The organism is Pararhodospirillum oryzae (assembly GCF_007992075.1).
Taxonomy (GTDB): domain Bacteria; phylum Pseudomonadota; class Alphaproteobacteria; order Rhodospirillales; family Rhodospirillaceae; genus Pararhodospirillum; species Pararhodospirillum oryzae.
The window spans coordinates 1-47,527 of sequence record NZ_BJZO01000029.1 but is presented as its reverse complement, the minus strand read 5'-3'; the positions used below and the strand labels follow the sequence as shown (position 1 = coordinate 47,527).

Below are 47,527 nucleotides of genomic sequence, written 5' to 3'. Positions count from 1 at the left end.
CGGCACGGACACGACACCCGGGACCGGGGGCACGGACACGACGCCGGGCACCGGGGGCACGGACACGACACCGGGCACCGGAGGGACGGATACGACGCCGGGCACCGGGGGCACGGACACGACGCCGGCCACCGGGGGCGGCGACTCGGGCGGGAATGGGGGCGGGGACTCGGGCGGCAATGGGGGCGGGAATTCGGGCTCCACGCCGCGCACCTATGACCAGACGGTAACGGTGGGCTCGGCCGACAACCCCGACGCCAGCTTTGTCACGTCGTCCAGCCAGAATTTCCAGATCACGGCGGGCACGGGCAACAACAGCATCGAAACCGGCGATGGCAACGATTACATCAATGGCGGTGCCGGCGATGATTATCTGAAGTCCAACGGCGGCGACGACATCCTGGAAGGCGGCGAAGGCAACGATAACCTGGTGGGTGGCTCGGGCGCGGGCAACGATACCTACTACGGCGGCACGGCGACCAGCGATACCAGCGTCAATGACTGGATCATTTATTCCTCAACCTCGAACGGCATTGCCGTCAACCTGCAAACCGGCCGGGCCACGGGTCCGGAAATCGATACCGACGTTCTGAGCGGCATCGAGCATGTGCGCGCCGGTGCCGGCAACGACACCCTTACCGGCAACGCGGCCGACAACCGCCTGATCGGCGCCCAGGGCGACGACGTTCTGTATGGCGGGGCCGGGGCGGATACCCTGGTCGGCGGCGCCGGCAACGATGTTCTGATCTATTCCGATGCGCAGGACGTGTACCTGGGGGCCGACGACGCGGTGTCGGCCCTGGAACAAAAAGACATCCTTCAGATTTCTTCCGGGGACTCCCTCAATCTGGGCACGACTTGGTGCGCGGCCGGGTCGGCCAACCTGGACGGCATTCGCCTGGCTGGCGGCGCGGCGCTGACCCTGGGCGGATCGTCCACCTGGGCTTCGGTCTTTGGCGGCAACACGCTGTGGATCGATGGCGGCGGCACCGACACGGTAACCGGTTCGCTCGCCTGGACGTTCGTCGGGCGCGCGACGGTGGGCACCCAGGTTTACAACACGTTCATCAATGGGACGGACACGGTCCAGGTCGCGCTCGGTGTCACCCTTGTGGGCCTGCCCGACACCACGGTGCACGAGCAATCGGGAAGCATCGGCAACGACAGCCTGGTGGGAACGGGGATCACCACCGCCACCTACGGCGGCACGGCGGTGCCCTACATTCTGCACGGCCTTGGGGGCGGCGATTCCCTGTCGGGCGACATCCGCAACGATACCCTGGACGGCGGCGCCGGCGACGACATCCTGGACGGCATGGGTGGGAATGATTCCCTTTCGGGGGGCGCGGGCAACGACAGCCTGTCGGGTGGCGCGGGCAACGACTGGTTGAGCGGGGGCGATGGCGACGACACCCTGATCGGCGGCGCGGGCAGCGATACCCTGTCGGGCGGCCTGGGCGACGACACCTTGGACGGCGGCGCGGGATCGGTTGGCAACTGGGTTGATTACAGCGACCAGACCCTGGCGGTTAGCGCGACCCTGGACGGCACGGCCACCGGCACCGGCATCGGCACGGATCAACTCAGCAACATCGCCAACCTTCGGGGCGGGTCTGGCAACGATACCCTTGCGGGCAACAGCGGCGCCAACATTCTGGAAGGCGGAGCGGGCGCCGACAGCCTCTCCGGCGACGCGGGCGACGACACGCTGTCGGGCGGAACCGGAGACGACCGCCTGTACGGGGGGGACGACAACGACATCCTGATCGGTGGCGCGGGCAACGACGTGCTGTCGGGCGACGCGGGCGACGATACCCTGATCGGCGGGGCCGGAACCGATACCCTGGTGGGCGGCGCGGGCAACGATGTGCTGGTGTGGTCGGAAGGGGCCGATCAGTACCTCGGGCACTCCCCCGGGATCAGCGATACCCTGACGGCCCAAACCGAGATCGACACGTTGCGGGTCGCGGGCGGCCTGACCTTGGACCTGAGCCAGACCTGGCAGACCAATTCGGCCTACCTGGACCGCATCGAACTGGAAACCGGGTCGGCCAACACCTTGATCATCGACAGCCAGGCCGCCTGGGCCTCGGTGTTTGGCAACACGCTGTGGGTCACCGGCGACGGGGACGACACGGTGGTGGCCCATCCGTTCTCGACCGGGGGCTGGACCTACGAAGGCGTGGTGGTCAACGCGACCGATCACCAAAGCTATTACTCGTTCACCACGGCCGACAGCGGCGTGACCGTTAACCTGCTCACGTCCATCGGCACCTTCATCGGGTTCCGCGCGGTGGCGGGGCAAACCCTGAACGGCACGTCGGGCAATGATACCCTGACCGGCGGCGGCGGGCCGGATACCCTGTCGGGCGGCGCGGGCGATGACCTGCTGAAGGGCCTGGGGGCCGCCGACAGCCTGTCGGGCGGCGATGGCAACGACACGCTTCAAGGCGGCCTGGGCAACGACACCCTGGACGGCGGCACCGGCAACGACTGGGCCGATTTCTCGGATGCCACCGGCGCGGTGACGGCTTCTCTGGCCACCGGCACCGCCAGCGGCGCCGGCATCGGCACCGACACCCTGATCAGCATCGAAGGCCTGATCGGCGGCATGGGCGCCGACAGCCTGACCGGCGACGACGGCGACAACCGCCTGTTCGGGGGCGGCGGCAACGACACCCTGGCGGGCGGCAGCGGCAACGACACCTTGTCGGGTGGCGCGGGCAACGACAGCCTGGACGGCGGCGGCGGCATCAACCGGGTGGATTATTCGGCCGAAAACGCCGGTGTGATCGTTGATCTGACCGCCGGCCGGGGCACGGTGTCGGGCGGCGGCGGCGTCGATACCCTGGCCAACTTCAGGAATGTCCTGGGGGGCCTGGGCGCCGACACCCTGGCGGGTGACATCTACGATAACGTCATGGCCGGCGGCCTGGGCAACGACAGCCTCTCGGGGGGTGATGGCAACGATACCCTGGATGGTGGCGACGGCAATGACACCCTGTGGGGTGGTGCGCAGGGTGATTCTCTGTCGGGAGGCGCCGGCGACGACCGCCTGTACGGCGAGGACGGCAGTGATACCCTGACCGGCGGCCTGGGCAACGATACCCTGTCGGGGGGAGCCGGCTGGGATACCCTGTACGGCGACGTCGGCAACGATATCTTGTCGGGGGGCGACCAGGACGACTCGCTTTCCGGCGGCGCGGGCAATGACAGCCTGTCGGGTGACGCGGGCGACGATACCCTGCTGGGCGGCGACGGCGACGACAGCCTCTCGGGCGGCGCCGGCAACGATACCCTGGATGGTGGCGACGGCGACGACACCCTGCGGGGCGAGATCGGCGACGATTCCCTTTCGGGCGGGACCGGCCACGACAGCCTGTCGGGCGGCTTGGGCAACGATACCCTGTTCGGCGACGACGGCAACGACACCCTGTCGGGCGGGTACGACAACGACATCCTGTCGGGCGGCGACGCCGATGATCGCCTGATGGGCGACGAAGGCGACGATTCCCTGTCGGGCGGCGACGGCAACGATTTCCTGGACGGCGGTCTGGGCAACGACACCCTGCTGGGGGACGCGGGGGCCGATACCCTGTCGGGCGGCGCCGGCGACGATACCCTTTCGGGCGGGGCCGGCAACGATCGCCTGATCGGAGGCGATGGCATCGACTGGGCCGACTACGGCGCCGAGACAAAAGACATCCTGCTTGATTTCACCGGCACGCAGTACCTGGCAACCGGCACCGAGGCCGGCGCCGACGCCGACACCTTGGAGGGGATCGAGCGGATTCGCCTGGGGTCGGGCAACGACACCCTGGACGGCGGTAGTGGCAACGAGTTCGTTCTGGGGGGCGCGGGCAATGACAGCCTGTCGGGCGGCGCCGGCGACGATACCCTGTTCGGCGAGGACGGCAACGACACCTTGAATGGCGATGGCGGCGCCGATTCCCTGAGCGGCGGGGCCGGCGACGACTACCTGTATGGCGGCGACGGCGATGACACGCTGAGCGGCGGGGCCGGCGATGATAACCTGTGGGGCGAGGGCGGCATCGACTGGGCCGACTATGGCGACGACACGAACGGCATCCTGCTTAGTTCCGTCGGCACCTCATACCAGCAGGCGACCGGGACCGGCATCGGCACCGACATCCTGTTCGGGATCGAACGGGTTCGCCTGGGCTCGGGCAACGACACCCTGAACGGCGCCGGTGGCAACGAGTTCGTTCTGGGCGGCGCGGGCGACGACAGCCTGTCGGGCGGCGGCGGCGATGACACGCTGAGCGGCGGAGCCGGCAACGATATCCTGAACGGTGGAGCCGGCAACGATGTCTTGATGTGGAGCGACACGCACGACCTTTATATCGGTTCGGATGACAGCAACAAGGGCGCCGATCACGATGTCGTGCTGGTCGAAGGGGGCGTTGCGATCGATGCCGCCGAGCTGAGCAGCACCACGCTTCAGAATATCGATGTCCTGCGCCTGGGGGACGGGACCAACAGCCTGGATCTTGGCGCCTCCAACACCTGGATGCTGGGCTCTGGGAACACCTTGTACATCGAAGGCTCGGGCGACGACACCGTGACCGGCGGGGTTGACTGGGTGTATCAGTCCCAGGTTTCGGAAAACGGCAATACCTACCGGGAGTTCGTGGGTCCCAATGGCGCCCGTCTTTACATCCAGACCACGATCACCCTGGATGGGTTGAGCGTGGGCGAGACGTACATCGGAACCTCGGACAACGACGACCACAGCGGTACCGAATACGCTGACTCGCTGTATGGCAACGCCGGCAACGATACCCTCTCGGGTCTGGGCGGCGACGACAGCCTGGATGGTGGTTCGGGCGACGACAGCCTGTCGGGGGGGGACGGCAACGACATCTTGTTCGGCGGCAACGCCGACGCCGTTAGCCAGTCGTCGGGCAACGATACCCTGTTGGGGGGCGACGGCGACGACACCCTGACCGGCGGGGATCTGGGCCACAATACCTTGATGGGCGGTGCCGGCAACGACGTTCTGATCGCGGGCCAGGGAGGGCAGGGCGACCTGCTGCAAGGGGAGGACGGCAACGACAGCCTGACCGGCAGCCTGGGCGCCGACACCCTGTCGGGCGGCGCCGGCGATGACACCCTGACCGGCGGATCGGCGGAAAGCGGCACCTGGGCCGACTATTCCGACGCGGAAAACCCGGTAACGGTGGACCTGAGCGGGCAAACCGGCGTGGCCAGCGGTGGCGACGAGGTCGGAAACGATACCCTGATCGATATCGCGAACGTGCGCGGCGGCACGGGCGGTGACGTTCTCATCGGCGGTGCGGGGGCGAATATCCTGGTAGGCGGCGCGGGCAACGACACCTTGTCGGGGGGCGAGGGCGACGACCTGCTGGACGCCGGCGACGGCCTGGACCAGAAGCTCCACGGCGGGGCCGGCAACGACACCTTGGTGTGGTCGGGCGAGGGCGTCTACAGCGGCAGCGATTCCGATTATCAGTCGAGCGACGTGGATGTCCTGCGGGTCGGGGCCAATGCGACGGTGTCGTTGACCGGCAATTCCACCTTTGAATATATCGATGTGATCGAACTGGAAGGCGGTACCAGCCTGAGCGTGGGGTCGGCCAGCGACTGGGACGCCAATGCCTTCAACAGCACCTTGTACATCCGGGGTGGATCCGACGACACGGTGACGGGCGCCGCGAGCTGGGCCTGGCAGGGCGACGTGGTCGGCACCGACGGCGAGACCTACGGGTGGTTCGTCGATCGCGACGATCCCACTCAGGCCCTGTACATCCAAGGCGGCGTTGTCCTGGAAGGCTTCTTGAACGGCACCTTGGTGAAGGGCGCCGGGCTGCTGGAGGGAACCGCTCTCGACGATCTCCTGATCGCGGACGGCGACGCCACCTTCGTGGGGCTGGGCGGCGACGACACCTTCCACGGGACCAGCTATTCGAACCTCGTGGATTATTCCCGCGACAGCGCCGGGGTCGAGGTGCATCTGGCCGGCGCCGAACAGCAAGGCTGGGCCAGCGGCGCGGCCATCGGGAACGACATCCTGTCTAACGTCGCCAGCGCCATCGGTGGCTCGGGTGCCGACACCCTGGTGGGCAGCAGCGGGGATAATCAGATCTGGGGCGGCGCGGGCGATGACAGCCTGTCGGGCGGCTCGGGCAACGATACCCTGCTTGGCGAAGCGGGCAACGATACCCTGGACGGCGGAATCGGCCCCGACAGCCTGGACGGGGGCGCAGGCGCCGACAGTCTGTCGGGCGGGGATAACGACGATACCCTGGTGGGCGGCCTGGGCGATGACACCCTGTCGGGCGGCGCCGGCGATGATGTCTTGTCGGGCGGTGACGGCGACAATGTCCTGGATGGCGGCGAGGGGGCCGACACCCTGACCGGCGGGGCTGACGCCGACACCCTGTCGGGCGGCGAGGGTACCGACACGGCGGATTACACGCACGACAGCCTGGGTGTCGAAGTCAACCTGAACGATGGCTATGCCCGGGGCCGCGCCATTGGCGAGGATTCCCTGACGAGCATCGAGGATGTGTCCGGTGGTTCCGGCGACGACACCCTGATCGGCGACGACAACGCCAATGTCCTGGCGGGCGAGGGCGGCGCCGACCTTCTGGACGGTGGCGCGGGCGACGACTGCTTGTCGGGCGGCGCGGGCGACGACACCTTGGTGTGGTCGGATAGCGGCGATACCCTGGATGGCGGAGGAGGCTTCGACGTCTTGCGGGTGCAAGGCGGCCAGGCCGTGACCATCGGCACCTTGTCGGGCAACCTTTCCGGCATGGAGGCCATCCACCTGGGCGACGGCGCCAACCAACTGGTTCTGGGCGATGATGGCGCGAGTTGGTGGGACGCTTTCGGCGGCTTGGAGCTGTACATCCAAGGCGATGGCGACGACACGGTGACCGGAAGCGTGACGGACGGTCAGCCGTTCGGGGTCTATACCCACGAGGTATCCTACAAAGGGTTGAGTTATTACGAATTTAATGCTGGACCGGGCGTAATTTACATCCAGACCACCCTCACCTTGGACAGGTTCAGGGTGGAAAACGAGGGTGTCGATGTGAACTCCTGGTATGGGTCCCCCGACAATGATGTCGTGACCGAGATCGGGTCTGATGCGACCCTGTTCGGATACGCCGGGGCCGACACCCTGACGGGGGGCGACGGAAATGATTTCCTGGACGGCGGGGCCGGGGCGGACTCCCTGACCGGCGGCGCGGGAGACGACACCCTGAGCGGCGGCTCGGGTAATGATTTCCTGGACGGCGGGAACGGCAACGACTGGGTGTCGTATGCCGAGGCCACGAACGCCGTGACCGTGGACCTGGAAAACGGCTGCGCCACCACCTCCCGCGCGGTCGAAGGCGGGGTGGTGAGCGAAACCGATACCCTGGCCGGGATCGAGAATGTCCTGGGCGGTAGCGGCAACGATACCCTGATCGGCGACGGCCTGGATAACGTCCTGATGGGCGGCGCCGGCGACGACAGCCTGATGGGCGGGAACGGCCTCAACCAGCTGGACGGCGGGGCGGGCAACGACGCCCTGGTGGGCGGTGCCGATGCCGATACCCTGAGGGGCGGCACCGGCGACGACAGCCTGGACGGCGGCGGCCTGGGTGAGGACCGGCTTGAAGGCGGTGATGGCGCCGACACGCTGCAAGGCGGCGACGGCGCCGACACCCTGGACGGGGGCGCGGGCGACGACGTTTTGAGTGCCTCGTCGGGTAACGACAGCCTGAGCGGTGGCACCGGCGATGACAGCCTGCAAGGCGGCGACTGCGACGATATCCTGCTGGGCGACGATAGCGCCGGGACGATCCTGGGCGGCAACGACACCCTGGAAGGCGGCGCGGGCAACGATATCCTGGCGGGTGGGTTTGGCGACGACCTTCTGAGCGGCGACGACGGCGACGATTCCCTGTCGGGTGGCGTTGGGTCCGATACCCTGTCGGGCGGCGCGGGCAACGATACCCTGTCGGGCGGGGCCGGCATTGACTGGGTGGACTATTCGGCTCTGACCTCGGCCGTGCACGTGGACCTGTCGAATACCTCTGGCGACAATGCCGGGGGCGATGAGGTTGGCTTCGACCGCGTGCGGGAGATTGAAAACGTGGCCGGCGGCCATGGTGACGATGTGCTGACCGGCGACGATACCTTCGGCAACGTTCTGGTCGGCAACGCCGGCGCCGACACCCTGTCGGGCGGGGGCGGTGACGACACCCTGATGGGCGGGATCGGCGCCGACAGCCTTTCCGGCGGCGACGGCACCGACTGGGCCCTGTATGTCGATGAAACGGGGAACATCACCGGATCGCTGGCCACGGGGCTTGTCACCACCGACACCGGCACCGATTCCCTGAGCAGCATCGAAGGTCTGTTGGGAGGGCGCGGCGACGACACCCTGGAGGGATCAACCGGCGATGAAACCCTGCTGGGCGGGGCCGGCGCCGACAGCCTTTCCGGGGGCGGCGGCAGCGACACCTTGGACGGCGGCCGGGGCAACGATATCCTGATCGCCGCCAGCGGCAACGACAGCCTTTCGGGCGGGGAAGGCAACGACACCCTGGACGCGGGCGCGGGCGACGACATCCTGATCGGCGGATCGGGGGCCGACAGCCTTTCGGGCGGCGACGGTGACGACCGCTTCGTGGGCGGCCTGGGCAACGACACCCTGATCGGCGGAGAGGGAAACGACACGGCCGATTACAGCGCGCAAACCGGCGCCCTGACGATCCGCCTCGACCAGGGCACGGCCAGCGGCGCGGGGATCGGCACCGATTCCTTGAACGGGATCGAAGCCGTGATCGGCGGCTGGGGTGGCGACCTTCTGGTTGCCGGGGGCAGCGGGGCGTTGCTGGATGGCCGCGCGGGCGACGATACCCTGACCGGCGGCGCGGGCGACGATACCCTGGAGGGAGGCTCCGGGGGCCGGGACTGGGTTGATTACAGCGCCGATACGGTCGGGTTCACCGCCTCCCTGGAGCTGGGCACGGCCACCGAAAACGTCAATAGCCCCCTGGGGATCGGCGCCGATTTCTTGAGCACAATCACCAACCTGCGCGGCGGCGCGGGGAATGATACCGTGGAGGGGAACTGGGGCGACAACATCCTGGAGGGCGGGGGCGGCAACGACAGCCTGTCGGGCGGGGATGGCGACGACACCCTGTCGGGCGGCTTGGGGAACGATACCCTGGTGGGCGGGGATGGCTCCGACTGGGCGGACTATTCGGCCCAGATGTCGGCGGTGTCCGTGGACCTGAGGATCGTGTCCGGCGCCAATGCCGTGGGCGCGGGCGTGGGGAGCGATACCCTGTCGGGGATTGAAAACGTCGCCGGCGGCGCCGGCAATGACAGCCTGATGGGGGATGACAACGCCAACGTGCTGCGGGGTGGCTTGGGCTCCGACACCCTGTCGGGGGGCCTGGGGAACGATACCCTTGTGGGTGGCGAAGGAGTGGACTGGGTCAGCTACGGCTACGACGCCGGCGGCGTGAATATTGACCTGTTCCAAGGCACGGGGGTTGGCTCCGCGTCCAACGACGTCGATTTCCTGAGCGGGATCGAGAATGCGGCCGGCGGCGCGGGCGACGACATTGTGTCCGGCGATACGCGCGAAAACGTGCTGCGTGGCGAGGCGGGCAACGACACTTTGTTCGGCGGCGGGGGCGACGACAGCCTGTCGGGTGGCACCGGCGATGACACCCTGTCAGGGGGGGCCGGCGACGACACCCTGAACGGCGGCGACGGGTCGGATTGGGCCTCTTACGAGTTTGAACATTGCGACATCACCGCTTCGCTGGAGACGAAACTGGCCCAAGGGACGGCCATCGGCACGGATTCCCTGGACAGCATCGAGAATATTCGCGGTGGTTCGGGCAACGACTTCCTGGTTGGCGACAGCGGCAACAATTATCTGGGAGGCGGCGAGGGTAATGACACCCTGGTGGGCGGCGAGGGCAGCGACACCCTGTGGGGTGGCGACGGGATTGACTGGGCTGATTTCTCGGGCGCCAACGGAGCGGTTAACGCTACGGTGGGTTATAATTATGAGGGGTATAATGATCCTGGTTTCTCGGCGACCATCGGTAGTGGAGACGAAATCTGCCTTCTCATTCAAATCGAGAACCTCCAAGGCAGCGACTATGACGACACCATCCACGGCAATAGCGACGGGAACATTCTGGTAGGGGGGGCCGGCAACGACATCCTGTCGGGTGGGGACGGCAGTTCCATTCTTATGGGGGGCGCGGGCGATGATACCCTGACCGGGGGTACCGGCACCGACTGGGCCGACTACAGCGACGATACCGCCGGGGTGGATGCCTCGCTGACAACGGGCGCCGCCTCCGGTGAAAAAACGGGTTCAGACAGCCTGAGCGAGATCGATGCCCTGCGCGGCGGTAGCGGCGACGATACCTTGGAAGGCGACAGCGGCGCCAATACCCTGGAAGGGGGCGCGGGCAACGACATCCTGCGCGGCCTGGGCGGGTCCGACAGCCTCGTGGGTGGCGACGGGGTGGACTGGGCGGACTATGGCGACGATGCGGCGGGTGTTCTGGCCTCTCTGGCCGACAGAACCGCCGAAGGCGGAGACATCGGGACCGATGTCCTGGACGGCATCGAAAACCTGCGCGGTGGCAGCGGCGACGACACCTTGATCGGCGACGACGGCGCCAATGTCCTGGCGGGCGGCGCCGGCAACGACAGCCTGAATGGCGGCGCCGGATCCGACTGGGCCGATTACAGCGACGATGAAACCGGCGTGACCGTGTTGCTGGAGGTTGGGCATGCCACCGGCGAAGCGGTCGGGACCGATACCCTGGTGAGCATCGAGAACGTGCGCGGCGGCTGGGGCGATGACACCCTGAGCGGCGGCGCGGGCGACAACCGGCTGGCGGGCGGCGGCGGCGACGATCTGCTGCTGGGAGGCGCGGGCAGCGACTGGGCCGATTTCAGCGACGCTAGCGGCGCCGTTGTCGCGTCGCTGGTCACCGGCCTGGCGAACGACGGGTCGGGCGGCACCGACACCTTGCAAGGCATCGAGAACCTGGCCGGGGGCCAGGGCAACGATTCCCTGACCGGCGACAGCCTGGATAACCGCCTGTCGGGTGGGGCCGGCAACGACATCCTGGACGGCGGGGCCGGATCCGACTGGGCCGACTACGGCGACGATACGGCGGGCGTTTCCGTGAACCTGACCACCGGGCGGGCCAGCGGACCGGCCATCACGTCCGATACCCTGATCAGCATTGAAAACGCCGCTGGCGGGTCGGGGGATGATGTCCTGACCGGCAACACCGAGGCGAACGTGCTCATGGGCGGTGCCGGCAGCGACACCTTGTCGGGCGGCGGCGGAGCCGACACCCTGATCGGCGGCGACGGCATCGACTGGGTGGATTTCAGCGCGCAAGGCGCGGGGATCGGAGCAACCCTGGATGGCCAGACCCTGATCGGTATCGAGAATATGCGGGGCGGGTCGGGCGCCGACACCTTGGTGGGCGACGCGGGCTTCAACCGGCTGGAAGGGGGCGCCGGCGCCGACAGGCTGGACGGTGGGGAAGGCAGCGATACCCTGGTCGGTGGTCTGGGCGATGACACCCTGATCGGTGGCGACGGGGCGGACTGGGTCGATTACAGCGCCGAAACCGGGAACTTGAGCGTGTCGTTGCGCGCCCATCAGGCCTCGGGCGGCACCATCGGGACCGATGCCCTGTCGGAAATCGAAAACATCGAGGCCGGTTCCGGCAACGACACCTTGGCGGGCGATGGCAACCGCAATGTCCTGGTCGGCGGTGCCGGGACCAACACCGTGGATTATTCCGGGGTCTCGACCAGCGTGCACGTGGTCTTGTCGGCCATGGGCGCCTACACCGACGTTAGTAGCTATACGGTCGGCTTCGCCAGCGGGGGCACCGACGTGGGCGACGACACCCTGGTGGGGATCCAGAACGCGGTTGGCGGCAGCGGCGATGACTGGCTGGTGGGGGCGGACGGCGCCAACACTTTGGAAGGTGGCGAAGGCTCCGACACGCTGTCGGGCGGCGCCGGCAACGACAGTCTGGACGGTGGCGCGGGATCCGACTGGGTGGACTACTCGGACGCGGTTCATTCGGTGATCGTGAACCTGACCACCGGGCGGGCCAGCGGATCGGCCATCACGTCCGATACCCTGATCAGCATCGAAAACGCCTGGGGTGGTGCCGGGGGCGATACCATGACCGGCAACGCCGAGGCGAACGTGCTGATGGGCGGCGCGGGCAACGACACCTTGTCGGGCCTCGACGGGGCCGACGTGCTGGACGGCGGAACCGGGGCCGACAGCCTGAGCGGCGATGGGGGCGACGACCGGCTGGAAGGCGGATCGGGCGCCGATACCCTGAGCGGCGGCACGGGCCACGACACCTTGTCGGGCGGCGAAGGCGACGACGTTTTCGTGTGGTCGGGCAGCGACAGCACCAGCTTCGATGTGTACGTGGGCGCGCAGTCCGCGGACGCAGCGACCCGCGACCAGCGCAACACCTTGCTGGTGGGCGCGACCGGCAACCAGACCATTGACCTGACTGAGCCAACCAGCTGGCAAAGCGGTGGCTCGCGCTTCTTGAACCGGATCTTGCTGGGCACGGCCACCGCCAACACCGTGACCCTGGGGAACTCCGTGGGCTGGGCGACGGCCTTTGGCACCACCTTGTGGGTGCAGGGCAACAGCAATGATTCCGTGATCGGGAGCGGGGCGGGCTGGACCTATCAGGGCGACGTAACGGAAACCACGCTGGATTCCAGTACCGGTCAGGTGGTGGTCTCGACCTACCATTCCTTCTCGCGCGAGGAGGGGGGCGTCTCCTACACCGTGAATTTGCAAGACGGCATCGACCTGAGCGGGTTCCCGGTGGCGGACCTGGGGGTGGTGCCCTCGGGCTACAACGTGCCCACCGACGGGCCGGACGACTTGGCCTTGGGCCAGAACGGCGTGCTGGAAGGCCTGGGCGGCGCCGATACCCTGACGGGAAGTGTCTATAGTATTAGCCCAACCTCAAGTACGGGCGAGGACACCCTTTCCGGCGGAGCCGGCGACGATCTGATCCGGGGCGACGATCCCAATCAGACGCTCTTGAACCCCTGGCAGGCGGCGTCCGACGTGCTGTATGGCGGCGCGGGCAACGACACCTTGATCGGCGGCGATGAAGTCGGTCAGTCCGGCGAGACCCGGACCGGCGATACCCTTTCCGGCGGTGCCGGCGACGATCTGCTGATGGGCGGCAATGGCCACGATGTCCTGGACGGTGGGTCGGGCAACGACACCCTGGTGGGCGGGGTGGGGAACGATGTCCTGGACGGCGGCGACGGCATCGACTGGGCCGTTTTCTCGGACGAGTCCTCGGCGGTTGAAGTGGAGCTGGCCGAACCCGGCGAGGAAACCGACGCCCGGCGTTGGGCGATGGGAGATGGCCTTTGGTATTTGGGTAACTCGGACACCCTGTATGGAATCGAAAACCTGTGGGGTTCCGCCTACAGCGACGTCCTGAGCGGGAACAGTCTGGCCAATGTTCTCGTGGGCGGCGGGGGCGACGATACCCTGACCGGCGGGGCGGGCAACGACACCCTGATCGGCGGGGCCGGCAACGATATCTTCACGGTGAGTGTGTACGCCAATACCGTGGACGGCGAATGGCGGAGCGACAACGACGGTCGGGACATGATCGTGGGCGCCGACACCGAAGCCCAGGCGGACCGGGATTTCGACGTGCTGCGGATCACCAACGCGCGGTTCGGTGTTGAAAGCCTGGACGTGGGCCAGGCGGTGAGCGTGTCGCTTTCGGTGGGCGAGGACGGCAGCGTGCTGGCCGACGGCTCAAGCGGTCTGGATGGGGTCAGCCTGTTCGGCGGCCCGATCACCCTGGTGGTGGGCTCGCCCGACGAATGGGCCTCGGCCTTCGGGACCACCTTGTGGATCAGCGGCACGGTGGGCAGCGGCTACAGCGCGATATCCCAATTCGGGCTGGATCTGTCGGACTACACCGTGCAGTCGTCGGGGTGGACCTACGAAGGGACCGTCTCGCAAGGGAATGTCCCCTATCTTTCCTATTCCCAGGTGTGGGAAGGGACGACCTACCACATGAATATCCTGACCGGTCTGTCGGTGTCGGAGGATCTGACCGTCGATCCGCCCACCGTGTGGTCGGCCGCGGGGGCCTGGGATGTCTGGCACCAGGGATCGGATCAGGTCGATATCCTGGTCGGCGGAGATGGTGCCGATACCTTGCTGGGCGAAGGCGGGGGCGACACCCTTATCGGCGGCGAAGGGGCCGACCATCTGGAAGGCGGCGCCGGGATTGATAGCGTTTCAGGCAACGGGGGTGACGATTTCGTATCGGGCGACGCGGGCGACGATTTTCTGGATGGTGGCACCGGCACCGATACCGTGCTGGGGGGCCTGGGCAACGACTGGCTGTCGGGCGGCGCCGGGGATGATCTGGTCGGCGGCGGGGCCGGAGCCGATACCCTGTCAGGGGGCTGGGGCAACGATACTCTCGACGGCGGCGCGGGCGTGGACTGGCTGGCGGTCAACGTCGGCTCGGAACCTGGCGCCGAGAATTATGTGGCGTGGGCCGAAATTAATCTGTGGAGTGGGACCGCTTCCGTGTTCGGCCGCTCTCCCGACTACGCGTTCCAGGGCTCGCAACGGCTTTCGGGCATCGAGAATGTTCTGGGGAGCGATGGCGACGATTTCCTGCTCGGCGATGACGCCAGCAACTGGCTGATCGGTGGCCAGGGCAGCGATACCCTCGTGGGCGGGGCCGGCGACGACACCTTGCAAGGCGGGGTGACGGGCGAAAACGACGGCGCCAACTGGCTGAGCGGCGGCGCGGGCAACGATCACCTGTATCTGAGCAACGTCTCCGATACGATCGACGGCGGCGACGGGGTCGACGTTTTGCACGTGACCCCCCTGGGCAACGAGCCTCTGGTCGTGAATGGCGACGAGGACTACAGCAACATCGAGCGGATTGATTTCTCGGCCTTCCCGCTGGACGACGACGGCACGGGCGATCAAGGCGGCAACGCCTTGACCCTGACCGCCGAGGGCGTGATGGGGATGACGAGCGAAATCAACGTGGCCACCGGCACCGAGCATTCGCTGGTGGTCACGGGCAGCGACAGCGGCCACACGAGCTTGACCCTTAAGGCCGTGAGTGGCTCTTCCTCGGCCTGGACCGAGGAAGGTTCGGTCATGGCCGATCTGGATCTGGATGGAACGTCGGAATCGTACTCCGTCTATTCCTCCGGTTACGAAGACGGGAGTCACACCACGTCGGTGAAGGTGTTCGTGTCGTCCACCGTGACCCTGGACAGCACAAGCGACATATCTCACGGAGGCTGAAGCGTGACGGGAACCGGGGATGTTTTTCCGGTTCCCGGCCCACCTTGATCCGGCATGAGGAAAAGAGGGGGAAGGCCCGGGCCTTCCCCCTCTTTTTCTGTCCTCAAGACAAGGAAACGGGGCCTTGCGGCCCCGTTGGTTTTTTTGGGTTTCCGAGGCCCGGGCTTACGAACAGCCGGTGGTGGCTCCGCAGGTGTCGCACTTCAGGCAGGTGCCGTTGCGCACCAAGGTGAAGTTGCCGCATTCGCTGCAACTGTCGCCTTCATAGCCCTTCATGCGCGCCTCGCGAATGCGGGCCTGGGTACTATCGCCCTTGCTCGCGGTGGAACCGCCGTGGGTGTGGGCGAGGCCGGCATGGACGGGGCCGTGGGTGCCGGTGCCCTGGGCCCCGCTCTTCAGGCCCTTGGCCTCGCGGTCCTTGTGGCGCAGCACGTACAGGTTGGAACGCACGTAGCCGGCGCTGACCGTCTGGTTCAGGTGATCCTCTTCCCAGGTCTGATCATGAAAGTCCCCTTCCTGGTGGCCGTCGCCCAGGGTATCGGGGGTCAGGTCCTGGGGCTCGACGTGGGCCAGGTCGTTGCGGCCCAGGTAGCTGATCGCCACCTCGCGGAAGATGTAATCCAGGATCGAGGTCGCCATCTTGATGGCCTGGTTGCCCTCGACGATGCCCTGGGGCTCGAAGCGGGTGAAGGTGAAGGCCTCGACATACTCTTCCAACGGCACGCCGTATTGCAGGCCGATGGAAATGGCGATGGCGAAGTTGTTCATCAGGCTGCGGAAGGCGGCGCCTTCCTTGTGCATGTCGATGAAGATTTCGCCCAGGCGGCCGTCTTCGTATTCGCCGGTGCGCAGATACACCTTGTGCCCGCCGACGATGGCCTTTTGCGTATACCCCTTGCGCCGGTCGGGCAGGCGCGAGCGCTGGGCGATCACCCGGGTGACGATGCGCTCGGCCAGAACCTGGCTGCGCTGGGCCGCCGGCTGGGGCGCCAGCACCTCGGCCACCGGGGCCGGGGCTTCCTCGGCGTCGGCGTCGGTGTCGAGGTCGTCCAGAAGCTGGGCGGCCAGGGGCTGCGACAGCTTGGAGGTGTCGCGGTACAAGGCGTTGGCCTTCAGGCCCAGGCGCCACGAGGTCAGGTAGGCGTCCTTGCAGGCTTCGACGGTGGCGCTGGCCGGCATGTTGATGGTCTTGGAAATGGCGCCCGAAATAAACGGCTGGGCGGCGGCCATCATGCCGATGTGGCTGGTCGTCGACAGCGCGCGGGTCCCGGTGCGCCCGCAGGGGCTCGCGCAGTCAAACACGTTCAGATGCTCGGGCTTCAGGCCGGGCGCGCCTTCCACGGTCATCGCCCCGCAGACATGGGTGTTGGCGGCCTCGATGTCGGCGCGGGAGAACCCGAGGGCGGCGAGGATGTCGAAGTCGGGATCGTCCAGTTGCTCGGGCGTGAAGCCCAGGGCCCCGGTGCAAAAGCCATCGCCCAGGGTCCAGCGGTTGAACACGAAGCGGATGTCGAACGCCGACTCCAGGGCTTCCTCGACCCGGGCCAGGGCGCCGGCGGTGAAGCCGCGCGCGCTCAGGGACTCGGGGTTGATCGCCGGGGCGCCCGCCAGGGTGCCATGACCCACCGCGTGGCGGATGATGGCCGTAATGGCTTCGGGCGCGTAGCCCAGGGCGCGCAAGGCGCGGGGCACCAGGCGGTTGATGATCTTGAAGTAGCCACCCCCGGCCAGCTTCTTGAACTTGACCAGGGCGAAATCAGGCTCGATGCCCGTGGTGTCGCAGTCCATGACCAGGCCAATGGTGCCGGTGGGCGCGACAACCGAGACCTGGGCATTGCGAAAGCCGTGCTCGGTGCCCAGGGCCAGGGCCTGGTCCCAGGCGGCGCGGGCGGCGGCGACCAGGGCGGGCTCGGGGCAGGCGGCGGCGTCAAGCGGCTGGGGCGCGATCGACAGCCCCTCGAAGCCGCTGGTTTCGCCATGGGCGGCGCGGCGGTGGTTGCGGATCACGCGCAGCATCGCGTCCTGGTTGGCGGCGTAGCCGGCGAACGGGCCCATCAGCGCGGCCATTTCGGCGCTGGTGGCATAGGCAACGCCGGTCATCAAGGCGCTGATCGCCCCGCACAGGGCGCGGCCCGGGGCGCTGTCGTAGGGCAGGCCGTTGGCCATCAGCAAGCCGCCCAGGTTGGCGAAGCCCAGGCCCAGGGTGCGGAATTCATAGGAGCGCTGGGCAATCTCGCGCGAGGGGAACTGCGCCATCAGCACCGAGATTTCCAGGACGATGGTCCACAGCCGGCAGGCGTGCTGGAACGCGGCGCCATCGAAGGGCGCGCCTTCTTCCTGGAAGGCCACGAGGTTCAGCGAGGCCAGGTTGCAGGCGGTATCGTCCAGGAACATGTATTCCGAGCACGGGTTGGACGCGTTGATCCGCCCCGAGGCCGGGCAGGTGTGCCATTCGTTGATGGTGGTGTCGAACTGCACCCCGGGATCGGCCGAGGCCCAGGCGGCGCCGGCGATCTTGTCCCACAAGGCACGGGCGGGCACGGTGCGCGCGCGCGCGGTGGTGCGCTCGCGCAGGGTCCAGGGCGCATCCTCCACCACGGCATTCAAGAAGGCGTCGGTCAGGCGCACGGTGTTGTTGGAATTCTGCCCGGCCACGGTCAGGTAGGCTTCGGAATCCCAATCGGTATCGTAGGTTTCAAACGAAAGATCGGTCACCCCCTGGCGGGCCAGCGCGATGACCTGGCGCAAGGTGTTCTCGGGCACGTGGTCGCGCTTGGCGGCGCGCAGGGCCTTGCGCAGGGCGGCGTTGCGCGCGGGATCGCAGCGGGCTTCGTCGTCAAGGGAGGTGGACGCCCCGGCGATCGCGGCCAGAACCGCCTTCACCGCGCGCTCGCACACCTTGGAGCCGGCGACCAGGGCCGCCACCTTGCGTTCCTCGCGCGCCTTCCAGTCAATGAATTCCTCGATGTCCGGGTGATCGATGTCGCAGATCACCATCTTGGCGGCGCGCCGGGTGGTGCCGCCCGACTTGATGGCCCCGGCGGCGCGATCGCCGATTTTCAGGAAGCTCATCAGTCCCGACGAACGCCCGCCCCCCGACAGGGGTTCGCCCAACCCGCGCAGGGCCGAGAAATTGGTGCCGGTGCCGCTGCCGTACTTGAACAGGCGGGCCTCGCGCACCCACAGGTCCATGATGCCGCCTTCATTGACCAGATCATCCTGGATCGACTGAATGAAGCAGGCGTGGGGCTGCGGGTGCTCGTAGGCGCTTTCCGACAAGCGCAGTTCGCCGGTGCGGTAGTCCACGTAATAATGCCCTTGGCCGGGGCCATCGATGCCATAGGCCCAGAACAGGCCGGTGTTGAACCACTGGGGGGAATTGGGGGCCGCCATCTGGGCCGCCAGCATGTAGCGGATTTCGTCGTAGAAGGCGCGGGCATCCGATTCGGTGTCGAACGTGCCGCTTTTCCAGCCCCAATAGGTCCAGGTGCCGGCCAGGCGATCGAATACCTGGCGGCTGTCGCTTTCCCCACCCAAGCGGGAGTCGGCCGGCAGGGCGGCCAGGGCCTCGGTGTCGGCACCGTGGCGCCACAACCATGCGGGCACGTCGTCCTCGGGAACCGCCTTCAGGCGCGCCGGAACCCCCGCCTTGCGGAAGTACTTCTGCGCCAGCACGTCCACCGCCACCTGACTGAAATTCTCGGGCACCTGAATGGCCTCGGCCCGGAAAACCACCGAGCCATCGGGATTGCGGATTTCGCTGGTCGCTTCGCGGAACGTCAGGGCGTCGTAGGGGCTGGCGCCGTCCCGGGTGAAAAGGCGTTCAATCCGCATGGTTTCGGTGTCCTTAAAGGCTGCGTCTTTCCCCGGAAACGCCGGGGGTCGTTAGGGGGCTGGGGGCTGGGGCCCAACGGGACCAGCCCCGCCTGGCCGGTCCGCGAGGTCTGGCCGCAAGAGCGGAGCTTATGGCGACTCGACCGACGTATTTACTAGATATGGGGTTAAGGGAGGCTCTTGTCTCCCAGATTATGGGTTTGGGGGAACGGCGACAACGGCTTTTTGTCCTTGCTAGGGGTTGGGGATAAGTGCCCGTTTGCCCCGACGAGTCGGGCGATTGTCTGGCCCGGGCGTGCGCGCGGGCGTCCTTGTGCACCACGAGACCAGACATCGCCTTCTGGACGGGGGCGCTGGCATGCGCCATAGTGCGGGCTTCAAATTCGGCCGGCGTTCCCCCGCCGCGTGGTCGTTTGCCGTTGCGCCGCTTTTCCAAGGAGTCGCCTTGCAATGAATATCGGCACCCGGTTGTATACCCGGTTGAATGGTGAATTGGTGGGCGAGGACGCCCACGGCAACCGCTATTATCAAAGCCGCGAGGCCAAGACGGCGCCCTTGTACCGGCGCAAGCGCTGGGTGGTGTACAAGGGGCGGGTCGAGGCTTCGAAGGTCCCCGCGGAGTGGCACGGATGGCTGCATTACACCTGCGACGCCCCGTTGGACGGGGGCGCGCGGGCGTGGGTCCAGCCTCATCTTCCCAACCTGACCGGAACCCCGGCGGCCTCGGTGCCGGCGGGCGACGAACGGCGGGGAGGGCAGCGGCCGGCGGCAACCGGGGACTATCAGGCTTGGCGTCCCTGACAATCGCGCGGTCGGATCCGGGCCGGGGTCGGACGGGGCAGACCGGGTGAGGAAGCATGCCAGGGCGTAATGGTCGCAAGGAAACCCTGATCGGAGCGGTGGTGGTGTTGGCGGGGGGGCTCCTGCTGGCCCTGACAACCATCAACCGCTACGAAGGCGAGGCGCCGGCGGGCGTCTACGAGGTACGGGCCGTGTTCAATCGGGCCGACGGGGTCGGCGTGGGCTCCGAGGTGCGCCTGGCCGGCATTCCGGTGGGCAAGGTGGTGGCGCATACCCTGGCCGACACCTACCGGGCCGAGGTCACCATGCGGTTGGATATCCCCCAGGAACTGCCCGACGACACGTCCGCCGCCATCCAGACCGAGGGGCTTCTGGGCTCGAAATACATCGAGCTCCTGACCGGCGGCGGGGGCTTTGGCACCATCGGGTCGGGAGAACGCCTGGATTACACCCAGGATTCGGTGGTGATCGAGGATCTGATGTCCAAGGTCGTGGCCCTGGCCAAGACCCGCCGGGGCCTGGATCCCAACCGGCCGGCGGCCGAGCAGGTGCGCGAACACGACGCCGAGGCCCGGCGCAAGGCCCAGGAAAACCGCGCGGCCCGCGAACAGGCCGAGGCCGAACGCCGCGCCCGGGAACAGCAGGCCCGCGAGGCGGCCGAGGCCGAGACCCGGCGCTGCGCGGCGGCGGTACACGATTGGCAGGCCTGCCTTGCCCGCGAACGCACCCAGGCCGAGAGCGCGGGCACGGGGTGGTTTTTGTCGCCCTCGCACCCGGTGGCCTGGAACGGCCTGCGGCTGGCGGGGGTCCCCCGCGCGCGGCCGCTGTCCTGGGCCCTGCCGCCCGGCCAGGCCACGGCCCTTCCCAGTTCCGACACGCCTCCCGACACGCCCAAGGATAACTGAGCCATGGAACGCAATCCGATCGAAACGATCATGGGCGCGGTCGTGCTGCTGGTGGCCGGCCTGTTCGTGGCCTTTGCCTATACCAGTGCCACGCTCAAGCCCGTGTCGGGCTATCCGGTCGAAGCCGTGTTTTTGAAGATCGGCGGTCTGGAAACGGGAAGCGACGTGCGCATCAACGGGGTGAAGGTGGGCTCGGTCACCGGGCGTCAGCTGGATCCCGACACCTATCAGGCCGTGGTCTCGATGACCCTTTCGGGGAGCGTCCACATCCCCGACGACACCCGCGCCGCCATTGTCAACGACGGCCTGCTGGGGGGCAAGTACGTGCGCCTGGAGCCCGGGCAGTCGACCACGATGCTGAAGACCGGTGGCCGGTTGACCAATACCCAGGATTTCATGTCGATGGAAGAACTGGTGGGCGAGATCATTTTCCTGGCCACCCAGCCCGCGCCGGGATCGTGAGCGGGCGGGCGCGATCGCGAACATAATGGAACGGATCATGAAGACTCGGCCATCAAGGGCACGCGTGGGGCACTGGCATCGGGGAAGCGGGATGCGGACGCTGGTGGCCCTGGTCACGGTGCTGGGGGGGATCGGGATCGCCGCTCCCGCCGGCGCCGAGGATATCCAGGCGCAAACGGCCCGCCTGGGCTGGCTGGACAAGATCACCGCCCGTATTGGTGAAGTGCGCGTGGACGTGGGGACGGCGACGCGCCTGGGGGTGCTGTCGATCACCGTGCGCTCGTGCGTGCGCCGGGTGCCCCCCGACGATCCGGAAAGCGCCGCCTACCTGGATATCACGGAACTGGCCGAGGGCGAGCCCGCGCGCGACGTGTTCCACGGCTGGATGTTTGCCTCCAGCCCGGCCCTGTCGGCGATGGATCACAGCGTGTATGACGTATGGGTGCTGCGCTGCGAAATCCCCTCCGACGCCGAGACCGGCGGCACCGAGGTTCCCGACGACGGCTCTGCCACCCCGGCGCCGTCCGACAGCGGCCCCGCGCCCCTCGACTAGAGTCCGTCCGTTTCACGTTGAAGCGGACAGACTTTGGATCCCTTTGCTTGAGTTTGTCTTTTCGGGAAAAGCGGTGCCGACTTTTCCCTGGCAAACGCTAAGGGCGCAGGCGATTCCGGGCGGCCGGGTGGGCATCCAGCCAGCCGCCACCGCCGCCCAGGCGGTCGAGCAGGGCGCGCAAGGGGGCGGGATCCAGGCCAACCCGTCCCAGCAGCGCCAGGGCGTGGGTATCGGCGCTGGCTTCAAAGGCACGCGAGCGGGCCCGGTCTTGCAGGAAAACCGGCACGATCAGGGCCTCGGCCGGCAGCACCCAGGGCGATCCCCGGGCCAGGAACAGACCAGCGGCAAGACCAAGGCTGTGCAGCAGGCGGCGCGGCCCGTGGCGGGCCTGGATGTGCCCCAGTTCGTGGGCCATCACCCCGGCCAGGGCGGTGTCGTCGTTGGCCAGGCGAACCAGGCGGTCGCTGATCAGCACCGGTCCCCCGGGAAGCGCCAGGGCCAGGGGCGCCGGGGCGCGGACCAGGGCCAGGGGTGGGGGTGGATCCTGGCCATCGGCGCGGGCCAACCCGGCGAAGCGGGCATGCAAGGCCTCCTGACGGGCCCGGGGCAGGCCACTGGGCGCGAGGCCGCCCGCGCGCAGCGCCTCGAACAGGCCGGCGCCCAGGGCGCGATCAACCGCGCGCGGAACAAGGCGCCAGGTTTCGCCCACCCCGGCCGGGATCAACGCCAGCGCCGCCAGCAGCCCCCCCCCGGCCAGGGCCAGCCGCGCGGGCGACGAGGGCGTGGCCCGGCGGGAGCGGGAGGACGGCGGGGGGGAGGGGCCTGCGGGAAGGCTGACGGCGAGGCGGCCGGCGACGGCGCGCCACAGGCGGGCCTGGGCCCATCCTAGCAGCAAGCCCGCGCTTGCCAGCACCGCGAGCGCGTTGGAGGCGGCGATCCAGGCCAGGCGGGGCCCCGACAAGGTGCACGCCAGCCGTTCCCCCCCGGGACCCACGAGGAACCCTAAAGCCAGGACCCGGCACCGGCCCTGATAGGCCACCTGTCCAACCAGCAGGGCCGGCAAGGCGGCGATCCATGCGTATTCGGGGAAGGTTGGCACCGGAGGCCCCCACAGGGAGGCTCCCACGCGGGCCCCGGCCCACCCCAGCCCCAGGCCCAGGAGCCCGACCGCCAGGGCCAGGGCAAGCGCCGGGAGCAGCGCGCCATAAAACGGCGCCAGGGGCCACGCTTCCATCCCGCGCAGGCCCGGCGGCCGCAGCCGCTCCAGGCGGTGGCGTTCGGCCGCGCGCGTGGCCAGGGGCAAGAGCAGTCCGCCCGAGAGGCAGGCAAGCAACGCGGTCGCGACGCGCAACACAGCGTGGTGGAGCGGTCGGCCGCCCGGGCCGGGCGTTGTGGTCTCGCGGGCCAGGCGGGGGGGGATCAGGCCCAGGGTGGCCAGTCCCGTGCGCGCCAGGGTCCGCGCCGTCCGGTGCGACGACGCCTCGGGCAGGGGGCCGTCGAGGGGAAGCCCGCCCACCGTGGTTGCCGCCAGCAGACTCCGCGCGGCGCGCTCCCGGGCCCGACGCGCCCCCAGCCCCAGGGTCGCCACCGCGACCAGGGCGCTTTCCAGCAGCGGAAGGCTTGGGATCCTCCGGGGGACCCGAACGGGCAGGGTTCCCCCCGGGGACAGGGCCCCGGACGCCGGGCCGGGCGCCTGGCCGATCAAGGGGCGGCGGCCTCGGGCGCGGGCGGCAAGGCATCCTCGATCGACGGCGCGAAGGTGACCAGCGGCGGGCGCACGCCATGGGCCAGCAAGGCCCGGCGCACGGGAATGCTGGCCCCGGTCAGAACCAGGGTCCGCCCGCGCCGTTCGGCCTTTTGCGCCAGTCCTTCAATGGTCTTGGCGGCGGTGGAATCCAAGAAGGGCACGGCGGAAAAATCGATGATCAAGGTGGAATGGGCATCGGCGATGCGCTCCAGGGCCGAACCCACCGAGGCCGCCGCGCCGAAGAAGAACGCGCCGGTAATCCGGTACACGGCCACGGAGCGGTTTTGGGCGGCTCGGGCGTCGTAGGGGGTGCGCTCGGCCGGGGCGCCGTCGGCCCGATCGCCGGGAATCAGGGGCGTCAGGGCCTCGACCTCGGTGGCCTGCGACATGCGCCGGATGAAAACCAGGGCGCCCAGGGCAAAGCCGATCAAAATGGCCTCGGTCAGGTCGCGCAGCACGGTGAGGCCCAAGGTCGCCAGCAAGACAACCGCATCGCCCCACGAGGCGCGGACCAGGGTCGTGATCGCGTGCCGTTCGACCATGTTCCAGGCCAGGATGGCGAGCACGCCGGCCAGGGCCGCGAGCGGAATGCGATCGCCCAGGGGCGCGGCCACCAGGATGAAGGCCAGCAAGGTGAGCGCGTGGAACACGCCGGCCATCGGCCCATGGGCCCCGGCCCGCACGTTGGTGGCGGTGCGCGCGATGGTGCCGGTCACGCAAATACCGCCGAACACGGAAGACCCCATGTTGGCGATGCCCTGGGCGACCAACTCGCAGTTGGAGCGGTGGTTGCGCCCGGTCATGCTGTCGGCGACCACGGCCGAGAGCAGGGATTCAATCGCGCCCAGCAAGGCAAAGGACACGGCGGCCGGCATCACGGCCTGGACCTTGGCCCAGGACAGATCAGGCAAGTGCGGCGCGGGCAGGCCAGTGGGAATGCCGCCAAAGCGGCTGCCGATGGTTTCCACCGGCAGGTTGAAGACAGCGGCCAGCGCCGAGGTCAGGGCGATGGCGATCAAAAGGCCGGGCCAGTGCGGGCGCCAGCGCTTGAGCCCGACCAGAAGGGCAATGGTGAGCGCCGACAGGCCCAAGGTGGGCAGGTGAACGGTGGGCAGCGCCGCCCACAGCGCCGGCAGTTTCTCAAGGAACGGTCCCGGCTCGGGCCCGGCCAGGGTGAGGCCCAGGAGTTCCTTGATCTGGCTTGTGAAAATGATCACCCCAATGCCGGCGGTGAAGCCGATGGTCACGGGGTAGGGCAGGTACTTGACGTAGGTCCCCAGGCGCAGGAACCCGAGCGCCATCAAGAGCAGGCCCGAGAGGAACACGGCCAGGAGCAGGCCGTCCAGGCCATGGGTGTGCACCGTGGTCGCGACCAGCACGATAAAGGCCCCGGCCGGGCCGCCGATCTGGAAGCGGCTGCCGCCCAGAAGCGAGATCAAAAGCCCACCCACGATGGCGGTGTACAGCCCCCGGTCGGGCGTGACCCCCGAGGCGATGGCGATCGCGGTGGACAGGGGCAACGCCACGATGGCGACGCTGAGCCCGGCCAGGGCATCGGCGCGCAGGTGCGGCCAGCGGTAGCCCTCGCGCAACACGGTGATCAGCTTGGGCGTGAACAGCTCGATGAAGCCGGGCTGGGAAGGCGCCACGGGGCGCGTCGGAGGCGAAGACGTCATGGAAGTGGCCTTGAACGGGAAACGAAACGCGATCGTCGGCCAGGGTCGGCAATCGGGGCGCGGGGCCGCGCGGAGTCCCGCGAAACCGGTCCAGGCTGGCGGATTACCCGGGGGGCGTCAAGCGCCCGCTCCGGGGTGCCGGGTGTCTTGGGCCAGAATGGGCCGATCGCGGATAACCGGAGGGAATGTGCGTGGCGGAGAAAGTTAATTATCTGACTTTACACGCAATATTTCAAATAAAATAACATCGTGTCTGGTCTCTTTTGTTTAATGGTGTTTTGACCTGCAACCATGTTGGTGCGTGCAGTTTTGTGTTTATGTGGTTTTTCATATCTTTTCATGTCGGATCAACGGCGCTTATCCATGATTCGGAACGCAAAAAAAGCGGCCTCCCCAGGGGGGAAGCCGCATCAAGGAGCCTGAAGGCCGAGACACCAGTAAGAGGGTTCGATAGGGGAAACCTCACAAGTCCTCAGTGAGAGAATGATAGGCACTCGCATTCCTGAACGCAAGCCTTAAACAGACTTTTTTGGTCCTCTTTCTTGTCCCGGCGTCGAAAAAAAGCGTCCATGCCGTGTAGGGCAGGGTCGGGTGTATCCTTATGGATGGAAATCGGGTACGGTCTTTGGGCTGTTTGCGCCGCAATCCACCCGGGGGCCGCGACGGGGAGACGGGGATGCCCATTCTACGCCATCGATCGATTCGCCTATCCATCGCCTTGAGCGTTCTGTTGCCCCTGCTGGGGCTGATCGCTCTCGCCATCGTGCTGGCGATGGACCAGGCCCAAACCCTGAAGCGCAGCCTGGCGTTGGGCGAGATGGTCAGGGTGACGGTGGAACTGGGGGGCGTCGTGCACGGGCTCCAGAAGGAACGCGGCGCCTCGGGCCTGCTGCTGGCCGAGGGAAGCGACGATTTCAAGGTCCGCCTGGAAGCCGAACGGCGCGCGGTGGATGACGCGGTGGCGCATTTGGAAAGCGCGATCAAGGCCTCTCCCTTGAGCCAGCCGGGGGCGGGGCTGGCCGCGGATCTGGAGGCGCTGGGCGTGGCGTTGGCCGGGCGCCAGGCCCTGCGCGAGAAAGTGGATTCGCGTCACCTGGAATCGGGGCGGGCGGTTGGGGCCTACACCCCGATCATCGAGCAGGCTTTGAGGCTGGTTGACCGGCTGCGCGCCTTCAGCCGCAATGCCGAGGTCACCACCCGTCTGATTGCCTATGTTGCCCTGATGCACGCCAAGGAGCGGGCGGGGCGCGAGCGTGCGACGGTTGCGCGTGGCTTCGCGACCGGTTCCTTCAACCTGGATTTGTGGGAACAGGCCAAGGCGCTGAACGGCGAGGAAAAGGCGCTGTGGGCCGTTTTCGAGGCGCTGAGCGATCCCGGGCTGCGGGCGCGGGCCGAGGCCACCCTGGCCCGGCCCGCCACGGCCGAGGTCGAGCGCCTGCGCCGGATCGCCCACGACAGCCTGATCACGGGGCAGATCGAGGGAGCCTCGGCCGCCCAGTGGTTCGAGGCGGCCACGGCGCGAATCAACCTGTTTCGCGAGATCGAGGAGGAAACGGCCCGCGCGCTGCTTGATCTGGTCGAAGTCGTGGGCGCCCAGGCCCGCCGCGACCTTATCCTGGGCTTGCTGGGCCTGCTTGCATTGCTGACGGCGTCGGTCGGCGGCGCGGTGTGGGTGGCGCGCCAGATGCTGGGCGATTTTCAGGGCCTGACCCGCGCCATGGAGGTCCTGGGGGCCGGAGACGTCGAGCGGACGGTGCCGGGGCAGGGCCTGGGCAATGAAATTGGTGTCATGGCGCGCTCGGTCGAGCAGTTCCGGCAAGGGGAAATCGCCCGGCGCGCGGCCCAGGCCCGCGAGGTTGAAGGCCTGGCCGTGCAAGCCCGGCGGGCGAAAGCCGTGGAGGGTTTGCTTCGCGAGTTCGATCAGTCGGTCGCCGGCCTCATTGCCACGGTCGCCGAGGCCGCGGGCCACATGGAGGAGACAGCCCGCGACATGGCGGAAGCCACCCAGCATTCCAGCACGCAGGCGGAGTCGGTGGCCGGGGCCGCCGGCGGGGCCTCGGAGGATGTGCGGGAAGTGGCGGGGGCCACCGAAACCCTGGTCGACGCGGTTCACGCCATCGAGCACGAAGTGGAAGCGTCCCGCGCCCTGTCCGCCGAGGCCACGCGCGAGGCCCGGGAAAGCACCGGCAAGGTCGCCGGCCTGTCGGAAGCGGTGGGGCGGGTGGGCGAGGTGGTGCGCCTGATCACCGATATCGCCGAGCAAACCAACCTGCTGGCCTTGAACGCCACCATCGAGGCCGCGCGCGCGGGCGAGGCCGGCAAGGGGTTCGCCGTGGTCGCGGGCGAGGTCAAGCATCTGGCCAGCCAGACCAGTCGCGCCACCGATGACATCGCGCGCCAGATCGCGGCGATCCAGGACGCCACCCACGAAACGGTGAGCGTGATCGAGGCGATCGTGCGCCGGGTGGGGCAACTGGGCGCCGTGTTCGACGCCATCGCCACCGCCATCGCCCGCCAGGCCGAGGTGACGCGGGTTCTTCAGGCCCGGGCCGACGGTGCCGCCCGGCGCACCGACGACATTCGCGAGCGCATTGGCGATGTCACCGACGCCGCCAGTTCCACCGGCATGGCCGCCGCCCAGGTGCTGGAGGACGCGGCCCTCCTGAGCCAGCGCAGCTTGGACTTGAAGGGGTTGATCGCCCGGTTCTTGCAATCCGTGCGCGAAGCCGAATCCTGACGGGGGGAGTGCGTCAGGGAAAATGGATACCGCTTTTCCCGAAAGGACATACTCAAACAACGAGGGTTGAAGCCCGGCCCTCTCCCGCGTGGAAAAGGCGCCGGCGGGCTTACGGCACGCCGCGCCAGCGGGTGGACGGGGTGCCGATGGCACGCGGCGTGCGCAGATCGCGGACTTTTCGCCGCAAGGCCTCGGGGGGGGATGGGGTCAGGCGGGCAACCACCAGGGCCACGGTCGTGTTTAGCAGCATGCCAACGCTGCCAATCCCCTCGGGCGAGATGCCCAGCAGCCAGTGGGCGGCGCTGTTCTCGCGCAAGGGGGCCATGACCACGCCCTTGAAGATCAGCAGATAGCCCACGGTGAACACGAGGCCGACCGTCATTCCGGCGACGATGCCCTGGCGGTTCATCGACGGCGCGAAAACCCCGAACACCAGGGCGGGAAACAAGGTCGCGGCCGACAGGCCAAAGGCCAGGGCCACCACCTCGGCGACGGCCCCCGGAGGATGAAGCCCCAGAAGGCCGGCCCCGATCACCGCGCCCAGCGTGGCCAGGCGTCCGGCCCGGATCTCGGCCCGGTCGGACAGGGCCGGAAACCACACCCCCTTGAGCAGGTCGTGACTGAGCGCCGAGGCCATCACCATGAGCAGGCCCGAGGCGGTGGATAACGCGGCGGCCACGGCTCCGGCCGCGACCAGGGCCCCCACCCAGTCGGGCAGGCCGGCGATTTCCGGGGTGGCCAGCACCAGGATGTCGGGATCGATGCGGGTCAGCTCGTTGCCACGCCAGCCCAGATGCTCGGCCCGGCGCTGCATGATCGGATCGCGGTCGTTGTAGTACTGAATCCGCCCGTCGCCGTTGCGGTCCTCGACCACCAGAAGGCCGGTTCTTTCCCAATGGCGGAACCAGTCGGGTCGGGCCGCGTAGGACAGGTTGGCCTGGGGGTCGCCGATGGTCCCCTGCTGGATGGTGGTGGTCAGGGTATACCGGGCCATGGCCCCCACCGCCGGCACCGTGGTGTAGAGAAGGGCAATGAAAATCAGGGTCCAGCCCACCGACCGGCGCGCGTCGCGCACGCTGGGCACGGTGAAGAAGCGCACCAGGATATGGGGCAGGCTGGCCGTGCCCACCATCAAGGCCAGCACCACCGCCACGAGGTCGAGGGTCGAGCGCCCGGGGCGGGTGTAGGCGGCAAAGCCCAGGTCCTGCAAAACGGTGTCCAGGGCATCAAGCAGGTACAGGCCATGCCCGGGTCCTGGCGCCGTGACCTCGGCCCCGAACGCCAGTTGCGGCACGGGAACCCCGGTCAGGGAAAAGGCCAGGAAGGCCGCCGGCACGGTGTAGGCCACCACCACCACGCTGTATTGCGCCACCTGGGTGTAGGTCACCGCCTTCATGCCACCCACCCCGGCGGTGATCATGACCACGAGCATGCCCAGCAAAACCCCGGTGGTCAGGTCCACGCCCAGGAACCGCGAAAAGACGATGCCCACGCCGTGCATCTGCCCGGCGGCGTACACCCCGGAAACCAGCAAAACGCATAAAACCGCGAGCGCCCGGGCTGCCGGTGATCCATAGCGCTCGCCAAGGAACGAGGGCACGGTGAGCGTGCCGCATTTGCGTAAATAGGGGGCCAGCAGCACGGCGAGCAGCACATAGCCTCCCGTCCACCCCACCAGGTAGACCGAGGCATCGAAGCCGCCAAAGGCGATGACCCCGGCCAGCGAGATGAACGACGCGGCCGACATCCAGTCGGCGGCGGTGGCCATGCCATTCAAAAGGGCCGGGACCTTTCCCCCGGCCACGTAAAAATCACGGGTCCCCAGGGCCCGGGCACGCACCGCGATGAAAAGATAAAGGGCAAGGCTCGCGCCCACCACCCCCAGGGTCAGAAAGGAAAGGTCCATGAAGCCGCGCCTTCCCCCCGGGCTCAATCCTCGTCCACGTCGAAGGCCCGATCGATTTCGTTCATGCCCCAGGCGTGGAAGAACACGACCAGCACGAACAAAACCATCGATCCTTGTTGTGCGAACCAGAATCCCAGACGAAAACCGCCCAGTTCGATGGCATCCAGCTGTTCGGCGAAAATCACGGAACATCCCAAGGCGACCCCCGCCCACACGCCCAGGCACACGGTGACCAGGCGCAAGGTGGCCCGCCAATGGGCGGCAGCCGTTCCCGACGGATCGTTCATGGACAAGACGCTCCCCCCCTCTCGCGAATGGCGGTGCGACGGCCGGATCGCGCGGGGTTCCCCGTTCCCTTGGTGTTCCGTCCGCCGCTCAATTCCTCTAACCAGGACGCGTTTGCAGGATAAACCCTTCGGTGTTCTGGAAAAAGACAAAACACGACCTTAAGGCGCTGGAATGAACCCTTAACAAGGACCGGACCCTACAGGGCGGCGGCCTCCAGGAACTGGCGGAAGGGGCCGGGCATCCGGGCAAGGTCCCAGGGGGCGCCCGCGTCCACCACGCGGCCCTGGTCCAGACAGGCCACCTTGTCCATCCGCTCCAGGCCATGGGGGCGGTGGGTGACCAGCAAAACGGCCCGCCCGGCGGTGCCGGCCGCCGTCAGAACCTGGTCCAGCACCCGGGCTTCCAGGGCCGGATCCAGGCCCTCGCCCGGCTCGTCCAGCACCAGCACCGGCCCCGCGCCCAGGAGCGCCCGGGCCAGCGACAAGCGCCGGGCCTCGCCCCCCGACACCGGGCGCCCGGCCGCGCCCAGGGGGGTGTCCAGCCCCTCGGGCAGGGCGGCCAGCCACTTGGACAGCACCACGGTTTCCAGGGCCGCGCGCAAGGCCTCATCGGAGGCTTCGGGGGCGCCCAGGCGCAGATTGCGCCGCACGGAGCCCGCGAGCAGAAGAGGAGCCTGCGGCGCCAGGGCGACAAGGCCGTGCAAGGCGGGATCGTGGGGGCCCTCAACCGGCCGTTCGTTTACCAGAACCCGGCCCCGATCCCAGGCGAGGGTGCCGGCCAGCAGGGAAACCAGGGTGGACTTGCCGGCGCCACTGGGCCCCACCACCCCCAGGCGTCCACCCGGGGGCAGCTCCAAGGAGACCTCGCGCAGGGCCGGGCGCCCGCCCTCGATGCCCGCGACGGACACCGAGTCCAGGCGCACGGCCGGCGCCGTGGCGCGCGCGGGGGAGGGCGAAGGGGAGGGGGAAGGGGAAGAGGAGGGGGAAGCAGAGGGAGAGGCAGGGAGGGCCGGGGAAGCCCGTCGTTTCGTATCAGGCGAGGCGGGAGCCAGGGCGCGCACCCGGTCAAGCGCGGCGAACGAGGCGCCCAGGCGCTGGAAGGCCTCGGGCAACGGGCCCAGGGGTTCGAACAGGGCGAGGCCCAGGAAGGCCAGCAAGACCAGGATGGGGCCGTCCACCTGCCCGGCGGCGACCAGGACCATCCCCCACACGGTGACCTGGGTCAGCAAGGCAAGCCCGGCCAGCCCGAGGGATTCGATCCAGGCGGCGCGTTTCGACAGGCGCACGGCCCGGTCCTCCACCTCTCGCGCGCGGTCCTGGAAGCGGGGCAGGGCGCCACAGGCGCGCAGTTCCTCCTGGCCGCCGATCAGGTCGACCAGGGCGACGCGCAAGGCAACCCGGGCGGTGACCAGCGGGGGGCCGACGCGGCGCCCGGCCCGGGCCAGGACCAGCGGCACCAGCCCCCCGGCCACGACCATGCCCGCCGTCAGCACCAGCGCGGCCTGAGGCAGGAAATGGGCACACACCGTGATGCCGATGGGGACCACGATCAGGGCCACCAGCACCGGCAGCACGCCTTGCAGCGACAGGCGTTGCACCGCGTCCAGATCGCCCCCCAGCCGGCCGGCGAGATCGGCGCCGTGGAGGGCCGCGTCGGGCGAGGCGGGGCGTCCGGGGCGCTCGGCCAGGGCCGCGAACAGGCGCGGGCGCAAGCGCGCGATCAGCCGCAAGGTGGCGTCGTGGGTGACCAGCCGTTCCAGGTAGCGCCCGCCCGCGCGCGCGATGGCGGCGGCGCGGATCAGGGCGGCGGGGAAAAAGTAGTTGAAGGCCCCCCCACCGGCTCCGGCCAGGGCCATGCCGGTGATGAACCAGCCCGACACCGCGAGCAGGACGATATTGGCCAGCGTGGTGATCACGGCCAGAACCAGCCCGGCCGACGCCTTCCAACGCGCCTCGCGCCACAGGCCGGCCAGGAACCCCATCCGGTCGAAAAACAGGCTCATCGGCTGGTTTCCTCCAGGGCCGCGCCCACCAGGGGGGCACCCGCACCCAGCAAGGCACGCAAGGGACCGTCGGACGCGCGCAGGGTCTCGAACAAGCCTTCCTGCGCCACCCGTCCCCCCGCCAGCACAAGGACCCGGTCGGCGGCGCGGATGGTCGCCAGCCGGTGAGCGGCCACCAGAACGGTGCGGCCACGCCGCAAGCCCTGCAACGCGGCGATCAGGGCGGTTTCGCTTTCGTGGTCCAGGCTGGCCGAGGGTTCATCGAGCAGCACCAGGGGGGCGTCCATCAAAAAGGCCCGGGCCAGGGCCAGGCGGCGCAGCTCGCCCCCCGACAGGCCGGCCCCGCCTTCTCCGATCGGCGCGTCCAGCCCTTGCGGGCGTTCGGCGACAAAGGGGGTGGCGTGGGCAAGGTCGAGCGCGCGCGACACGGCCTCGTCGGGGGCGTCGGGCGCCCCCAGGCGCACCGCCTCGGCCAGGGTGCCGGCGAAGGGGTGGGGCTCCTGGGGAATCCAGGCCGGCCGCGCGGCCTCGGCCCCGGGGGGAACGCCATCCACCCGGATGGTTCCCGCTTGTGGGGTCAGGCGCCCGCGCAGCAGGGCCAGCAGGGTGCTTTTGCCCGCGCCACTGGCGCCGACCAGGGCGGTCAGGGTGCCGGGCTCCAGGGTAAACGAACAGTCCTCCAGGACCGGGGCGTGGCCCGGATAGGCGAAGCTCACCCCGGCCACTTCCACCCGGGGGGCGGAAGGTTCCTCCGGGCGCAGCGGGGCGGCCTGGGAAGCCGGAGACTCGGGAGTCGGGGACTCGGGAGCCGAAGAGGGGGGGGCGTTTTCGTCCTCGATCAGGGCGGCCAGACGTTCAGCCGCCGCCTGGGCTTCCAGGCGTGCGTGGTAGTGCACGCCCAAGGAGCGCAGGGGAAGGTAGAACTCGGGGGCCAGCAGCAAGACGAACAGCCCGCGCTCGAACTCAATTTGCCCCCACAGCAGGCGAAAGCCGATGAACACCGCCACCAGGGCGACCCCCAGCGTGGCCAGGAATTCCAAGACCAGGGCGGAAAGGAAGGCGAGGCGCAGCACCCGCACCGTGCCGTCGCACCACGCGCTGGCCGCCGTGGCCAGGCGCTGGCGCTCGGCGGGCACGGCGGCGAAGGCGCGCACCAGGGGCAAGGCGCGGACCACATCCAGGAAATAGGCCGACGCCCGCGTCATTTCGGCCCACTGGGCGGCGTTCAGGGTCTGGGTGCCGTGGCCGATCAGCAGCATGAACAGCGGGATCAGGGGGGCGGTGCCGGCCAGGACCAGGGCGGAAAGGGGATCCATCGGCACGACCACGACCAGCACCACCACGGGCAGCAGCACGGCGTGAAAGGTGGCGGGCAGGTAGCGGGCGAAAAAGGGCTCGATGGCGTCGATCCCCTCGACCCCGACCAGGGCCAGGGAACCGGGGGGCACGGGCGTGGAGCGGGCCAGCAGCCCCTCGACCAGGCGCCGGCGCACCATGCGTCCGGCCTCGAATCCCAAGGCGGCGGCCCGGCCCTGGGCGGCGGCCATCAAGGCGGCGCGGGCCAGCAGCAAGGCGGCCACGGTGCCCAGGCGCAAGGGCGTGGGCCCGGTGTCGTGGAAGACCAGGGCGTTCAAGGTGTCGGCCAGGCACCAGGCCAGGGCCACCAGAACCACGCCGGCGGCGCCGTTCAGCAAGGCCACCCCGAGCAGGGCCGGGCGCAGGGCGGCCCGGGGCGCGTCGAGGCAGGCGGGCAGGGGGGGCATGGGGACTCCGGGGGATGGCGAAGGGGAAAAACCGGCCCGCAGGCCGACAAAAAGGCTCCCGGAGGGGGCAACCCTCTCCGGGAGCCGAAGATGCAACCGATCAGGCGGTCATTCCTTTTCGGGGCCCAGGGCCTCCTCGGCTTCCAGCCACATCACGTTGATGATGCCCAGCGACAAGGCGGCGGCCAGCCCCAGGATCCAGGTGAAATACCACATGCGTCGTCTCCCTTATCCAAGAGGGGGCTGGGCCTAGTACGCCGAAACCCGGCTGGACCGGATGTCCTCCTCGCTCAGCTTGCCCCACATGCGGACGTAGCACCAAACCGTGTAGATCAGGACCAGCGGCAGGAAGATCACGACGGCCCAGAACATGACGGTCAAGGTCAGGTGACTGGATGTCGCGTCCCAGGCCGTCAGGCTGGATCCCGGATCGGTGCTGGACGGCAAGATGAAGGGAAACATCGAGGCGCCGGCGGTCAGGATGATGCCCGCGAGCGACAAGGACGAGCCCACGTAGCCCAGGCCCGGCCGTTCGGCCCAGTTGAACACGATCGCGAGCAGCGCGCCCAGGAAACCCAGGGCCGGGGCGGCGAGGGCCAGGGGGACCGTGCTGTAGATATCCAGCCATGCCCCCGGCGCGGCCACCACGGTCTTGCCCAGCGGGTTGGGGAGCCCCCCGGGATCGGGCTGGACGACGATGCGCAGGCCATCGAGGCCATAGGCCACCCACAGACCGGCCAGGGCGAACAGCACGATGACCCCGGCCCCCAGGATCATGGCCACGGTGCGGGCGCGATCGGCCACCGGGTAGTGGGTGCGCAGGTGCAGCCACGTGGCGCCGTGCAGAGCGAGCATGGCCACGCTGATCAGGCCGCACAGCAGGGCGAAGGGGTTGAGCAGCGGCAGCAAGGCGGTGAGCAAGGAGCCCTCGTAGTGCGAGCGCAGCATGGAATCCAGGTGGAAGGGGACGCCTTGCAGCAGGTTGCCAAAGGCCACGCCGAAGATCAGCGCGGGGACCAGGCTGCCCGCGAACAGGCCCCAGTCCCAGGCCGACCGCCAGCGGTCATCCTCCAGCTTCGAGCGGTAATCGAAGCCCACGGGCCTGAAGAACAAGGCGAACAGCACCAGGAGCATCGCCATGTAAAAGCCCGAGAAGGCGGCGGCGTAGACCAGGGGCCAGGCGGCGAAAATGGCGCCGCCGGCGGTGATCAGCCACACCTGGTTGCCATCCCAGTGCGGGCCCACGGTGTTGATGATGACGCGCCGCTCGGAATCGGCGCGCCCCAGGAAGGGCAGCAAGATGCCCACGCCCATGTCCATGCCGTCGGTGATGGCAAAGCCGATGAGCAGGGCGCCGATGAGGCCCCACCAGACCAGTTTGAGGGTTTCATAATCCATGATCATGACGCGGGTGCTCCCTTATTCGGCCGGATAGGGCGAGGCGAGCTCGCCATGGTAGCGGCCGGTGCCCAGGGAGGCCGGCCCCTTGCGGGCGAAGTGGACCATCAGGGTCATTTCGATGATCAGGAGGAAGGTATAGAACAGCAAGAAGCCGCTCAGGCTGAAGATCAGCTCGCCGGTGGTCAGGCTTGAGGTGGCGAGGAAGGTGGGCAGAACCTCGCCGATCGCCCAGGGCTGGCGCCCGAACTCGGCCACGAACCAGCCGACTTCGCAGGCGATCCAGGGCAGCGGAATGGCCAGAACCAAGGCGGCCAGCAACCACCGCTTATGCTCGATGGTGCGGCGCATGTTGTACCAGAACGACAGCACGATCAGGCCCAGCATCACGAAGCCCAGGCCCACCATGACCCGGAAACCGAAGAACAGGGGGGTGACGGCGGGAATGGTGTCGCGGGCCGCCTGCTTGATCTGGGCCTCGGTGGCGTCGGAAACCGTGGGCGTGTAGCGCTTGAGCAGCAGGCCATAGCCCAGGTCGGCCTTGTGGAACTCGAAATCATGGCGCACGGCGTCGGAGGTATCGCCGGCGCGCATTTTTTCAAGCGCGTCGTAGGCGACCATGCCGTTCCTGATCCGCTCCTCGTGCAGGTCGATCAACTGGCGCAGACCGGTGACTTCCTGGTCGATCGAGCGGGTGGCGATCAGGCCCAGCAGCCAGGGAACCCGGATCACCGCGTCCTTTTCCAGGGTTTCGTCGTTGGGCAGCCCGAAAAGCGTGAACGCGGCCGGGGCTTCCTCGGTGTTGTACTCGGCCTCGATCGCGGCCAGCTTGACCTTCTGGACATCGCCCAGTTCGTAGCCGCTTTCGTCGCCCAGCACGATCACCGACAGCACCGAGGCCAGCCCGAAACCGCAGGCCACCGAGAACGAGCGCTTGGCGAAGCCCAGGTCGCGCCGCTTCAGCATGTACCAGGCCGAAATGCCCATCACGAACATGGCGGCGGTGACATAGCCGGCGGCCACGGTGTGCACGAATTTGACCTGAGCCACCGGGTTCATGACCAGTTCAAAGAAGCTGGTCATTTCCATGCGCATGGTCTCGGGCGAGAAGTCGGCGCCGACCGGGTTTTGCATCCAGCCATTGGCGACCAGGATCCACAGCGCGGAGAAATTCGATCCCAGCGCGGTGAAGAAGGTGGCCATCAGGTGCTGGCGTTTCGATAGTTTTTCCCAGCCCAGGAAAAACAGGCCGATGAAGGTGCTCTCCAGGAAAAAGGCCATCAATCCTTCAATGGCCAGGGGCGCCCCGAAAACATCGCCTACGTAGTGAGAATAATAAGCCCAGTTTGTTCCAAACTGGAATTCCATGGTCAGGCCCGTGGCCACGCCCAGGGCAAAGTTGATACCAAAAAGCTTTCCCCAAAACTTGGTCATGTCCTTGTAAATGACCTTGCCGGTCATGACATAGACCGACTCCATCATGAACACCATCCAGGACAAGCCCAGGGTAAGCGGCACGAATAGAAAATGGTACATGGCCGTCGCGGCGAATTGCCAGCGCGACAACGCGATGAAGGTCTCGTCGATCATGCTCGACTCCTTGCTTCCCTCGCACGATGGCGCCGGCCGTCCAGGCCCCCGGGGGCTACACCCGAAAGAGGAACCCACCCCGGTCGAGGGGGCGGACCCGGCCGCAACCGGCACCCTTCGTTCTACCGTATCCTGCGAGCTGGCCGCATTGAAAAAAACGCTACCGCCCGTTCCCTCCCTGCAACGGAAAAAGGGCCCCGCCTGCGATCGGGGTTGTGTCGGAACGCCCTTGGGCGGCCGGACCGTTTTTGATCCGGTTGCGCAACAAGGGGCGTTTTCCCTTTTCAAGCAATGAGATACGCTAGAGGGGGGCCTCGTTGTGCCCAAAGGCCCCAATGCGTTTACGTTTTTCCCCCGTGCCTAGATCACCCGATCGCGGCGCAAGGTCTCGATCTCGTCGTCCGACAGCCCCAGGGTTCTTAGCACGCGGGTGGTGTCGGCGCCCAGGGCCGGCCCCGGGTGATCCACCCGCCCGGGGGTGGCCGAGAGGCGGGGCAGGACATCGGGCAGCACCACCGGCCCCACGCCCGGGGCCTCGCGCTCCACCAGATTGCCCCTGGCTTGCACGTGAGGATCCACGAACAGATCGGCGATGGTGTTGATGGGCGCGCACGGCACCTCGCCCCTGGTGCACGCGGCCACGACCTCGGCCTGGGGACGGACCCGGGTCCAGTCCTCCACCAGGCCGTCAACGCTCGCGCGCGCGTCCAGGCGGCGGGCCAGGGGGCCGTAGGCGTCGGGGCCGGCCAGCTCGGGGCGCCCCATCACCCGGGCCAGGCGTTCGAACATCTTGTCGTTGGTGCACGCGATCGCGACCCATCCCCCATCGGCGCAGGGGAAATGCCCGTGCGGGCAGGCGTTGCGGGTTCCGGCGCCCTCGGGGCCGCGCACGATTCCGGCATGGGCGTAGGCCGGGGCCAGCTCGTCGAGCACCCGCAGGACGCTTTCGTACAGGCCCAGGTCGATCACCTGACCCTGGCCGGTGGCGTCGCGGTGGCGCAAGGCGACCAGAAGGCCCACCGCCCCGAACAGGCCGCTCATGTAATCGGCGAGGCTGGTGGACCCCGGGGTGACCGGCGGCCCGCCCGGCAGCCCGGCCAGGTGGGTGAGGCCGCCAAAGGCATGGGCGATGCGCGCGAAGCCGGGGCGGTCGCGATAGGGCCCGGTCTGGCCGTAGCCCGAGACCCGGAGCAAGATCAGCCCCGGGTGCAAGGCGGAGAGGGTCTCCCAGCCCAGCCCCCAGCGTTCCAGGGTGCCGGGGCGGAAGTTCTCGCACACCACGTCGGCGGTGGGGACAAGGCGGCGGAACAGCTCGGCACCCCGGGGCGTGCGCAGGTCGAGGGTGATGGAGGCCTTGTTGCGCGCCTCCGAGAGCCAGGCCAGGGTGTCGCCCCGCGTCGTGGGGGTGCCAAAACGGCGCAGGGGATCCCCCCCCTCGGGCTGCTCGATCTTGATCACCTCGGCGCCGAACTCGCCCAGCAACGCAGCGGCGAACGGCGCGGCAATGAACGTCGCGATGTCGAGAACGCGCACGCCGGCCAGGGGAAGAGGGGTCATGGCTGGTTCCGATCGGGGCGGGGGCCGGGGCGGCGGGTTTCGATCACGGCGCGGGTCAGGCGGGGCAGGTTGACCAGCAAGGCCAGGGTTTCACGCACCGCGCCCCCGATGACCGGGCCTCGTTCCCGGGGCGCGGGCGCCCGACAGGCGCGCAGGCCCAGGCCCCGGGGCGCCAGGAGGCGGAAAAACAGCCAGGCCCGGGGCATGTGCACGCCGTCGGTGATCAGCCAGACCTCGCGCGCGTTCATCTCCCGGGCCAGGGCCAGGCCGTGGCGGGCATTGCCCAGGGTGTTGCGGGCCTGCTCCTCGCGCACCAGGCGGTGTTCCGCGAGGCCGGCTTGCGACAGCCAGCGCGCCATGACCTCGGCTTCGCTGGGGAGCGCCTCGCCCCCGGTCGGCGCGCCACTGAGAATCAGGGGGGCGTCGGGAACCTGGGTCGCGAGGTGCAGGGCATGGGACAAGCGCCGGAGGAGAACCGGGGGTGGGTTCCCGTCCGGCATTAATTTTGCGCCAAGAACAATCAAGGCGACTCCCGCTGTCTCCCCTTGGCCGTGTGGCAAACAAAATCCGTGGGCCTCCCGCCCCTGGATTCCTGGCGTGACGGTGGACATTGGGCGTCGATCCTCCGATTATGGCGCGGACTGGTGTTCCAGCCGTTTGATTCGTCGTCTGCCTTCAAGCGAATGAAAGGCGCACATGGCGTCTATCGGGCCCATCTCCCTGTTTCGAGAAAAGACAACCGTCCATCAAATCGGCGGCGGCCGTCCTGGTCCGATCGAGGAGGGGGCGCTGGTCATTCGTTCGAACCGGATTATCCTGGAACTCACCACCTCCGTGCGCAAGGAGCAGGTGGTGGTGCGCGGGCAAACGGTTCCCAGCACGTTGCGGGTCGCCGCCCTGGTGGTCGAACGCTTCCTGCGCGATCCCCAGATTTTTCACCGCGACGATCCGGTGGACTGGGAAGACCTCTGGGTGCGCAAGCGCAGCGATTACGACCGGCGTTTTTCGCCCGAGTCCTGGGTGTCGATCCACGTGGACGGACGCACGCTGTTCGCGACCAACGGGTCGGACGCGATCAACCTGATCGAGCAGGTGGCCCACGGCGAGGATCTGACCGACGAGATCATCCGCGACGCCACCCGGGCCCTGTTCAGCTCGGCGCAGGACGTGGTGGTGCAGCACGAAAGCCAGACGGCGGTGGTCTTCACGCCGTTTGCCACCCATCTGCGCGCGGCGGTGCTGGAACGGCGCGGCGGGCGCACCGGATCGTTTTCCGCCTCGGCCTTTCATGGCCCGGAAGGCAAGGTCCGCCTGGGGGCGTTCGTCAACTTCGTGGCCGATCTGGTCGAGGCGGTGACGCTGCGCGAGTTCCTGGAGCGCATCCGTGTCCAGATGGAGCAAAGCGGGCAGTCCTCGCCCCCGATTCCCCATGATCACCTTTCGGCGGCCCTGGGGCGCAAGCGCCAGTGCGCCCAGTTCGTGGCGGCCTTCGAAAACGCCTTCAAGGTCCAGTACCGTCCCGAGCGTCCGGAGTTCTGAAACCAAGGAGCGTCGGGGGGGCGGCCATGCCCGGGGCGCTCCGGGTTCTTTGCAAAGCGGCTCCCCTTCCATGGATCTCGCGGGAGAGCTGGGTGTGGGGGGCGTCGTCGGCGCCAGGGTGGGCGCCAAGGGAGGATAACCATGCTGCCTCGTCGCAAGAATACCGACGTTCTGATGGACTGGGTGCCGATGGCCGGCCACACCATCGTGGATGCGGGCTGCGGGGATGGGGCGCTGGCCCGTCTGATGGCGCGCAACGGGGCGCGGGTGGTCGTGGGGCTGGAAGTCAGTGAACGCCAGCTGGCCCGGGCCCTGGCCCATGCCCCCGAACCGGGCGTGGTGCTGCTCAAGGCCGGAGCCGAGGCCATGCCCCTGGCCGACGAGTCGGCGGACGCGGTGATCTTTTTCAACAGCCTGCACCATGTGCCGCCGCCCCTGATGCGCCGGGCCCTGGCCGAGGCCGCGCGGGTGGCGCGCACCGGTGCCCCGGTTCTGGTCAGCGAGCCGATTGCCGACGGCCCCCATTTCGAATTGCTCCGGGGGCTGGACGATGAAACCACGGTGCGCGCCCAGGCCCACGCCGCCGCCCACGACACCGCCGCCCATGGCCTGGCCCTGGTGCGCGAGGAAGAATACCTGCACACGGTCCGCCACGAGTCGTTCGAGGCCATGCGCCAGCGCATCGCAGCCGCCAACCCCGAACGCGACGCCCTGATCGCCGAGGATGAACCGGCGCTGCGCGAGGCGTTCGAGCGGCTGAGCGCGCCGGCCCCCGATGGCGGGCGCACCTTCGACCAGCCGATGCGCGCCACCTTGCTGCGCAAGACGGCGCTTTGAACCGCGCCTCTCCCCGGGCCTTCGCCTTCCCCCACCGGGGCGCGAGGCAGGCCCTGGTTTCCGGCCTCGCCGAGGGCCCGGGGACGGACGCAGGGCGTGCACGCAATCCTCGTGCCGTTGCGCTGGCGAAACAAACCTTCAGCTACCCCGCCTATTGCATTGCACATAGGTAGAATTTGCATGCCGGCTCTTCCCGTCCGTCGCGCGGTATCGTGGCGGCAGTATGATACCCTTTCTTCCCAAGGGTCGGTTCCGAGTCGATTGCGACGTTCCCGGTCTCATCCCTTTCGTTTCCCGCCGGGCCCGCGTCCTTCTCGCTCCCACCGTCCCTTCAAGCGTGGGGAGGCGATGGTTTCGAACCCAGGCCCCCCCCGACCAAGACGGGGTATCCCGCGGGAGGGTTTCATGATCACCATCGAGGATTGCCTGGCATTGTGCGACGCGGACCCCGAGGAGGTCCACGTGGTCGCCAGTCACGAACGCCTGTCGATGATTATCGCGGTGCAGAAGGCCCATTGTGTTTTGCAACAGAACTGGGGCGGTCCTGCCGTGCGCCAGATGATCCGCGATCAGGCCCACCAGGAGCGCAGGGCGGGACATCCGGCCATGGCCTGCCTGCTCGACGAACTGCATGCGCTGGCCCACATCCGCCATCCTGGCGGGATAGACCGGCGCTTGCACGCCCGCTGACCGGCGCTCGCCCGGTCGTGATCTGTTGACCGGCGCTCGGCCGGTCCTGGGACGAGGGGTTTCGCGGTTTCTCGTCCGATGGGCGCGTGAGAAGGGGCGGCTCGTTCAAGGGAGGGGGCGGGGGACGTCCGTGGGCGTGGGCTGGAAGGTCCACGGGCCCCGGGCTTCCCCCAGCACGCGCCCCAGCCGGAGGCCCGGCCCGGGGGGCAGGTCGGGGACCCGCAGCCCATCGGTCACCGTGATGGCGCCATCGGGGCCGATCACCGCGCCCGCGCGCGCGTCGCCCTTGGGCGAGGTCAGCAGCGGGCCCACCGCCGTGCGCACCACCCGCACCGCCGCGAGCCCCCCCAGATCGATCAGGATTTCGCCCCCGGGTTCGATCAGGCGGGCGAAGGGGCCGCCGGTGGCGTCGGTTTCCGGGATCCAGAAGACATCCCAGCCCCCGGTGTCCGACGCGGCCGGATAGAGGGGGGTCCCCAGCACCACCTGCCCGGCCCGTTCAACGGTCAGCAGCCGGCCCCTGTCGGGTCCGCTCCCGGTCTGGCTCAGCACGAGGCGCATGGTCGACTCGGGGAGGGGAATCGTGACCCTGGCCCGGGAGCCCAGCAGCAAGGCCACGGGATCGTCGGCGAAGCGCGCCAGGGCCAGGGCCCCGGCCAGGAGGCCCAGCGCCAGAAGCCCGGCGATCCCCAGCGTGAGGTGCCGGGCGTGGCGTCTCACGCCCGCGTGCTCCGGCGCAGCACGAACACCCCTTGCGCGCCCAGCACGTTGGCGAGCGGTCCCACGCCCGAGATCGAGCGCGGGCGTCCGTGTTCATCCAGCGCCAGCGCCCGTTCCACCACGATGCCCATGTCCCGGCACAGAAGCAGGAAATCGCGGATGGTGCAGAAGTGGATGTTGGGGGTGTTCCACCACTGATGCGGCAGGTACTCGCTGACCGGCATCTTGCCCAGGGTCAGCAGTTGCAGGCGGCTGCGCCAATGGCCAAAGTTGGGAAACGAGACGATGGCCCGGTCCGCGATGCGCAGCAGGTTGGCCAGGACGTCGCGCGGGTGCTCGGTGGCTTGCAGGGTCTGGCTCAAGATGGCGTAGTCGAAGGCGCCGTCCGGGTAGTCGCGCAGATCCGTGTCGGCGTCGCCCTGGATGACCGCGACTCCGCGCCCCACGGCCGCGCGCACCCCGGCCATCGACAGCTCGATGCCCCGGCCATCAATCTGCTTGGTGATGCTGAGGTGGGCCAGCAGCTCGCCATCGCCACATCCCACGTCCAGAACCCGGGCTCCGGGCGGCACCATGTCGGCGATCAGTTGCAGGTCGTAACGGATGGCGCCGGTGGGACTGGCCGGGGTCATGAGGGATCCTCCGGGGCGGGCGGCAGGCCGGCCTGCTCGGCCAGGCCGTTCAGGAAGCCGCTCAGGGTATCGTGGAACGCCGGCTCGTCGAGCAAGAAGGCGTCGTGCCCCTTGTCGGTCGTGACCTCGACAAAGCTCACCCGGGCGGCGGCGGCGTTGAGTGCCCGCACCACGGCCCGGCTTTCGGCGGTGGGAAACAGCCAGTCGGACGAAAATGAAATCACGCAAAAGCGGGTTTTCGTGCCCTGGAAGGCCCGGGCCAGCACGCCATCGTGGGCAGCCGCCAGGTCGAAGTAATCCATGGCCCGCGTGATGAACAGATAACTGTTCGCGTCAAAGCGTTTGACGAAGCTGGCGCCTTGGTGGCGCAGGTAGCTTTCCACCTGGAAATCGGCGTCGAAGCCATAGCTGACCCCGGTGGGGTTTTGCAGCTTGCGCCCGAACTTGCGGTGCAGCGCCGGTTCCGACAGGTAGGTGATATGGGCGGTCATGCGCGCGACCGCGAGGCCGCGCCGGGGCACGCGCCCCTCGCTCAGGTAGTCGCCGCCGGACCAGTCGGGATCGGCCATGATCGCCTGGCGGCCAACCTCGTTAAAGGCGATGTTCTGGGCCGAATGGCGCCACGACCCGGCGATGGGCACGGCCGCGCGCACCCGCTCGGGATAGGCCACCGCCCATTGCAGCACCTGCATGGCCCCCATCGATCCCCCGATGGCGCAAAACAAGGTGTCGATGCCCAGGTGATCGAGCAGCAGGGCCTGGGCGCGCACCATGTCGCCGATGGTGATCACCGGGAACCCCAGGCCCCAGGGCTGGCCGGTGGCGGGGTTGATCTCGCGCGGGCCGGTGGTGCCCAGGCAGCCGCCCAGCACGTTGGAGCAGATCACGAAATAGCGGCGGGTATCGATGACCCGGCCCGGCCCCACCACGATTTCCCACCAGCCGGGCTTGCCGGTCACCGGGTGGGGGCCTTGCATGTAGTGGTCGCCGGTCAGGGCGTGGCACACCAAGATGGCGTTGGAGCGCTCGGCATTGAGCACGCCTTGCGTCTGGTAGGCAACCGTGATCGGTCCCAATTCCCCGCCACTGTCGAGCCGCATGGGTTCGCGCGTGCACAAAGTGGCGGTATGATTGGTCGGCCCCGGACCCGGGGCCCTGCCAAGCGGCCCCTGGGCCGGCGGGGTATCGTTCATCGGGGGTCAGGCTCCACGCTTGCCCCCCCACGGGGCGGTCAATTGGTTCCCGGCCTTGCCGCGACGGAGGGGGACGCCATGATGGCGGGGGAGAATAGCTAGGGAGCGGGTCCGGATGCTGTCAATGTTTTCTTTTTGATTTTATCCTCGGGTTGGGCGTAAACCAATCGCCCCCCCTTGGCTTTTGCCCCTTCGGTCGCCCCTTGCCACGCGGAGTTCCGATGACAGACCCGTCCTCCTCGCTTGACGCCCTGCGGGCCGAGATCGACGCGATCGACGATGCCATCCACGACCAGTTGATGCGTCGGGCCGATCTTGGCCGACCGCATCCGTCTTGCCAAGCAGGCGGAAGGAACCGGTGGCGTCTATCTGCGCCCGGGCCGGGAGGCCGCCGTGCTGCGCCGTCTGGTCGCGCGTCACCAGGGGCCCTTCCCCCGCCGCGTCCTGGTGCGTCTTTGGCGCGAGATTTTCAGCGTCTCGGTGTCCATGCAAGGTCGCATCACGCTGGCGGTCTGGATGCCCGAACGGGGCGCGGGCTACCTGGAACTGGCCCGCAATCAGTTTGGCTCGTTCACCTCGGGCACCGTGCACCAGTCGGTGGGCCAGGTGGTCCAGGAAGTGGGCGAGGGCCGGGCCACGGTGGGCGTTGTTCCCTTGCCCCGTCCCGAGGACGCCATTGCCTGGTGGCCGGCCCTGATGTCCACCCTGCCCGGCACGCCGCGGGTGATCGTGCGTCTGCCGGTGACCGGTGGGCGCAATGGCCTGGAAGCCCTGGTGATCGCCGCCCTCGATCCCGAACCCAGCGCCGGCGAGGACCGCTCGCTCCTGGGCCTGGAAACCGGCCCCGATCTCAGCCGGACCGGCCTGCTGGACAGCCTGCGGGCCAATGGATTCGATCCGCTGGCGGTGCTTGATGCCCGCGCGCAAGGCGAGGACGTGCGCCTGACCCTGATCGAGGTCCGCGGTCCCGTGCTGCGCGACGATGCCCGGTTGCAAGGGCTCCAGGGCGGCCATCACAGCCCCGTCCAGCACGCCGTGGTGATTGGCACCTACGCCTTGCCGTTCACCGACGCCGAGCTGGACGGCCCCTGATCCACCCCGGGAGCCCCGTTCCGCTTCCCTTGTTCCGTTTCCCCCCCAAGGCGCGCCGGCGCCCGGCGCGCATCAAGGACAGGCTCTTCAAGCCTGTGACAAAGGATGGCGCCCATGCCTCAGCATTCCGTTCCCCAGCCCCGCCCCGGCATCATGGATATTTCCCCTTACGTGGGCGGCGAATCGTCGGTGCCCGGGGTAAGCCGGATTATCAAGCTGGCCTCCAACGAAGGCGCGCTGGGGGCCAGCCCCCGCGCCCGCGAGGCCCTGGCCCGGGTCGGCGCCACGGCTCACCTGTATCCCGATGGCGGCTCGGTGGCGGTGCGCGAGGCCATCGGCCGGCGCTTCGGCCTGGATCCCGCGCGCATTGTCTGCGGGGCCGGATCGGATGAACTGATCGGCCTTCTGGTGCGCGCCTACGCCGGTCCTGGCGACACCATCGTGCAAAGCGCCTATGGCTTCCTGATGTACGCCATCTACGCGCGCAGCGCCGGCGTGGAACCCCTGCTGGCCCCGGAAACCAACCTCACCACCGACATCGACGCCATGCTGGCGACGGTGAAGCCCTCCACCCGGCTGGTTTTCCTGGCCAACCCCAACAACCCCACCGGCACCTTGATCGATTCCAACACCGTGCGCCGCCTGCGCGAGGGTCTGCGCGACGACATCATCCTGGTGCTGGATTCCGCCTACGCCGAGTTCGTGGGGCGCAACGACTACGATCCGGGCCAGGCCCTGGTCGACAGCCACCCCAACACGGTGATGCTGCGCACGTTTTCCAAGATCCATGGCATGGGCGGCCTGCGCCTGGGCTGGGCCTACGGGCCGGAACACATTATCGACGTGCTCAACCGGATGCGCGGGCCGTTCAACGTGTCGTCGGCGGCCCAGGTCGCGGGCGAGGCGGCGATCGCCGACGTGGCCTTCCAGCAGATGGCGCAAGAACACAATACCTACTGGCGGACCTGGACGGCCGAGCGCCTGCGCGGCCTGGGCCTGACGGTGACGGATTCAGCATGCAACTTCCTGCTGGTGCACTTCGATCCCGAGGGCCCGCGCTCCGTGGCCCCGGCCGACGCGTATTTGCGCCAGAACGGCCTGATCTGCCGGCGGGTGGCCGGGTACGGGTTGCCCCATGCCCTGCGCATCACCATTGGCCGTGATGACGAAATGCAGTTCCTGATTGAAACCCTGACCGCGTTCATGGATGGCGGAGGGAGCGCATGACCGATCCTCTTTTCGAGCGGGTGGCGATCCTGGGCATTGGCCTGATCGGATCGTCGCTCGCGCGGGCCCTGCGCCGCGAGAACCTGGCCCGGGTCATCGTGGCCGGCGACCGGGGCGACGTGCCGGCCCGCGCCCTGGCCCTGGGCATCGTCGACGAGGCGACCGACGACCTGGGCGCCGCCGTCACCGGGGCCGACCTGGTGGTGCTGGGGGCGCCGGTTGGCGCCACGCCGGCGATCATGGAAGCCATCGCCCCCCACCTGGCCCCCGGGACCATCCTGTCCGACGTGGGATCGGTCAAGAAGCGGGTCATGGACATGATCACGCCGGTGCTGCCCGAGGGCGTGATCCTGGTGCCCGGCCATCCGGTGGCGGGCACCGAGAAAAGCGGCCCCGAGAACGGGTTCGCCGAGCTGTTCCATGGGCGTTGGTGCATCCTGACCCCGGACGCGGACGTGCCGATGGGGGCGGTCAACAAGGTGGCCCGGATGTGGCGCGAGGCCGGCATGATCATCGAGATCATGGAGGCCGATCACCACGACCGGGTGCTGGCCATCACCTCGCACCTGCCGCACCTGATCGCCTATACCATCGTGGGCACGGCGGCCAACCTTGAAACCCAGATGTCGGCCGAGGTCATCAAGTTTTCGGCCGCCGGTTTTCGCGATTTCACGCGCATCGCCGGGTCGGATCCGATCATGTGGCGCGATGTCTTCTTGAACAACCGCGAGGCGGTGCTGGACATCCTCCAGCGCTTCACCGAGGACCTGACCGCGTTGCAACGGGCCATCCGCTGGGGCGAGGGCGAAACCTTGCAAGCCTTGTTCACCCGCACCCGCGCCATCCGGCAAGCGGTGGTCGACGCCCGCCAAGCGTAGGAAAATTTCCCTCCCTTCCTCTTCTTTTCCAAGGGGGAGGGGAGGGGGCGCGGGGCACTCGGGTGAAGCCCTGGATGACCCCGGCGGAGGGGTTCCCCAA

27 protein-coding genes are annotated in these 47,527 nt (G+C 68.4%); 12 read left to right on the top strand and 15 right to left on the bottom strand.

The window, feature by feature from the left end; all coding sequences use genetic code 11:
- Window positions 1-232 precede the first annotated feature (232 nt).
- On the top strand, window positions 233-15,400 hold the full coding sequence (locus ROR02_RS17105; RefSeq protein WP_246135436.1) for a calcium-binding protein: 15,168 nt from the start codon (window positions 233-235) through the stop codon (window positions 15,398-15,400).
- Window positions 15,401-15,565: 165 nt separating this feature from the next.
- On the opposite strand, the gene ROR02_RS06825 is transcribed toward ROR02_RS17105, so the two are convergent.
- The gene (locus ROR02_RS06825) at window positions 15,566-19,234 is read right to left on the bottom strand and encodes a vitamin B12-dependent ribonucleotide reductase (RefSeq protein WP_147163271.1); all 3,669 of its coding nucleotides are present in this window, start codon (window positions 19,232-19,234) and stop codon (window positions 15,566-15,568) included.
- Window positions 19,235-19,684: 450 nt separating this feature from the next.
- On the opposite strand from ROR02_RS06825, the gene ROR02_RS06820 reads away from it, so the two are divergent.
- The 4 genes from ROR02_RS06820 (at window position 19,685) to ROR02_RS06805 (ending at window position 21,955) form a co-directional block, all read left to right on the top strand.
- Window positions 19,685-20,035 (top strand): NADH:ubiquinone oxidoreductase subunit NDUFA12, encoded by a 351-nt coding sequence (locus tag ROR02_RS06820; RefSeq protein ID WP_147163270.1) that lies wholly within the window; start codon window positions 19,685-19,687, stop codon window positions 20,033-20,035.
- A gap of 56 nt (window positions 20,036-20,091) precedes the next feature.
- Window positions 20,092-20,940: an MlaD family protein gene (locus ROR02_RS06815; protein ID WP_147163269.1), complete on the top strand. Its 849-nt coding sequence runs from the start codon at window positions 20,092-20,094 to the stop codon at window positions 20,938-20,940.
- Between the two features lie 3 nt (window positions 20,941-20,943).
- Window positions 20,944-21,402, top strand: coding sequence for an outer membrane lipid asymmetry maintenance protein MlaD (gene mlaD / locus ROR02_RS06810; protein WP_147163268.1), 459 nt, complete (start codon window positions 20,944-20,946; stop codon window positions 21,400-21,402).
- Window positions 21,403-21,493: 91 nt separating this feature from the next.
- Window positions 21,494-21,955: a DUF2155 domain-containing protein gene (locus tag ROR02_RS06805; protein ID WP_147163267.1), complete on the top strand. Its 462-nt coding sequence runs from the start codon at window positions 21,494-21,496 to the stop codon at window positions 21,953-21,955.
- Window positions 21,956-22,052: 97 nt separating this feature from the next.
- Here the strand turns inward: ROR02_RS06805 and ROR02_RS06800 are convergent, their stop codons facing one another.
- Together ROR02_RS06800 and ROR02_RS06795 are read right to left on the bottom strand one after the other, a co-directional pair.
- Window positions 22,053-23,660 (bottom strand): DUF898 family protein, encoded by a 1,608-nt coding sequence (locus ROR02_RS06800; RefSeq protein ID WP_147163266.1) that lies wholly within the window; start codon window positions 23,658-23,660, stop codon window positions 22,053-22,055.
- Window positions 23,657-25,378 carry a SulP family inorganic anion transporter gene (locus tag ROR02_RS06795; protein ID WP_147163265.1) on the bottom strand — a complete coding sequence of 574 codons (1,722 nt, stop codon included), beginning with the start codon at window positions 25,376-25,378 and terminating at the stop codon, window positions 23,657-23,659. The genes ROR02_RS06800 and ROR02_RS06795 overlap by 4 nt, the downstream gene beginning before the upstream one ends.
- A 676-nt stretch (window positions 25,379-26,054) precedes the next feature.
- Between ROR02_RS06795 and ROR02_RS06790 the strand changes: the two genes are divergently transcribed.
- Window positions 26,055-28,115, top strand: coding sequence for a methyl-accepting chemotaxis protein (locus tag ROR02_RS06790; protein ID WP_170245004.1), 2,061 nt, complete (start codon window positions 26,055-26,057; stop codon window positions 28,113-28,115).
- Window positions 28,116-28,224: 109 nt separating this feature from the next.
- On the opposite strand, the gene ROR02_RS06785 is transcribed toward ROR02_RS06790, so the two are convergent.
- From ROR02_RS06785 to ROR02_RS06745, 9 genes are all read right to left on the bottom strand, one after another.
- Window positions 28,225-30,021 carry a sodium:solute symporter family protein gene (locus ROR02_RS06785; protein WP_147163263.1) on the bottom strand — a complete coding sequence of 599 codons (1,797 nt, stop codon included), beginning with the start codon at window positions 30,019-30,021 and terminating at the stop codon, window positions 28,225-28,227.
- A 23-nt stretch (window positions 30,022-30,044) separates the two neighbouring features.
- Window positions 30,045-30,308 carry a DUF4212 domain-containing protein gene (locus ROR02_RS06780; RefSeq protein WP_147163262.1) on the bottom strand — a complete coding sequence of 88 codons (264 nt, stop codon included), beginning with the start codon at window positions 30,306-30,308 and terminating at the stop codon, window positions 30,045-30,047.
- 197 nt (window positions 30,309-30,505) lie between these two features.
- Window positions 30,506-32,311, bottom strand: coding sequence for a thiol reductant ABC exporter subunit CydC (cydC, locus tag ROR02_RS06775; protein WP_147163261.1), 1,806 nt, complete (start codon window positions 32,309-32,311; stop codon window positions 30,506-30,508).
- The gene (gene cydD, locus ROR02_RS06770; RefSeq protein WP_147163260.1) at window positions 32,308-34,074 is read right to left on the bottom strand and encodes a thiol reductant ABC exporter subunit CydD; all 1,767 of its coding nucleotides are present in this window, start codon (window positions 34,072-34,074) and stop codon (window positions 32,308-32,310) included. Before cydD ends, cydC begins: the two co-directional genes overlap by 4 nt.
- A 108-nt stretch (window positions 34,075-34,182) precedes the next feature.
- Window positions 34,183-34,290, bottom strand: coding sequence for a cytochrome bd-I oxidase subunit CydX (gene cydX / locus ROR02_RS06765; RefSeq protein ID WP_147163259.1), 108 nt, complete (start codon window positions 34,288-34,290; stop codon window positions 34,183-34,185).
- A 33-nt stretch (window positions 34,291-34,323) separates the two neighbouring features.
- Window positions 34,324-35,478, bottom strand: a complete 1,155-nt coding sequence (gene cydB, locus ROR02_RS06760) for a cytochrome d ubiquinol oxidase subunit II (protein WP_147163258.1) — start codon at window positions 35,476-35,478, stop codon at window positions 34,324-34,326.
- 15 nt (window positions 35,479-35,493) lie between these two features.
- Window positions 35,494-37,062: a cytochrome ubiquinol oxidase subunit I gene (locus ROR02_RS06755; protein WP_147163257.1), complete on the bottom strand. Its 1,569-nt coding sequence runs from the start codon at window positions 37,060-37,062 to the stop codon at window positions 35,494-35,496.
- A 360-nt stretch (window positions 37,063-37,422) separates the two neighbouring features.
- The gene (locus tag ROR02_RS06750; RefSeq protein WP_147163256.1) at window positions 37,423-38,619 is read right to left on the bottom strand and encodes a CaiB/BaiF CoA transferase family protein; all 1,197 of its coding nucleotides are present in this window, start codon (window positions 38,617-38,619) and stop codon (window positions 37,423-37,425) included.
- Window positions 38,616-39,119 (bottom strand): YdcF family protein, encoded by a 504-nt coding sequence (locus tag ROR02_RS06745; protein ID WP_246135438.1) that lies wholly within the window; start codon window positions 39,117-39,119, stop codon window positions 38,616-38,618. The genes ROR02_RS06750 and ROR02_RS06745 overlap by 4 nt, the downstream gene beginning before the upstream one ends.
- A 196-nt stretch (window positions 39,120-39,315) precedes the next feature.
- Between ROR02_RS06745 and ROR02_RS06740 the strand changes: the two genes are divergently transcribed.
- From ROR02_RS06740 to ROR02_RS06730, 3 genes are all read left to right on the top strand, one after another.
- Window positions 39,316-40,158 (top strand): hypothetical protein, encoded by an 843-nt coding sequence (locus ROR02_RS06740; RefSeq protein WP_147163254.1) that lies wholly within the window; start codon window positions 39,316-39,318, stop codon window positions 40,156-40,158.
- 141 nt (window positions 40,159-40,299) lie between these two features.
- The gene (locus ROR02_RS06735) at window positions 40,300-40,995 is read left to right on the top strand and encodes a class I SAM-dependent methyltransferase (protein ID WP_147163253.1); all 696 of its coding nucleotides are present in this window, start codon (window positions 40,300-40,302) and stop codon (window positions 40,993-40,995) included.
- Window positions 40,996-41,400: 405 nt separating this feature from the next.
- On the top strand, window positions 41,401-41,685 hold the full coding sequence (locus ROR02_RS06730; protein WP_147163252.1) for a hypothetical protein: 285 nt from the start codon (window positions 41,401-41,403) through the stop codon (window positions 41,683-41,685).
- Window positions 41,686-41,790: 105 nt separating this feature from the next.
- Here the strand turns inward: ROR02_RS06730 and ROR02_RS06725 are convergent, their stop codons facing one another.
- The 3 genes from ROR02_RS06725 to metX are packed head-to-tail and all read right to left on the bottom strand — an operon-like array spanning window position 41,791 to window position 44,230.
- On the bottom strand, window positions 41,791-42,405 hold the full coding sequence (locus ROR02_RS06725) for a hypothetical protein (protein ID WP_147163251.1): 615 nt from the start codon (window positions 42,403-42,405) through the stop codon (window positions 41,791-41,793).
- Window positions 42,402-43,037, bottom strand: coding sequence for a methionine biosynthesis protein MetW (gene metW / locus ROR02_RS06720; protein WP_147163250.1), 636 nt, complete (start codon window positions 43,035-43,037; stop codon window positions 42,402-42,404). The genes ROR02_RS06725 and metW overlap by 4 nt, the downstream gene beginning before the upstream one ends.
- Window positions 43,034-44,230 carry a homoserine O-acetyltransferase MetX gene (gene metX, locus ROR02_RS06715; protein WP_147163249.1) on the bottom strand — a complete coding sequence of 399 codons (1,197 nt, stop codon included), beginning with the start codon at window positions 44,228-44,230 and terminating at the stop codon, window positions 43,034-43,036. Before metX ends, metW begins: the two co-directional genes overlap by 4 nt.
- 315 nt (window positions 44,231-44,545) lie before the next feature.
- Between metX and ROR02_RS06710 the strand changes: the two genes are divergently transcribed.
- The 3 genes from ROR02_RS06710 (at window position 44,546) to ROR02_RS06700 (ending at window position 47,427) form a co-directional block, all read left to right on the top strand.
- A complete protein-coding gene (locus tag ROR02_RS06710) occupies window positions 44,546-45,322 on the top strand; it encodes a chorismate mutase (RefSeq protein WP_246135435.1) in 777 nt (258 codons plus the stop codon).
- 114 nt (window positions 45,323-45,436) lie between these two features.
- Window positions 45,437-46,549, top strand: coding sequence for a pyridoxal phosphate-dependent aminotransferase (locus ROR02_RS06705; protein ID WP_147163248.1), 1,113 nt, complete (start codon window positions 45,437-45,439; stop codon window positions 46,547-46,549).
- Entirely contained in the window at window positions 46,546-47,427 is an 882-nt protein-coding gene (locus ROR02_RS06700) for a prephenate/arogenate dehydrogenase family protein (RefSeq protein WP_147163247.1), read from the top strand. The genes ROR02_RS06705 and ROR02_RS06700 overlap by 4 nt, the downstream gene beginning before the upstream one ends.
- The last annotated feature ends 100 nt before the right edge of the window (window positions 47,428-47,527 follow it).

Coding starts and splice junctions, on each gene's coding strand:
- ROR02_RS06825 (WP_147163271.1), bottom strand. CDS start 19,234: ATGCGGATTGAACGCCTTTTCACCCGGGACGGCGCCAGCCCCTACGAC.
- ROR02_RS06820 (WP_147163270.1), top strand. CDS start 19,685: ATGAATATCGGCACCCGGTTGTATACCCGGTTGAATGGTGAATTGGTG.
- ROR02_RS06815 (WP_147163269.1), top strand. CDS start 20,092: ATGCCAGGGCGTAATGGTCGCAAGGAAACCCTGATCGGAGCGGTGGTG.
- mlaD (WP_147163268.1), top strand. CDS start 20,944: ATGGAACGCAATCCGATCGAAACGATCATGGGCGCGGTCGTGCTGCTG.
- ROR02_RS06805 (WP_147163267.1), top strand. CDS start 21,494: ATGCGGACGCTGGTGGCCCTGGTCACGGTGCTGGGGGGGATCGGGATC.
- ROR02_RS06795 (WP_147163265.1), bottom strand. CDS start 25,378: ATGACGTCTTCGCCTCCGACGCGCCCCGTGGCGCCTTCCCAGCCCGGC.
- ROR02_RS06790 (WP_170245004.1), top strand. CDS start 26,055: ATGCCCATTCTACGCCATCGATCGATTCGCCTATCCATCGCCTTGAGC.
- ROR02_RS06785 (WP_147163263.1), bottom strand. CDS start 30,021: ATGGACCTTTCCTTTCTGACCCTGGGGGTGGTGGGCGCGAGCCTTGCC.
- ROR02_RS06780 (WP_147163262.1), bottom strand. CDS start 30,308: ATGAACGATCCGTCGGGAACGGCTGCCGCCCATTGGCGGGCCACCTTG.
- cydC (WP_147163261.1), bottom strand. CDS start 32,311: ATGAGCCTGTTTTTCGACCGGATGGGGTTCCTGGCCGGCCTGTGGCGC.
- cydD (WP_147163260.1), bottom strand. CDS start 34,074: ATGCCCCCCCTGCCCGCCTGCCTCGACGCGCCCCGGGCCGCCCTGCGC.
- cydX (WP_147163259.1), bottom strand. CDS start 34,290: ATGTGGTATTTCACCTGGATCCTGGGGCTGGCCGCCGCCTTGTCGCTG.
- cydB (WP_147163258.1), bottom strand. CDS start 35,478: ATGATCATGGATTATGAAACCCTCAAACTGGTCTGGTGGGGCCTCATC.
- ROR02_RS06755 (WP_147163257.1), bottom strand. CDS start 37,062: ATGATCGACGAGACCTTCATCGCGTTGTCGCGCTGGCAATTCGCCGCG.
- ROR02_RS06750 (WP_147163256.1), bottom strand. CDS start 38,619: ATGACCCCTCTTCCCCTGGCCGGCGTGCGCGTTCTCGACATCGCGACG.
- ROR02_RS06745 (WP_246135438.1), bottom strand. CDS start 39,119: ATGCCGGACGGGAACCCACCCCCGGTTCTCCTCCGGCGCTTGTCCCAT.
- ROR02_RS06740 (WP_147163254.1), top strand. CDS start 39,316: ATGGCGTCTATCGGGCCCATCTCCCTGTTTCGAGAAAAGACAACCGTC.
- ROR02_RS06735 (WP_147163253.1), top strand. CDS start 40,300: ATGCTGCCTCGTCGCAAGAATACCGACGTTCTGATGGACTGGGTGCCG.
- ROR02_RS06730 (WP_147163252.1), top strand. CDS start 41,401: ATGATCACCATCGAGGATTGCCTGGCATTGTGCGACGCGGACCCCGAG.
- metW (WP_147163250.1), bottom strand. CDS start 43,037: ATGACCCCGGCCAGTCCCACCGGCGCCATCCGTTACGACCTGCAACTG.
- metX (WP_147163249.1), bottom strand. CDS start 44,230: ATGAACGATACCCCGCCGGCCCAGGGGCCGCTTGGCAGGGCCCCGGGT.
- ROR02_RS06705 (WP_147163248.1), top strand. CDS start 45,437: ATGCCTCAGCATTCCGTTCCCCAGCCCCGCCCCGGCATCATGGATATT.
- ROR02_RS06700 (WP_147163247.1), top strand. CDS start 46,546: ATGACCGATCCTCTTTTCGAGCGGGTGGCGATCCTGGGCATTGGCCTG.